The following is a 54856-nucleotide window of genomic DNA, read 5'->3' on the forward strand; positions in this document are numbered from 1 at the left end:
CCGATCGGCACACCGTTGAACGTCACCTTCGAACCCGGATCCATCGACAGACCAGCCCGCCCCGACAACACCGTCAGCTGCGTCTTTTCCTCGAACGTCCCGCGGAACTGCATCCACGTCAACGTCAGGACCGAAGCCAGCACGACGATCATTCCCACAGAGGCCGTCTTGTACGGCGGGTTGTGCTGCCAGCGTTTGGCGCGGTCCCGCGCGGTTGCGATGAACGAGGCCACGCACCAACCTCCGACTAGTTGACGCAGCCAGTCAGCGATGCGCGAAGTCCGCGAAGACGTAGCCAGCGTGTGAGCGAGCAGAACTCTCGCAAACAACCGGAGACGACCGCAACTGCTGGAGGCCCAGTGCGGCAAACATCAAATCGTGCCCGCCGGGAGACCCTCGTCACAACTGTGCATGCACGTCACCGACGTAACGTCTGCTGCGCGTTCGTCTCGATATGATCGACAAGTGCCAGCGCACCAGTCACCGCACGTCGGTACACGACGGGCACCCGCCTGGGGCGCCGACCTGCCTGCCGACGACGCCGAGGCGCGAGACCGACTCCTCGACGCTGCGGAACAGTGCTACGCCGAAATCGGGCCCAGCCGAACAAAAATGTCGCATATCGCCGCCCGGGCCGGCGTCCACCGCACGACCGTCTACAACTACTTCAGCAGCCGCGACGAGGTACTGGCCGCCTCGTACATTCGTGCTGCCGGCATCGTTCTCGATTCCGCCCAGCCTTATTGGGACAGCGATAAACCCTTCCTGGACAAGCTCATCGACGCGTGCGTGGTCGGCATCGAGGTGGCACGTGGCCTGCCCCCGATGCAGGTGCTCATCAACCGCAACGAACTCCCCCACACGCAGGCGATCGCCGCGGCGTCCGAGGATTGGCAGACCCGCATCCGCGAGGCGATCGGCCACCGGCTTGCAGGTGCTGCCGCCGCTGGCCAGATCCGCTCCGATCTCACTCCAGATGCATTGGCGCAGTGGATCGTTCGGATCTGCATCAGCTTGACCATGGATCCCCCCGACCCGCATGCCGGTGGCGACGAAGCAGTTCTGCAGGCTTTCCTGCCGCGGTGCTTGGCACCGTAGAACGCGGATTTATCCAACCGGCTTGCCGACGTGGCTGCGCAACGTCTCCGACGCCGCGGTGCCGAGGGCGACGTGAGTTCCCGCCTGAACAAATTCTGCGAAAACCGCTGCACCCGGGCGCGAACTACAGTATTGGTAGAAGTGTAGTTCGCGAGCCACGAGCGCCGAGAGCCCCACGGCAAGGAGACCGGTCATGACCATCCACCAGGACGGTTCCATCTGCGCAGAGCAGTTCCGGCAGTTCGACCACCATTCACCCGAATTCGCACAGGCACCGTACGAGACTTTCGACGCGATGCGGAGTTCGTGCCCACTGCAGCGGTCCGATCTCTACGGCGGCTTCTGGTCGTTGGTCAGCTACGAATCGGTGTTCGACGCGGCCCGAGACGACGCCACCTTCAGCTCGTATCCGTCGATCGGGGTGCCCCCAGCACCGTCACCGTTCCCGATTCCACCGATCGAATCCGATCCGCCGCACACGGCTCAATGGAGAAGCATCACCCTCAGACACTTCTCCCCCGGCGCTGCCGAGCGGCTCCGACCCCGAGCCCGACAGATGGCCGTGGAGATGGTCAACGAATTCATCGAACGTGGTGAATGCGACATCATCGAAGAACTCACCAGCCCGTTGCCCGCCAAGCTCATCCTGCACATGCTCGGCCTCGACGAATCGAAGTATCGGCACTGGGTCAACTGGGTACATACGTTTGTCCACAACATCGCCAGCGACGACGCGGCCGCCGCTGCGGCGGGCGTCGACCTGATGAGCGAGATCGGCACGCACATCCGGGAACGCCGCGCCGGCGGCGAAACCGCCGACGACGTTTTCGGCGCCATCCTGGCCGGCTCGCTCGACGGCGTGCCCCTCGACGACATGCAGGTCACCATGTATACATTCATGATGATGCTCGGTGGCATGGACACCACGAGCGGCCTCACCGGTAATGCTCTCATCTGCCTGATGGAGCGGCCCGAACTCCGCCGACAACTCATCGACCACCCCGATCGGCTTGAGATCGCGACCGAGGAATTCCTGCGCCACTCGACGCCCACACTCGGGCTGGGCCGAGAAATCGCACGAGACACCGAGTTTCATGGCCAACAGCTCAAGGCAGGCGAGCGTGCGATGTTGATGTGGGGTGCGGCCAACCGCGACCCAGCGGTTTTCGAGGACCCCGACAGGATCGATTTTCACCGCCCGAACTCTCGACGGCACATGGCCTTCGGCGTCGGAATCCATCGCTGTCTCGGCTCGCACATCGCGCGCATGATGTTCCAGGAGATGCTTTCCGAGATCCTCGAACGTCTCCCCGACTTCGAATTGGCGGGACAGATCGTTCGATTCGAGAACGCAGGCAATGTCTATGCGGCACGGAAGCTCCCCATCAGGTTCACCCCCGGCCCACGTAAACCAGCCCTCCCCACCGAGGTGCTGTGATGCCCCATATCAACTTCGACGAAAGCCACTGCGCCGGGCACGCACTCTGCCATGCCACGGCCCCCGACGTTTACGACCTCACCGACGAGGGCTACTGCGTACCTCCGACGAGCATCACCCAACAGCAGTTTGCCGAAGCGGTTGCCGGTGCTGAGGCATGCCCTGAAAGGGCCTTGTCCGTGGTCGCAGAGCCGTGACGTGGCGGCCTGATCACCGCCCATAGCTCCAATACAGGCTGTTCTTGCCGATGCTGTGGTGTGGAATCCAGACGTGCCCGCCGTCGTCGTCGATATAGGCGAAACGACACAGCTTTTCGCCGTCCCAAAGGTACACATCGGGTGATACCGGCACGGGCGTGAACACCTTGTGTTTCGCGGCACCGAGCAGGACCGGGATCACCAGGTCGAGCTCGTCGTCGCTCACGTAGTGGTGCACGCACACCAGATCGCGGTAGGGAAACGCCAGCAACGCGGGGCCGGCATCGCCGAATATCTCGGCCAGCAGCTGGCGAGGTTCGGCGGCACGGTCGGCCAGGGAGGTGGCATGCAAGGTGTGATACCCGAGATCGGTACCGACATCGATGAACTCCAGATCGATGCGTGACTCGGCCGCGGCATTCTGGCGGCCGGCGGCTCGTAGCGCCCACATGGTAGCGCCCACTGAATGCTCGTCGACGAAGGGAACGTCACCACCGGGTGTGGCAAATGCCAGAACCTCCACGAGCCCGCCGGCCACCGGCCACGCGTAGTTACGCTGAATACCAGCCAATTGTGCTGCTCGCCAATGTGTTTCACTGATGACGCGGGAGCGGATCAATCTCTCGGCCGCACCCTCGGCCAAGGCCGAGGCGTCGAAATCGTGTAGCCGCTCGTCGAACAACTGATGCAGCGCCTCGCCGAGGCCCGAGGCGACGTTGAGGTAGAACTCCGGCTCCCCGCTGTCGTTGCCGTTGACGATCGCCAAGACCTCGAGCCGTCCGTTCTCCCACACATAGAGATTCGGCGTCAGCCCGCCCGCCTCGCGGTAGGAATGCCACGCCGCTGCGCACATGCGTGCCAGCGCGTTCGCCGCGACATCCAACGAATCGAGCGGATGGCACAGTAACTCGTATGCCGAGGGCGCGGCGAAAATGAGCGTCCGCCCGGAGTCCAATCCCAGGCTCCCCGCCAGCGTCTCGACATCGGCCAGCTTCGACGCCGTGAACAATGAATCACCACCCACGGTGAGGTAATCCGCGCCGTCGCCCAGAGCGGGATGCCACTGGGCCGCCGCCACCGGCTCCAGCGCGGTGTTGCGGCGCGCGGCCTCCCACATCTGCACCAATTGATCCGGAACCAACAGCGCGTCGGATAGCGGCACCACGGTTTCGGGGTAATCGAGGTACATGACCTCGATCAACCCCGGGGCGAGCCGTCGCGCATAACGAAACGTCGAATCCCCGGGGTGCGTCGTGACGTCGTCTGCTGCGGCGTCTGCCACGTACTGCTCGACAGTGCTGGCGTACTGGTCCATCCAGCCCGTCGTCTGAACCCGGCTGCGCAGTCGATCGGACAGCTCTGACCACGACATGTTCTGCGGCGCGGTGACCGCCGCCGCGGCCTCGGGCACCATGGCCCAACCATCAGCGGCATCGTCGAACGGCCACGCGTCGGGGACAACTTCCGAGGTGAGGAAATCCGCCACCACATCCGGCCATTCGTGCGGCTGATGACGTTCGCAGGTGCGCAGCACTTCGGCGAGGTCATAGCGGTTTCCGGTGACATCGATCAGGTCGGTGTCATCGATACCGGCAACGGTGTCGACTCCATGCCTGCGCATCACGTCCTGTGCGAGGTAACGGACATGAGCGATCTCTTCTGGGGTCAGGGTGGCCACACCTCAGTCTCGCACCGCCGGCGGGCCCCTCGATGCACCAAAATGGCACCGCCGTGTCAACCGGTCCGGACACCTTGCCGTACCCGTCGAAAAACCGTGAGAACTCCTGCTGCACAGCAGCTCTCATGTCCAGACGGGCTCAGGAAACGCCCTGCCACAGATGCGACATCATGACGGGGTACCGCACGGGACGGAGCCCGCACATTCCGCCTGACCTGCTCGAGCTCTGCGTGTGTCGCGGGCCGCAGCGCCCCGGCGGTGCCGTACAACCGCACTGCCGGGGCGCCGATGAACCGGCCGGCCAGCAGCGAACGAAGCCAGAACCCACGTCCGCTGTCCACCGCCATGACACAGACCCGCGCGTCGCGATCGATGTGGCGGCCAAGGGCATCGGTGTACTGATCGAAATAGAAGCCGGTGCGGTCATCCCGCAGAAACAGCGTGCCGACCGGAGCGATCGCACAGTACATGGTCGACTTCTTCGCGCGGTCGAACAACTCCTGGTCACCGAGACGGATCCGCCCGCTGGATAGTTTCGGCGGGCACCGGGCGTTCTGCGGAGCGACAGGTATTTCCACCGCGCCTTCGGGCGAGCCCTCAGGAAGAGAGAAACATGAGCGTGGACAACATTTCACACCTTGGCGCCACCGGGCTGGACGAGTTGGTTCCCTCGCGTTACGCCGTGCAAATAGGCGATATCGAGGTGCTGGTGATCAGTGACGGGGTCCTGCCGATCACCGCCTCGACGCTGGCCACCAATGCCGAGCCCGCGGACCTGGTGGGCTGGCTCGACGACAACTTTCTGCCGCCGGAAGTGGTGGACTGGCCGCTGAACGTGATCGTGGTTCGCAGCGGTGACCAGACCATCCTGGTGGACGCGGGTTTGGGGTTGGAATTTCCGGACTTCCCGCGCGCGGGGCAGACGGTGATGCGACTCGAGGCCGCCGGTGTCGACCTCGCCGCGGTGACCGACGTGGTACTCACCCACATGCACATGGACCACGTCGGCGGGCTGCTGACCGAGGGGCTGAAAGACCGGCTGCGGCCCGATTTGCGCGTCCACGCGTCCACTGCCGAGGCCGAGTTCTGGGCCGCGCCCGATTTCTCCCACACCGTCATGCCGCAACCGATACCAGACGTGCTGCGCTCGGTCGCATCGCGGTTCCTCGACGAATACCGAAGCCGGCTACGGACATTCGAGACGGAATACGAGGTGGCGCCGGGAGTTCTCGTCAGCCGCACCGGCGGTCACACCCCCGGACACAGCGTCGTCCGGCTGGAATCCCGCGGCGAGAAACTGACCTTTGCCGGAGATGCGGTGTTCGCGCCGGGATTCGACAATCCCGAGTGGCAGAACGGATTCGAACATGATCCCGAGGATGCGGCCCGCGTCCGGCGGCGTCTGTTGCGGGAGGTGGCGGCGACCGGTGAGCAACTGGTCGCCACACACCTGCCGTTCCCCTCGGTGTGCCGGGTGGCGGCGGTCGGCGACGCCTTCCGCTGTGTTCCGGCGGTTTGGGATTACTGACCGGCGGCTTGGGGTCTCGGCCTCATGACGGGAGTTGACCGAGGGTGACCTGCACGGTCTGAGCAGCGCCCGACCGATCCTGGTAGCCGAGGGTGACGGTGTCTCCCGGTGCTTTGGAGCGCACTGCCGCCACCAGAGCATCGGGACCGTCGATCACCCGGTCATCGACCTTGGTGATCACCACACCTTCGGGCAGTCCGGCGGCCGCCGCCGGTCCACCCTCGACGACACCGGCAACAGTTGCCCCGTCGGTGTCAGCGCCGGCGAGTTGCACCCCCAGCGAGGCGTGCCGGACGGTTCCGGTCGAAACCAGTTCATCGGCAATCCGTTTGGCCTGATCGACCGGGATGGCAAAGCCCAGGCCGATCGACCCGGCCGGCCCACCGCCCGGAGCACCGGAACCGCTGCTGAGCGAGGCGATCGCCGAGTTCACCCCGATGAGGTCACCGTTCATGTCCACCAGCGCGCCGCCGGAGTTCCCGGGGTTGATCGCCGCGTCGGTCTGAATGGCACTCATCACCGAGTGCTGGCCGCTCTGCCCGTCGCCGGTGACCACGGGACGGCCGAGGGCACTGATGATGCCGGTGGTCACCGTGCCCTGCAGCCCCAGCGGCGAGCCGATGGCGACGACGTTCTGGCCGACCTTCAGATCCTTGGACGATCCGATCGTGACCGGGGTGAGTCCGGATACGTTCTGCGCCTTCACCACTGCGATGTCGTCGTCCGGGTCGGTGCCGATGACGGTGAACGGCACGGTGCTCCCGTCGGACATGGTCACCGTCGCCCGCACCCCGCTGTCGGTCCGGCCCGACGGGTTGGCCGGGGACCCGCCCGGGAACAGACCGCGGGGTAGCCCCGGGAACAGCTCGCCGGGGGGAGCCTCGGCAGCCAGCGGTCCCCGCGCTCCGGCGCCGTGTGCGGCCGAGGCCACCACGTGGTTGTTCGTCAGGATCAGGCCGTCCGCACTCAACACGATGCCGGACCCTTCCTCTCGCCCCTGGCCCGTTTCGACCTGCAGCTTCACCACGCTCGGTAGCACTTTCGCCGAGACTTCCTCGACCGAGCCCATCGGCGCCGCGGTGCGCGGTGGGACCGGTGCCTGCTGTCCGATGTGACTCGATGCCGGCGCCTGTGCCACCGGTGTGGCCTGGTCGGAATGATCGACCAGCGCAACCGCGGTTGCGGCTCCGCTCGCCATGGCCACCACCGCGGTACCTGCCATCAGCAGGCCCACCCGCGATTTGCGCTTCGGGTGCGGATTCGCCTGTGCCGGTGGGACCTCGAAAGTGTGCGTCGCCCCCGACATCCCAGACGTGTCGGGGTGCAAACCGTAAGCAGGCTGAGGATCCCGGTACCCCGCGCGGCTCCAGGGACTCGGATGCTGTTGCGGTGACTCGGGCCTCGGCGCCCAGTCGGCGTTGCTACTGTTTGATGAACTCCCCGACCATTGACTCATTCTCGCTGTTTCTCCTTGCGACACTGGCATATCTGCGCCGCATGGCGCCTGCATCGATGGTGCAGGCCCGTACTGAGGGTTTGCTGAGAACGAGTTCGGTGCTGTCCAAGACTTTTTCGGAGTGCGCCCGCGGCAGCGCGGTCTCAGGCCAGTGGATTGAGCGCCAAGGTACACAGACGCGGCAGATGCGCGAGCGGGATCCACGCCACCAGTTGGCGACAGGTCCCGGTGGCCATGCCGATCGGTCCGCCGCAGACCGGCCACGCTCCGAGGCCCTGCGTCTGTAACACGTTGCGCGCCACTGCGATCTGCTCTTCACGGGAGGCGGCTGCGGGTGAACCCGTGCCGCCGTGGGAAGCCCAGGTGGCCGGCGTGAACTGCAATCCTCCGTAGAACCCGTTACCGGTATCGGCTGCCCAGTTCCCGCCCGATTCGCACTGGGCCATCGCATCCCAGTTCGGCTCCGCGCCGGCGTTGGGCACTGTCAAGACCATCTGCGCCAGGGCGATCGCACCGATGAATACGAACACCGTGACGACCTTGCGCACGCGCATGTCCATCCCTTCGTGACGTCGTGCGCCTCAGCGCACGCCGGTAAATCGAGGGCGAAAGTGCGATTGAATCCCCTCGTGGTGCGGAGTTTACCCATGAGGTTGAAGTTAAAAACACGCACTAGAGAGTCTAATTATCTTCTTTGAGTTTATTTAATAGTTATGCGGCGCATGTGGCCGATGAGGACCCAGAGGCACCTGTCCGCATCCACATATTCCGAGGTGACGATGGGTTTCCGGGGCCGGCCGGCCAGTGCGCACAGACCCGCCGAGCCTCATATATTTCGGGATGGTCACCGTGACAATTGAACGCCACCGGTAATTAAGTTTCCAATGCGGCAATAGTGATGGAAATGAATTCTGTTACTTCTGAGAGTATTGGGAACAGTGAGATAGATGTGGTTGTGCCGCCCTCGCCCCGCCCGTTACACGACCGACGGTGTCGCCGGCCGCAACCGGGCGATGATTCCGTCGAGATCCCGAATGAACATGTCCGGGCGGAACACGTGCCCACCGGGCACCTCGTGCGCCTCGTGTGGGATACCGGCTCGCCGCAGCAGATCCCGAAACTCCCGCTGGCCGGCAAGCACCTGGGTCTCGTTCACGCTGTCAAACCAATTGAGTGGATCCGGGCTGGTGCCGGCAACCAGGAAAACCCGCTTGTTGCGGTAGCTTTCGATCCGCTCGACCGGGTTGTCGGCGCTGACCCTGGCCTGATCCCACAGTGGGGCGCCGTACACGGTGCCGCCGGCCAGATCCAACACCGCCGACGTGATGTTCGCCCAGTGCACCACCAAACCGAAGTCGCGGCGCAGGCTCGCCGGGCCAGAGTGCGCGCTGACCGACGCGAAGTGCCCGTAGTACTTGGCGGCGTACTTCAGGGCACCGAAGCCGCCCATCGAGAATCCCCCGACCGCGCGGCCGTCGTACTCGGCGTAGGTACGGAAATTCGCCTCGATCCACGGCAACAGTTGGGCGATGTGGAACGTCTCCCAGTTCCGCGGTCCGACGAACGACGTCACCGGGTTGCAGTGCCAGCCCGCATGCCCGCCGTCGGGCATCACGACGATGATCGGCTTGCCGGCCGTCCAGTCGCGGACCCCCATGAAGTCGAACGACCGAAAGTCGTCGTTGCCGCCGTGGAACAGGTACAGCACCGGGTAGGTGCGCCCACTGGTGCGGTAATCGTCGGGAAGCAGCACGTTGACGCCGGGGTTCCAGCCGATCGCGGCGGTCTGAAAACGGTAGTACCACAGGCGCGGATCGTTCTCGTTACGGTCCACGATCCGCAGTCCGAAGCCATCGCCCCGCCCGCTGAAGATCACCAGTGTCTGCCCGGCGTGCAGCGCGCCCGGATCCGCCAGCCCGTTGACGGCGGCGATCGGCGGATAGAACGAGGCGTCACCGTAGAAACGTGAAGCCAACGCCGACAACGTATCCCCCGGCGCCACCTGATGGTGGCGCAGCTCCGGGACAATCAGGCGCTGCCCTGGTTCGACTCCGGCGCCCGGGGCGATACCGCTGGCCGCCGCGATCAGCCGCGACAACTCGGCGCGACCGTAAAAACGTGACGCCACGGCGGGCAGCGAGTCACCTGGGCGCGCCGAATAGCGCGTGTAGTCGGGGAACACCAGCCGCTGCCCCGCAGTGATCACGTCGGGATCGGTGACCCCGTTGGCCGCGGCGATCAGCCGGTACAGTTCCGCGTCGCCGTAGAACCGCAACGCCAGTGCAGACAGCGTCTCCCCTGCCACGACCGTGTGAGTTCTGACCATGGCCCGCTCCTCAGAGTTTCAGCCGGCGGGGCGGCAGCCAGGTCGGCTGCGCCGATAATCCCAGTTTAGGCCGGTGGCGAGGCGCATCTCGTTGCATTTTGCTACGCTTGTTTCAGATTGCTACAAGGAGTGCGCCATGACAGACACCGCAGATCGGGTGACCCGGTTCGCCGCCGACCTCTTGGACAGCGCCGCTGCTGAAGGTGCACGTCAGAGCCGGTCGGCCAAACAGCAGCTCGACCACTGGGCTCGAGTCGGCCGCGCCGTCTCGAGCCAGCACAGCGCCGCACGCCGCAAAGTGGAGTCCGCGCTGGCCGGGGACACTCCGCTGCGCGAGTTGACGGCCGAAGAAGGTGCGGTGTTCAACGCCGAGATCACCGCCGCCATCGAAGAGAGCCTGGCCCGCACCGATTACGGCGCGGCGCTGGCCACTCGCGGGATCACCACCGTCGCCATCAACGGCGACGGTGAGCTCGTGCAGTACCGGTCCGACGGCACCACCGCGGTGCTGGCACACCAGCAGTGAGCGCCGGCGCTGACGCGGACGGCACCACCAGCCGGTGAAACGCCTCGATCTCGTCGTCGGCTGCAACGGCGCGGGCAAGTCCACTTTCGTCGAACTCACCCTGTCGCCCCTGCTGCCGGGCTGCCCCTTCGTCAACGCCGACGAGATCGCCAAGCGCCGCTGGCCCGCCGACCCCGCTCGGCATTCCTACGACGCCGCACTGGTCGCCGCCGACACCCGGTCCCGACTCATCGAACTCGGCGAGTCGTTCATCGCCGAGACCGTGTTCTCCCACCCCTCCAAGCTCGAGCTCATCGACACCGCCCAGGCGGCCGGATACACCGTGATGCTGCATTGCCTGCTGATCCCCGAAGAGCTCGCCGTGCTGCGGGTACGCCACCGGGTCCAAGCCGGCGGCCACGACGTTCCCGAGCACAAGATCCGTGAACGCTACCAACGACTTTGGAGCCTGGTGGCCGCTGCCGCGATGCGGGCCGACGCGGCCACGTTCTACGACAACAGCACCGTCCGGGGTCCGCGGATCGTCGCTGCACTCGCCGGCGGATTCCTCGTCGGGTCGCCCAGCTGGCCGACGTGGACGCCGCGGGAGCTCAATTCGCACTGGCCCGGGTAGCACAAGCCGGAGGTTTCTGACCGGCGAAGGTCAGGCCTCTTCGAGCCGGGCCCTGACCTGTCGCATGCGTTCGGCCAGCGCCTCCTCATCGATGACATGCCTGGCAATCAACGAGTGGCTAAGTGCGACAAGCTGATTCTCCGGATACGGCAGTGCCGGGTACACCTCGTGTACGAGCCGGTCCTCGTCGTTTCGTCGGGTGAGCAGCGGCAGGGTCACACCCTCGTGGTCGAGCGCATCGCACATCCCGTCGAGACTGGACTTCCAGGGCGGCACCAGGTTGGTGACACCATACTTTTCTGCCATCAGTGGCCACACCTGACCTCGGCCGGCGATGCGCTCCAACGCCGGTACCGTGACCAGTGTGACGTCATCTTCCTCTGCCATCGTTGTCACTCAATAACTTTCGGCCGGACGCACCGCTGGGTGCACCGGACGATGAGCGTTCGTGGTCACCCCGGGCGTGGGTAAGGCGACGCCGATCATGCAGTCGCGGGTGACGATCTCGGCAAGCTGCTCCTCCGTCCATCCCTCGGTTCCGTCCGGACGCATCGGGAGCACCAAGAACCGGCGCTTGGAATTGGAGTCCTCGACCCGGATTTCGACGTCGTCGGGCAGGAAGAGCCCGAACTCCCCGAGAACCTGACGCGGCCACCGCACGATGCGGCGGCGATAGTTCGGCGTGCGGTACCACTCGGGAGAGTTTCCGAGAAGCGGTCGCGGATAACAGGAACACAACGTGCAGACGATGACATGGTGCAACGTCGGCGTATTCGCCAGCACCTTGAGCGCGGTGAAGTCACTGGGTGTTCCGAAACCGGTCGGATGCAGCCAGTCGATTCCCACTTCGCGGCTGGCAGCGATCGCGTCCTCGAGTGCAAGGTCGCGAAAATCGGGGTCCACCCAGGCCTTCGCGACGAACCGGGACCCCGGCGCCGGGCCGATCTGTTCGACGAATTCGGTGTAGTGCCGGTGGTCTTCGGCAGTGAACAGGCCCTTTTCTATCGCCAACTCCCGCAACGCGATCTCCAGGACTTCGAAGTCTGTCACCTCCTCGACCATTGGTGCCGCGTGCCGCTCAGGTGTGTCGTGCCCCTTGGTCATGTCGGATCCCCGTTCCGTTGTCGGGTTGGGCGTGTCGGGTGCTAGTCGAGTGGCTGCAACCACAATTCCGAGATCTCGGCTTGCAAGGTGTCGCCGACCGAGCCCGCGTAGGGCTCCCATAGGTCTGTCATCTCGAACCGCACGATGTAGAACCACTCGGGCTGCTGCTCTTCGCGGTCGAACGCCTCGTCCTCGGGTACCAGGCTTTCGTAGGAGACCTCGGCGATCGTCCCGGGCTTGCCACGCAGGTACTCCTGGGTGCGGGTGTAGAAGATCGTCGGCAGATCCCGCACCCGTACCCGGTCTCCGACAGCGAAGGCGGGGGTGCCAGCCTGGCCCGCGAACTGCTGCGGATCGCCCTTGCCGAGCGCCTCGATGTGATGGCGGTTCCTCTCGACCACCGTCGGATCACCAGCACCGCGCGGCGCGGCCACCAGGGCAGCTGGACCATCACCGGCCATCCGGGTCCGCACCGCGTCCACCCGCTCAAGCAACTCACGCAGCGTGATGTGGCCTTTCTCGACGAGGCAGCGGGCGATCGCCCACACCCACCGGCCGTAATAGGGGAAGCCGTGGTACACCGTCCGCCCGACATCGACATTCCCGAGCCGTCGGCGCTCCTCGGACGTCCAGATGCCACGCCAGCCGAGGACCTCACACGTGACAAACGTGTTGAGCTCCCACGCCTCTTCTTCTTTCTCTTCGAAGATCGCGGGCGCGTCCGGATCGCCTCCGACATCGTGTGGGTTCTTCATGAACGCACGAAACAGCGTGTGATCTATTTGATCTGGATAGGGCCAGTCCTGCAGCCGATGTAGCGCCGGGCGCAACTGACTGACGAAATCACCCATGGAATTGTTCGCCATCGTCCGTACCTCCGATGGGATGGACGGTTCCGGGCTGTGACCAGGCTAACACCAGCCGACGTGCGCCGATACCCATTGCCGCAGGTGCGCGGTGCCGACGTCGAAGAACCTATCGGCCGGCGTCGCATCGCCCGGCTGTAGCGTGGCGGGGCATGAACTCCTTTCGCGTGACCTCCTCCGCTGCGCTCGTGGCGTGCGCCGCGTCGTTGACCCTCGCGCTCGCCGCGTGTGGCTCTGACTCCGAGGCCACCTCGGCCCAATCGTCGACCAGCACGCCGTCGGTCGCCGACGTGCTGACGCCCTCCATCGCCGAGACGGCGACCGAGGAGCGCACCTGTCCGACGGCGCTGCCGAGCAGCGGTGCCCCGGAATGGACCGTGTCGGGTTCCACCGGCAGTGCCGCGGTCACCGGTTCCACCGATTCGACCGCACCGCTGGTCGAGGTCGATGGACCGTTCACCGTCGCCGAGACCCAGGTGCACACCCTCAAGGCCGGTGACGGGCCGGTGGTGGCACCGACCGCCAACGTCTCGGTCTGCTACATGGGCGTCAACGGACGCGACGGCTCGGTGTTCGACAACAGCTACGAGCGCGGCGAGCCGGTCGACTTCCCGCTCACCGGCGTCGTGCCCGGCTTCCAGAAGGCCATCTCGGGGCAGAAGGTCGGCTCCACCGTGGCCGTCGCGATGACCTCCGCCGACGGCTACCCGCAGGGCCAGCCCGCCGCCGGCATCCAGCCCGGTGACTCGCTGATCTTCGCGATCAAGATCCTCGACGCCAAGGGCTGAGCACCACCACCGGCCGGGGCCCCGGTATCGGCTTGCGACAATGCTCACATGGTGGAGCGGAGCATCTGGATGCAAAAGGTCGCAGCCGATCCTGGGCACTCGCAGTGGTACATCGAACGCTTTCGCGCCATGGAGCGCGCCGGTGCGGACCTGGCCGGCGAGGCTCGCCTGGTGGACGCGATGGCGGCCCGCAACTCGCACATCCTGGATGCCGGCTGCGGTCCGGGCCGGCTCGGCGGTTACCTGGCCGGGGCCGGACACCGAGTGGTCGGCGTCGACGTCGACCCCGCCCTCATCGAGGCCGCTGAGCAGGACCACCCCGGCCCGCGCTGGCTGGTCGGGGACCTGGCCGAACTGGACCTGCCCGCCCGGGGCATCACCGATCCGTTCGACATCATCGTGTCGGCCGGCAACGTCATGACCTTCCTGGCTCCGAGCACCCGGGTCCAGGTGCTGACCCGGCTGGGGGCTCACCTGGCCGACGACGGTCGCGCGGTGATCGGATTCGGCGCCGGACGCGAATACGAGTTCGCGCATTTCTTCGACGACGCGGCGGCGGCCGGCCTGACGCCGGATCTGCTGCTGTCTACGTGGGATCTGCGGCCGTTCGCCGACGGCTCCGACTTTCTCGTCGCTATCCTGCGGCGCGGGTCCCATTCGGGCTGAAGTTGAAATTCGCTATCGCCGTGGACAATCCGGTGCCGATGGGGCCCGATGCGTCGTACAGGCGGGCACTGCCGGTGGCGACGCCGTCAGCACTGGTGTGGGTCAGCGCGGCCATCCCGATGTAGGGCCCGACGGGCAGCCTGCTCAGGGCGAGGGTGTAGTCGGCATTGATGAAAGCCAAACCGGCCGAACTGAAGTTCGTCATCGAACTGGTGACGTCGACGGCCAGTGCGGCCCGGACGAACGGGGTGAGCACCTCGCCGGCCACCAGATCCCGCACCTCGCGCAACCAGGCGTAGCGCGGCCCGCACTGCTGCCACGGGAATCCGGGGCCGTTCCAGTCAGGGTCGGGCCCGTAGGCCCGGATGAACATGGGTACGGTGTCGTCGAACTGCTCCGGTTCCTCGGGCAGCTCCGGCAGTTCGATCGCGGCGCTCCAGAACTCCCCGTCGGGCTGCGTGCCGCGCCGCAGGTACAACGCAGACCCGCGCGCCACCAGTTCGCCGTCCTGGATCATCGCGGCGTCGATGGCCTGCATCCGTGACCCCGAGCGCACCACCGAGGCGGTGACCCGCACCGGTGCGCTCGCGACGCGACGCAGGATCTCGACGGTGAACCGGGCCGGTTGCAGCGCGGCGTCGTCGGCCAATTGCTCGACCGCCCGGGCCAACAGTCCGCCCACCACCTGGCCACCCAGCGTCGGGCCCCATCCCCCGTGCGCGATGTCGTTCGGGACGAATCCCTCATCGGTGCTGACGAAAAACGGGGTCATCGCGGTGTGCTCCAACAACGGCACCCTTCACTCCGGTACTGATACGCCTACAGTTGCGCCAACGATATAGCACGTGCCGGCTTGGCGACCGGTGGCGTCCGAGGTAGGCGCCTGGAACCGGGGGCATTGGCCGCAACCCGCGGCCTCGCCCCCTAAGGAGCCGGAGCCGGCGGCGCGGGGGCCGGGGGCTGCCCCGGCGAGTTGTACTCGTATCCCGGCGGTGGCGGCCCATTCAGCGAGTAGTAGCCCGGTGGTAGCGGCGGACCCGACGGTCCGGTGCCGGGTTCGGGCGCGGTGACCGGTGTCTCCGAGCCGGGTGCATTGATCGACACATACCCCGGCGGCAGCGGCGGCGGCGGGCCGGCGCCGGGCGGCGGCGCTACCCCCTGGGGCGCGTCCATGGCTCCCTGGAATCCGTACGGGTCGTGGGCCTGATGCCAGAGATCCCGCAGGGTGCCGACGGGACCGGAACCGTACTGGCCGGAGCCGTACACCGGGTTGGCGATCTCGGGCACCTGGGGTGGACCGGCCGGCGCCGGGGGCGGCGGTGCGGCCAGCGCGGGGTCAGTGGGTGCCGGCGGCGGGCCGGGAACGCCGGGGTCGGCGACGGGATCAGCGATAGCGTGGCCGGCGGTGGCCAGGAGCGCCGCGGCCACGGTCAACCCGGAGATCGCGAGCTTCACCCCGCTGGCCGAAAGCGCGGTGCGCTGCGCTGCGGTCATCAATCCAGCGATCCTCTCTGCCCGGCGTTCGTGCATCCTCGCACACCGAACGCGAGCTCGCAGCCGATGACCGTGCCGCTCAGGACGGCTCGGCCGGGGCGTCCGGCGGAGGCGGGGTCGGCGAATCCCACACGGTCCAGGTGTAGTGCTGATCGGGCAGATCGGTGGCGCCGAGCATGAACGCGCGATGCGAACGACTGGCCCGGGCGATGGTGCTCAGCCAGGTGCCCACCGTGCTGAACCGGTTGCGGACCCCGGTGAGAAACGCGATGTGCAGAAGCCCCCAGGCCAGCCAACCGAGAACACCGGCCACCTTGACCGGGCCGACCTGCAGAAGCGCTTGTCCCCGAGCGATATACGCCGCCGAGCCCAAGTCGCGGTAGCGGAACGGGCGACGGGGTTTGCCCGCGAGCTCCCGGCGGATGCACGAGGCGACGTGCAGGCCGCCCTGCATCGCGTTCTCCGCCACACCGGGCAGGTTCTCACGGCCGGCGAGATCGCCGATCACGAAAATCTCGGGATATCCCTCGACCGAAAGATCAGGTCCCACAGCGATTCTCCCGCTGCGGTCGGATTCGGCCCCCAGCACCTGCGCCAGATGACGGGCAAACGGCACCGCCTCTACACCGGCCGTCCACAACACCGTGCGCGCCGGGTAATGCTCGTCGGACCCGCCGGCCTTGGGGCTGATCGTCACCCCGTCGCGGTCGACATGGGTGACATGGACACCCATGTGCAGTTCGACGCCGAGCTTCTGCAGCGACCTGGTCGCCTTCTCCCCCAGCTCTGGCGCGAACGCCTTCAACACCCGTTGGCCGCCGTCGAACAGCAGCACCCTGGCCTCTTCCGGCTCGATGCTGTGGAACTCGTTGGCCAACGTGCGGGTGGCCATCTCCCGGATCTGGCCGGCCAACTCGACCCCGGTGGGCCCACCGCCGGCCACGGCGAACGTCAGCCAGCCGTCGCGTTCCGGTCCCGGCGGTAGGGTCTCGGCCATCTCGAAGGCGGTGAACACCCGCTGCCGGATGTGCAGTGCGTCGTCGAGCGTCTTCATGCCCGGCGCCCAGTGCGCGAACTGCTCGTTGCCGAAATAGGACTGCCGCATCCCGGCCGCCACCACGAGCACGTCGTAGTCGATGGTGAACGTGGTCTCGTCCGGCCGCCGGGCGGTCACCCGGCGCGCCTGCGGGTCGATGTCCACCGCTTCCCCGAGCAGGGTGGTGACGTTGCGGTGCCGCTCGAACTCTTCGCGCAACGGCCGGCTGATCTGGCCGATGCTCAATGTCCCGGTGGCACATTGGTAGAGCAGGGGCTGGAAGAGATGCCCGGCGGTGCGGTCCAGCACGGTCACCGCGACGTCGACGCCGCCCAACCGACGGGCGCAGAACAGCCCGCCGAAACCGCCACCGATGATCAACACCCGCATCTGACTGTTGCCCACCGCTACGAGGTTAACCGTCCGGTGCTGAACGGATCGCTTCGATTGGCTAAGCTTCGGGTATCCACATTGTTCGTCGATCACCGAGGTGGGCATTCATGTTCCTGAAAAGGGCAACCCTGGCGACCATCGCGGCTGCGGGCGTGTTCGGAGCCGCAGTCGGCCTGGGCACGGCCACCGCAAACGCCGAACCGGATCCGAGCCTCCCGCCGCCGCCCAACGCGCCGAAGAAGCCGGCCGAGACATGGCAGGGCCACCCCATGGTCTGGTGGAACCTGCCGGCCGGCGGGCACTGGGGGGTCTGGATCAACGGCGATTTCCTGCCGTTCACCTGACCGCCTGATCCTCACCGCCGTCCGCGTCGTCGGTTTCGTCGGCGGGCGGGGCCTCCAGCGGCACGCTCTCGGCTCGCGGTATCCCGGCGACCGGGGTATCAGCGGGCTGTAGGTGCACCACCCGGCCGACCGCCCGGCGCACCCCGGGGGGACCTTCGATGCGGAAGAAATCGCCGATCCGACCCGCGCGGTAACGCAGCGGCGAGCCGAGCAACTCCCCCATCACCACACCGCTGCCCAGCGCCAGCGCCGTCGCCGCCGCGGTCAGCAAGTGGGCCAGTCCGTCCCCGAAGTTCTCGTCGACGGCGAAGGCGAACACCGCCCAGAACACCGCCAGACCGGGCAGCATCGGCATGATCCCGGCGGTCGCGGTCACCAGCGCCGGGGACTGCCGGCGAATCGAGATCAACGTGGCCAGGAAACCGACGCCGATCGCGGCGACGCCGGTGGCCGCCCACTGACCGAACCCGGCCCGGCCCAGGCCGATCAGCGTCAGCTCGGCCAGCCCGGCGGCCAGCCCCGCAGTCGGCAGCGACCGCAGCGGCGCGTAGCTGGCCAGGGTCAGACACATGCCGGCCAGGGCCGCACCGAGCACGGCCAGCACGATCGGCAGCGGACGGTCCGGGATGATGAAAGTGCCGGGCGCACTGACGTGCAACTCGATCTGGATCCCGAGCAGCGTCGCGGCCTGCAGCGCCGCGACGATGCCGACCACGATCCCGGCGGACAGGAACACCGCATCACCGAGTCGCGCGACCGCGGTGACCATATAGCCGGTCAAGGCATCCTGCACCGCACCGACGATGGTCATCCCCGACAGCAACACCACGATCCCGGTGGCGACCAGGGCGCTCAGTCCGTGACCGGTGTATTGATAGGCGGCCAGCGCGATCACCGTCGCGATCGCCGCGCCGATCGCATGCTGAAAGAAAAAGGGCGTCCCGATGCGATTCAGCAGCCGGCCCACCCGGTCGATCACCGCGGCCGTGACACTGGCCAGCAGGCAGGTCAGCCAGTTGCCGCCGACCAAGAGCGCGATCCCGAGCGCGAACCCCGCCCACCCCACGGTGGCCAGCCAGCGCGGGAAAGGATGCGGGCTCTCGGTGAGCTCGTCCATGGCCTCATGCGCCTCGTCGACGGTGATGCCGCCGGCGGTGATCCGCCGCACCAGCCGGTCGAGCTCGGCCAGCCTGGTGAAGTCGGTGGACCGGGTGCGCACAGCCCGCATGATCGTGACCGGTGGGCTGTCCGCGGTCGGCAGCGCCGACACGATGATCGTGGCGACCGTGATGTCGACGACGCAGTCGGTCAGTCGGTAGGCCTGCGCCACGTCCTGGGTGGTGGCCACGACGTCAGCGGTGCCCGAACCCGACGACAACATCACCTCGGCCAGGCGAATGGTCAGGTCGAGGACCTTGCGGGTGTGCACGTCGCCCATCCCAGGCGACGTGCGGCTGCGCCGACCGGCCACCGGGGCCGGGTCACGACGCCCGCGCAGGGCGATGCGCAGCCCGCCGCGCAGACGAGACCGACCGTTCATCCCTTCATCAGCCATCGTTGTGAAGCGTACTGATGAACCGGCCTCAGGCGGTGGAAGCCGGGCTGTACCTGCAGGTCTCGGTGTCGGCTACGGCTGCACCGAGGACGCCGCGGCGCGTCGGGCATCGGCGCCCCGGATGACGTCGGAGCCGACAAAGGTGAAGAGCTTGGCGCCGGTCTGCAGCGGCTCGGGTGCCCCGGTGAAGCGGTGCGCTCCGACGCCGTACCCCACCTCGGGCTCCGACACCCACACCAGGTCGAAACCACGCTCGTCAAACCAGTTGAGGATCAACGGAACCCGGTCCGGAGCGTAACGGCCACGGGTCCACAGCACGGCGCCGCCGGACTTGGTCAGTTGCGGCAGGAAACCGATGGTCCGTTCGATGTCCTCGTCGGTGATGTTGCCGAAAATACCGCAGGCCACCACGATGTCGGCGGGGACGAGGTCGGTGTAATGGTCGATGAGCGAGGCGTCGCCGGTCACCACCTCCACGCCGGTGAGCGAGCGGGCGCGCACCGCCTCGGCGGCGACCTCGGCGTTGCGTGGGTCCAACTCGACCAGACGCGCCCGGACATCGTCGCGCCGTGGGTGATCGGCCAGCACCTCGAGCAGATCCCTGCCCTGTCCGGCGCACAGGCTGATCACCCGCAGCGGCCCCGCCGGGGCTTCGTCGAGAACCTGCCGCAGCAGCGTCTGCACCGCGCGGAGCCGCTGCGCCAGGGAAGAGTCGGGGCGGTCGTAGTCGTCGTGCCAGCTGTGCCAATCCACCTCGTGACCGTAGCGCCGTTGACGGTGGCCGCTGCTCGTCGGCGGCGTTGACGCCAACGGCCACTTGACGGCACCGCGAGCATTCTTGTCAGTGAAACATGATGGTGTACAGCATGATTCGGATTCCGCACGGTACCCATCGCGACCGGATCACGAGTTAATTCCGCCGTGATGCATATTGCCGGTCCGCGGCGGCTACCGCCCGTGGCCGGCGAAGAACGCCGCCGAGGCGTCCGAAGCGTCGAACGCGCGGCTCGCGGCCCCGACGGCCTGCACCGGAAGGATCTCGGGGACACCCGGCCAGGTGTGCCCGCCGCCGTCGACCCGCATGAACACCACCGAGGTTCCGGCCGCGCAGCCATTTGCGGCGATCCGGTGGGTTTCGGTCCCGTCACCGGCACCCGGCAGCACCTCCTCCACCGGAGCCGGGCAACCGTCGACCTGACGCCACCGGTCCACCATCGCCGGCCCCGACAGCACGCTGCTACCACCGCCACGCCCGCTCATCGGCCCGCCGTTGAACGGCACGATCGGATCGGCGGTGCCGTAGGTGGCGAGAACCGATACCGGCCGGGACGGATTGCAGCCCACGTTCGTTCCCAGCGTGCCGGCCACCGGAGCGATGGCCGCGAACAGGTCGGCGCGGTCGCAGGCAAGCCGGTTGGCCATGAACCCGCCGGCCGACAAGCCCGTGGCGTACACCCGGCCCTTCGGAATCCCGTTCTCGGCGACGAGGCGCTCGACCAGAGTGGCGATGAAACCGACGTCATCGACGCCCTGCCGGTCCGGCACCGAGGCACCACGGCCGTCCGCCCAGCTGAAGTCGATGCCGTCGGGATAGACGACGGCGAACCCGTGCGCGTCGGCGACCGCGTCGTAGTGGGTGAGCGCGGCCTGATCGGCACCGGTGGCGCCGGCGGCATGCAGATTGACCACCAACCCCGACGGTGGACCGCCGGCCGGCAGGTGCAGGCGATAGGTCCGCATCATCCCGCCGAAATCGAGCTGCGCCGTCGGCATCGGAGCCGCCCATACCGTCGGCACGCCGACAGCGCCACACGCCAGGACACCGGCCACTGCGCCCGCGGTCACCCGGCCCAGGACCTTCACCAGCCGCTTCAACACCATCGGCGCCCCCACCCGATTCGTCGTCCAGCAAACGAGGTTCCGACGCTACCCGCTCACCTTCTCCGGTGGGTGAGAAATCGGATCGGCCTGTCCGCCGGCCGCGGTCACATCGACAGCACCATGCGGTAGTGGGCCCGCCCCTGGTCCATCGCGGCGTAGGCCTCCGCCACGTCGCCCAGCGGCCGCTCCTCGATCCGGGCCCGCACCCCCGACAGCACGGCGAAGTGCATCGTCTCCTCGACGTCACGCGCGGTGCCCGACGGGTGTCCCGAGATACTCAGCGCCGGTTGGATCAGCTGCACCGGGCTGATCGGCAGCGGATCGGCCGATACCCCGATCGCCACCAACTCGCCTCGAGGCGCCAGACCGCCGACGGTGTCGGCCATCGCCTGCGAGTTGCCCACGGTGGCCAGAACCACTGCCGCACCGCCCAGATCGCGCAGTGCCGTGGCGACATCGGCAGCCGTCGAGTCGATGTAGTGCCGCGCCCCCAGTGCGCGGGCATCCGCCTCCCGACCCGGACCGCGGGCGATCGCGACCGTCTCGAAACCCATCGCCGCGGCGAACTGCAGGCCCAGATGGCCCAGCCCGCCCACACCGAGGACCGCCACCAGATCACCGGCCACCGCACGGGTGTGCCGCAGCGCGTTGTACGTCGTCACGCCGGCACAACCCATCGGCGCGGCCTCGGCGAAGGACAGCTCGTCGGGGATCCGGGCCAGCGCGTTGGCCGGCACCGTCACCGATTCGGCATACCCGCCCGGGTAGTGCAGGCTCGGCACCTGGCCGTTCTCACAGTGGATGAACAGACCCTTGCGGCACGGGACACAGATCCCGCAATGCCCGCCGAACCAGCCGACGGCCACCCGGTCGCCCATCGCGAAATCGGTGACGCCCGTGCCGAGTTCGGCGATCGTGCCGGCGATCTCGTGACCCGGGGTCAACGGCCAGGAGATCCCGGGGAAACCGCCGTTGACGATGGCCCGATCGGTACCGCAGACACCACAGGCGGCCACGGCAACCCGGACCTGGCCGCGCTCCGGTGCGACGGTCGGGGTGTCGACCAGGGTCAGCGCGCCGCCGGCGGACTCGACATGTACAGCTCGATGGGTGGCCATGACGGCCATCATCGCCCTACGTTTCGGCCGCAGTCCAGTCATACGGCAAGAACTTGCCGTCGAACGTCACCACCACGCGGTCCCCGGCCGGGTGCGGTTTGCGCTGCACGTCGACACTGAAGTTGATCGCACTCATGATGCCGTCGCCGAACTGCTCGTGGATCAGTTCCTTGATCGCGCCGCCGTACACCTGCAGCGCCTCGTAGAACCGGTAGATCGTGGGGTCGGTGGGCACCGCGGTGGGCAGCCCGCCACGCATGGGCACCGCAGCCAGCACCGGAACCACCGACTCGTCCAAGCCCAGCAGATTCACCAGGATCCGGCCGGACTCAACCGGAATCGGGTGCTGCCCGAGCAGCGCGGACACCGTCCACACCACGGGCTTGTCGATGGCCTCGGCCAGCTGCTGCCAGCTGAGCCCCTTGGCCAGGCGGGCCTCGACGATCGCCGCGGTGATCTCATCTCTGCTCATGGCAGCAGCATGCCTTACCTGCGGTGGTTTCGGGCGTCAGCGCGCGCCCAGGGTGCCCTCCAGGTACTGCGCACGGCAGGCGACCCGAGCCAGTTTTCCGCTGGTGGTGCGCGGGATCGCGCCGGCCGGCAGGAACCGGAGATCGGCCACCGTCAGCCCGTGCCGCTCGGCCACCGCCGCTCGGACGGCCGCGTCGGCGTCCTGCGGATCGACCCGGGTGGTCCCGGCAGCACGTTCGGCGATCACCACCAACCCGGCACCGCTGGTGCCGTCTGTCGAAGGCACCGTGAACGCGGTGACGTAGCCGCGACGCACCAGCGTCGACGCCGCCGCGACGGTGGCCTCGATATCGTGCGGATAGTGGCTGCGGCCGTCGATCTGCACCAGGTCGGCCATTCGTCCGGTGACGTAGAACTGGCCCTCGAAATACACCCCGAGATCGCCGGTACGCAGCCAGGTGGCCTGGGCGGGCAAGCCGTCGGCGTGGCTGCCCTCGGCGAGACGGGAGTGCAACGACACCCCGAACGTCGCGCGCGTCTGTTCGGGGCGGCCCCAGTAGCCGCGCCCGATGTTGTTGCCGTGCAACCAGATTTCCCCGATCTGGCCGTCAGGCAATTCCGCAGCCGAGTCGTCGGCGGTCGCCGGGTCGACGATCACCGCCCAAAGGCTGCGGGCCGGCTGACCACACGACACGTGCGCCACCGCACCCTCGGCATCGGCGTCGACGCGGACCGCACGGCCGACGGCGAGCTGCTCGCGGTCGAAGTAGACCACCGACGCCTGCTCGGCCGGGGCGATCGTCGAGATCAGCAGCGTCGCCTCGGCGATCCCGTAGGACGGCTTGAAAGCCGTCGGCGGCAGGCCGTACGGCGCGAACGCCTCGTTGAACGTCGTGATCACCTCGGGCAGCACCGGTTCGGAGCCGATGATCAGCACCACATTGCCCAGATCGATGTCCTCCCCCGGCGCCGGCACGCCCCGCTGTGCGGTCCACTCATAGGCGAAGTTCGGCGCGGCGGTGATGATCCGGCCGTGTTTGGACTCCTCCGACATGGCCCGGATCCACCGCTGCGGGCGGCGGATGAACGCCGTCGGCGACATCAGGGTGGAGTGCCCGCCGTAGACCGCGGGAAACCCGATCATGGACAGGCCCATGTCGTGATAGAGCGGTAACCAGCTCAGCCCGTGGGTGTTTCGGTTCAACAGGTCGATCGACAAGATCATCTGCAGCAGGTTGGTGCCGACCGCCCGATGGGTGATCTCCACCCCGACCGGCGCGCGGGTGGCACCCGAGGTGTACTGCAGGTGGGAGACGTCGTCCGGCTCCACCGGGATCGGGGTGAACTCCGCTCCGGCCGAATCGGGAACCTCGTCGATGAGTACCACCCGAGGTCGCGTGGGGCCGGGCAGTTTCGCCAGGAATGCCTGCACCGCAGCGTCGGCGGCCGAGGTGGTCAGCACCGTGTTGGGGCGAGAATCCGACAGTGCGGTTTCGAGCCGTTCGGCATGGCCCTGCAGTTCCGGGGCGAACAGCGGCACCGCGATGTTTCCCGCCTTGATCGCCGCGAAGAAGCCGATCACGTAGTCGAGACCCTGGGGGGCCAGGATCGCGACCCGGTCGCCGGGCGCACAGACCTGCTGCAGCAGCGCCGCCACCGCCCGCAACCGGATTCCCAACTGGGTCCAGGTCAGCTCGACGATGTGCTCTTCGACCTGGCTGTGATCCAGGAAGCGGTAGGCGACCTGGTCGCCGACATGCGCGATGTTGCGGTCGATCAGCGATATCAGGGTGGTGCCCGGCGGCAGCACGATGCCGCCGTCCTCGTCGAGGCAGTCCTCGATACGCAGCAGGCCTTCCGGAGCCTCATATTGAACCTGGGTGCCGCGGGTCATGACCGCAGTCTAGGTTGCCGCCCGGGCCCGCCTCGGACCTGTGGATACCGGCGTCGAGCGGATCGGAGAAGATGGGCTGGTGACCCAATCACCGTTGACCATTCCGGCACTGCTGCAGCACAGCGTCGCCGAGTTCGGGGAATCCACATACCTGGTCACCCCCACCGAGCGCCTCAGCTATCTCGATGCCGAGCGAACCTCCGCCGCGCTGGCACGCTGGCTGCTGCACGAGGGGGTGGGCAAGGGCAGCCGGGTCGGCCTGTTCTTCCCCAACGGCGCCGAATGGGTGACGTGGTGGCTCGCGGTGTCGCGAATCGGGGCGGTGGCGGTGCCGCTCAGCACGCTCTACACCCCCGCCGAGATCGCGAAAGTGTTGCGGCTGGCCGACATCGGGCTGCTCATCGCGCCGAGCACGGTGCTGCACATCGACGTGGCCGAGAGGTTGGAGACCGCCCTGCCGGGGCTGGCCGACCACAGCTCGGCTCAGCTGACCCTGCCTAGCACTCCCTATCTGCGCCGCATCGCCATCACCGGCGGCCTCGACCGGCCCTGGGCCACCCCCGCCGGAACCGACGCCGGCGTGCCCCTTGAGATCCTCACCGCTGCGGAGGCCGAGGTCTCCCCCGCCGACCTGGCCATCATGGTGCACACCTCGGGATCCACCGCCGACCCCAAGGGCGTGCTGCACACCCACGGCACCCTGGTACGGCAGACCTCGACCTGGCCGAGCGCCATCCGGGCGATCACCGGATCCCCGGAGCAGCCCCGCGTGCTGTGCGCGATGCCGTTCTTCTGGATCGGTGGACTGCTCGCGGTGACCGGAGCCCTGCACGAGGCGGTCACCGTGGTGACGATGCCGAAACTGGATCCCGCCACCGCGCTGGATCTGGCTGAGCGGGAACGGATCACCGGGATCGTGGGCTGGCCGGCGTTCACCCAGCGGCTGCGCGAACATCCCTCGTTCGCCGAGCGGGACCTGACCAGCGCCCCGATGCTGCGCGACGGTCCGCTCGACATCGCCATGACCGACGTCCCCGACGGATTTCCGGTGCACCGCACCATGTCCGAGACGGCAGGCGGTTTCGTCTGCACCGAGATGGCCATCGTCGACGAGCACGGTGCCCCGGTGCCACCCGGGGACACCGGTGAGCTCCTGGTCCGCGGCGTCGGGGTGATGGCCGGCTACAACAAGCGCGAACGCTGCGAGACCTTCGACGCCGACGGCTGGTACCACACCGGGGACAAGGTTTATCGCCGCGACGGCGATCCTCGGCTCTTCTACGTGGGCCGCACCACCGATCTGATCAAGGCGGCCGGCGCCAACGTCTCACCGCTGGAGGTCGAAGCGGTTCTCGCCGAATCTCCCGACGTCGCACAGTGCGTCGTGGTCGGCGTCGACGATCCCCAGCGCGGCGAAGAGGTGTGCGCAATCGTGGTGCCCACCACCGCGGTCGAGGTTTCCACCCTGACCGCCTTCGCCCGCGACCAGCTGTCGGCCTACAAGGTGCCCACCCGGTGGGTGCTGACCACCAGCGACGGCATACCGACGCTGCCCAGCGGGAAGTTCGATCGAAAAACCTTGCGGCAGTTGGTCATCTCCGGAGACTTGGCGAGCGAGCGCCTGGCGTCGCGCTGACATCCGCTCAATCGGGCCGATCGATCATGCGGCGGAATCCGGCGGCCGGTTCGACGACCGCGCCGGCGTCCCGGACCCGCTGCGCCAGCGCGCTGTCCGACGTCACCACGGTGATCTGTGCGGGCCGCGGGTCGGCCGAGACCACCCGCACGATCTCGTCGTCGGCGGAATTCGCCGTCGCCCGCGGGGCGTGACCGATGGCGACGACACTGGACTCGAGTGGCGGCGTGGTCGGTCCCTCGAACACCACCATCACCTGACGGTCACCGGCCGAGGCCCAGCGTTCGAGCCGCTGCACCAGCCCTGCCATGGCACGTCGACGGTCCTTCCACCAACCGTCCGGCCGGGAACCGATCACGTTCATGCCGTCCACGATCCACCGCATCGTCCGACCGTACTGCGAACCACATGGCGTCCCGGCCAGTAATCTCTGCCGGCATGGACGCTGTGGCGCACCCCTCGACCGGCACCAGCCGGCCGACCCACCGTTGGGGGCTGGGCGCCTTCGTGCTCGTCGAGGTCGTCTACCTGCTCGCGTCGGCGGCGTTCAGTGTGTTCGCCCCCGCCGGCGCTCCGCCGGCCTGGTTGATCACGCTGGCCATCGGGGTGCCGACGCTCGTCGCCGCTGCCCTGGCCGTGGGTATCGCCCGATGGCGGGGCAACGGCGCCCGCCTCGACTTTCGCTGGCAGTGGTCCTGGCGTGCCATCGGCATCGGGCTGGCGTTCGGTGTCGGCGGACTGTTCATCACGTTGCCGGCCGCGCTGCTCTACCAGTCGATCGTCGGGCCGGACGCGACGTCCGCGGTGGGCGGGATCTTTCGGGACGTACGCACCGGCTGGCCGGTGGCAGTGGTCGTGCTGCTCTTGGTGGCCGTGATCGCCCCGATCTGCGAGGAAGTGATCTTCCGCGGACTGCTGTGGGGCGCACTGGAGCAGCGTTGGGGCCGGGTGATGGCCGCGACGGTCTCGACTCTCGTGTTCGCGCTGGCGCACCTGGAACCCCAACGCGCCCCGCTGCTCCTGGTGGTCGCGATCCCAATTGCGTTGGCCCGGCTGTATTCCGGCAGCCTCTGGGGCGGCATCATCGCCCACCAGGTGACCAATCTGCTGCCCGGCATCGTGTTGATGTTCGGCCTGGTCGGCCTGCTGCCCGCCGGCTGATCCGGCCTAGTGGCGCCTTGCGCGCTACCGCTTGCGGTCACGCACCTTGTACGTCGAGGGCCACGACATCCGGGACTCATCACCCACCAACGGTGTTCCCGAGCCGCCGACCCGCACGTCGTAGGCTTCCTGCCCGGCCCCGACCTCACGGTTGGCATGCTCCTGTGCCAGGTAGTAGAGCTGGTCGATCTCGGCCTCGGAGAACGCCACGAAGGTGGTCTTGCGCACGATGTCGTTCATCCCCGCGGTCATCCGGTCCGGCAGGATCCGCGACGCCAGCGCGGCCAGGCCCAGCAGGACGAACGGGATGACCCAGTAGCAGATGAACGACAGCGGTGTCTTGGTGTCCAGGATGGTCGCGTCGCCCTGCACGATCGGCGGGATCGCCGAGGACACCGTCATCCCGGCGAACGCCCCGACCCAGATCCAGGTCAGGATCTTGACAATCCGTTGGAACAGATCGCTTTCCACCACGCCGGGCGGCTGCCCCGCCGCGGCGAACTCGAGCACGAATGGTTTGCCGATGAGCAGTCCGACCAACGCGACCAGGAAGATCCCGGCATTGCTCAACGGCTGCATCCACCGCTCCATGACGTCCTGGTCCAGCACCAGGGTCAGGACCGTCAGTACGAGGAAGGTGGCAAGTGCGCCGATCTCCAGCGTGCGCCCGGGCGCACCGGAGATCCGGCTGATCGTGAACGTCGCGATCGCCGCCGCCAGCGCCACCAGGACGGCCACCAGGAACGGCACGTTGCCGACGAGTACCCAATAGATGATCCACGGCGCAAAACCAAACAGGATGCCCACGAGCGCACAGTCTAAGGTCTTACTGTTGACGCGACGGCGACCACCCGCCGACCGATTGATCCTCGCCGGATCCGAGCGGTCAGGCGATGATGCGAACCAGGTAGGGAGCCATACCCGCGGTGCGCACCGGGGTGACCGCGACGGCCGGTTCGGTGCCCTGGATCATCTGGTTGTTCCCGAGGTAGAGCGCCACGCTCTGGGTGCCCTCGGGACCGTAGAAGATCAGGTCACCGGGAAGCGCCTGCGACGGCAGGACTTTCTGGCCGACCTTGTACTGCTCGCCCGACGACCGCGGCATCTTCACCCCGGCCCCGGCGAAGGCGTAGACGATCAACCCGGAGGCGTCGAATCCGACCACGTTCGCCGACGGATCGGGCACCGCCCCCAGTGCCGGCGTGGTCACTGCCGGCATAGTCACCGCCGGAGTGGACAGACCCGGGGTCAGGCCGCCACCGGTGATCGGTGGCGTGGCACCCGGTGCGGGCAGGCTGCGCGCGATGCCCCGGGTGGGACCGTTGACATCACCGCCGCCATAGCTGAACGGCACACCGCGCTGCGACATCGCACGGGCGATCACGAGGTCGACAAAGCGCTGATTGCCGGCCGGACGTTCGATCGGCGCAGCCCCGGCGAGTCCGGGAGCCGCCACCAGGAATGCCAGACCGAACAGCAGGGCAAAGGTACGTCTCATCGAACATCAACTCTCTCGGCCGCCGGGGGACGACTCCGACTGCCGGCCGTCGTCAGTCGAGTCAACCATTTGTACCGCGCAACCGTCGATTTGCCCAATTAGCATGGGGCGCAGGCTCAATCAGATACGAGACCGTGACCGAACGGTGATCTCGGCGCGGGGTCGGTCCGACCGGAACACCCACGCCCTCCCCGTCGCGTCCATGTCGCCGCCGGGTCCGCGGGCCGGCTCACAGCAACCCCCGGCAGTGGTTCTGGCACCGGCGAGCCGACACCGGCAGGAGTTCAGCTGACACCATGGTCGGCATGCACTCCGATACGAACCCGCCCTCCTGGTCGGCACGACTGTGGCAACCGATCGAGCCGACCTTCGCCGCGATCCTGGCGCACCCGTTTCTCACCGGGCTGACCGACGGCAGCCTGACCGAGGCGGCGTTCACCCACTACGTGGCCCAGGATGCGCACTATCTGCGGGATTACGCCCGCGCCCTGGCGATCGTCGCGGCCAAGGCGCCCACGCTGGCCGACACCGCGATGTTCGCCCGGCATGCCGCCGAGGTGTTCGACGTCGAACTGAGCCTGCACAACGAACTGTTGCCCGAGCTCGGGATCGACCCCGCGGAACTGAACGCGATCCCGATCGCGCCGACCACCTGTGCCTATACCAGCTACCTGCTTGCCGCCGCCCACGGTGGCAGCTTCGCCGAGGGACTGGCCGCGGTGTTGCCGTGCTACTGGATCTACGCCCGCGTGGGCGCGGCGCTGGCAGAACGTGGTTCACCGGATCGGCGCTACCAGCTCTGGATCGACAGCTACGGCGGTGCGGAGTTCGCCGCGACCGTCGCCGAGGTGCTCGAGCTGACCGACCGGGTGGGCCCGACGCTGAGCGCATCGGACGAGGCCGCCGCCAACGGCCATTTCGTGGTCACGACGCGCTATGAATGGATGTTCTTCGACGCGGCCCATCGCCGCGAGCAGTGGCCGGTCTGAGGACCGGCGGGATTGCCGACTCGTGGCGTGCCGGTGCCGAAGCACCGGTACGCCACGAGTAGCCACTACTTGAGCGCGGCCAGCGCGGCGTCGTAGTCGGGTTCCTGGGCGATCTCGGGCACCAGTTCGGTGTAGGCGACATTGCCGTCGGCGCCGATCACCACCACCGCGCGGCCCAGCAGGCCGGCCATCGGGCCGTCGGCCAGGGCGATGCCGTAATCCTCACCGAAGCTGCCCCGGAAGGCCGACGCCGCAGTGACGTTCTCGATGCCGTCGGCACCGCAGAAGCGCTTCTGCGCGAACGGCAGATCCTTCGACACGCACAGCACGGTGGCGCCCGACCCGGCCGCGCGCTCGTTGAAGGTACGCACGCTGGTGGCGCACACCGGGGTGTCGATCGACGGGAAGATGTTCAGCAACACCGCCTTGCCCTGGAACTGGTCGCTGGTGACCGCGCCCAGATCGGTGCCGGTGAGCGAGAAGCTCGGGGCCGAGCTGCCGACTGCGGGCAGGTCGCCGACGGTGTTGATGGAATTTCCGCGCAAGGTTATCTGTGCCATGGAGCACAGTCTGTCAAAACCGGCTGCCGCGCGGGCCCGCCGGGGTGCGACCATGGAGCGCGATGATCGATCTGCCGGCGGCGGTACGTGCGATGGGCACCCGGGGACCGCGGTGGCAGTCGTGGGTCGACGGACTGGCGCGCCTGATCCGCGACCACGTCGACGAGTGGGACCTGCGCCCGGATGGCCCGGCCCAACACGGCCACTGCTCGATCGTGCTACCGGTACGGACCGCGGACGGTGGGCCCGCCGTCCTCAAGGCCGGCTTCCCCGACGAGGAGTCCGAACACGAGCACCTGGTGCTGCGCCGATGGGCGGGAAACGGTGCGGTGCGCCTGCTGCGCGCCGACCCACCGCAGCGGATCCAGCTGCTGGAACGGCTGCACAGCCGAAACCTCAACGAGCTCTGGGACATCGAGGCATGCGAGATCGTCGCCGGACTGTACGCGCGGATCCATGTGCCACCGCTGCCCCAGTTGCGTTCGCTCACCGAGCACACCGCACAGGCCACCACCGGCTTGGCACAACTCCCCCGCAGCGCCCCGATCCCGCGCCGGCTGGTGCAGCAGGCGATCAGCCTGGGCCGGGAGCTGGCCGGCGATCCCGCCACCACTTCCACCGTGATCCACGGCGACCTGCACTACGAGAACGTGCTCGCCGCCGAGCGCGAACCGTGGCTGTCCATCGATCCCAAGCCGATGAACGGCGACCCGCATTACGAGATCGCGCCGATGCTGTGGAACCGCTGGGACGAGCTGGCCGGCTACGTGCGCGACGGGGTGCGGCGCCGGCTGGCGGCAGTGGTCGACGCCGCGGGCCTGGACACCGACCGGGCCCGGGCCTGGACGCTCGTGCGGATGTTGCACAACGCGATGTGGGAGCTGACCGAAACGGCCCGGCCGGACCCGGTGTGGCTGACCACCTGTGTGGCCATCGCCAAGGCGGTGGCCGATTGAGGAAGGTCAGATGACCTTGTAGGTGAGGTCGTAGAGCACACCCGCACCGCTGAACTGCTGGGTGAGCTCGCCGCGTCCCAGCTCCTCGGAGCGGATGACGATCGAACCGACGTCCTCCATCTCGTCGGTACGCACGTCCACTTCCCGCAACACGATCTCGAGCTGGCCGTCGAACGGCAACAGTCGGTCCAGATCCACCACATCGCCCTGGCACATCGACACAGCCTTGAACTGAAAGCCGTCAGCCCTGCTGATACTGAGCTCGTCGGTCCCCTCGGAATCTTGGGTCCGGACGGCCCGGAGTTCCGAGAGCTTGGCGAACAACGACATGGCATCCTCCGTTGGATCTGGTCATCAGCGGTAGCTGACGATGTCGATTCTCGAGGTGGGGCCACGTCGCCCACATGCGTAGTGCGCTACTTGAATCTGTCCGGCACGAAGTTGCTAGCGCACGTCGCTGCCCCTGATCGCGGCCTGCAGACGGGCCCGCCACCACCGCACCCGGTCAGGGTCGGTGACCGCGAACCGCTCCAGTTGTCCGGGCTGCGGGGCCGGCGGCATCGGCGCGACCGGCAGATAGCCGTCGACGGCGACCAGCGAGCGCGAATCGGCGACCAGATCGCCGGCCAAAAGGCCCCTGGTGCCCAGCTCAGCGGCATACGGTAGCTCCGGCAACGCCCCGGCCAGCGCAAGTCCGGCGGTCAACCCGATGCTCGTTTCCAGCGTGGAGCCGACCACACACGGCACCCCGCAGGCCTCCGCCACCCGCAGCGCCCGCCGGGCCCCGCCGAGCGGACCGGTGGCGAGCACAGCGAGGTCGACGACACCGGAAAGCCGCAGGCCCATCGGTTCTTCGGCGTTGCGGATCGACTCCCCGGCGGCGATCGGCACGTCGACCCGGCGGCGCACCTGCGCCAACTCGTCGAGCGTTGCGCAGGGTTGCGCGACGAACTCCAGGCCACCGGCGGCCGACTCGAGCGCGGCGACCGCGGCGACCGCGCTGTCCACGTCCCACCGGCCCTTGGCATCACAGCGCACGGCGGCGCCCGGCCCGAGCCCGTCGCGCACCGCCGCCACCCGCTCGACATCGTCGGCCAATGGTCCAGCACCGACGGCGACGCACGCCGTGCCGCACCCCGAGCCCACGGCGATCTCGCGGGCGAGCGCGGCATCGACCTCGGGAACGGTGACGGCGACCGGCACCCGGCCCCGCACCGGATCGGGCCAGCCCACGGTGCCCGGCTCGGTGGCCGCGGTGAGCCAGCGCAGCAGCGCATCGCCGGTGGGCGGTGGGCTGAACTCGCCCCAGCCCTGCGGTCCCTCGATGAGCATTCCCTCACGGACGGTGCGGCCACCGACGGGGTGAACGGTCGGGATGGCGAACACCGGCGCGCGGTCGAAATCGATCAGGGTCTGCACAACCACGTGACGCTAGCCGACCGGGCCGGCCACCGGTGCACAAGCACGGCAGCGCCGCAACTGCCGGTGCGGACCGGCCCCACCGCATAGACTGCGGCCGTGCGCAGACAGGCAACGGCGAGCCGGGTGCGGCGAGTGGTGTTCACGGTGGCATCGGCGGCGGTGCTGGCCGCCGGTTCGATGGCGGTGACCAGCACGCCGGCCGCGGTGCCGAGCGCGGGCTGCCCGCCCGGGGAAACCGGCGTCACCAACGGGTGCGCCCCGTTCTGCGTCCCCGGGCGCCAACTCGACGTCGCCACCGGACTCTGCCTGCCGGTGCCGCCACCTCCGCCGGCCCCGAATCGTGTTGCGACACCGCTGTTCTAGGCCGCTACCCTGAACCTCATGGCGCAGGTGCTGACGGTCAATGTGGCTCATCCACGACCCAATACCGCTGAGGGACGTGCCGTCACCGGCATCGACAAACGACCGGTGACCGGGGCCGTGGCGGTCCGCGCACCCGGCCCGATGCACGGCGGGCTGGGCAGCGGCCTGGTCGGCGACATCATCGGCGACCAGCAGTTCCACGGCGGCGACGACCAGGCGGTCTACGCCTACGCCCGCGAAGACCTGGACGCTTGGCAGGTCCGACTCGACCGCGAGATCGCCAACGGCGAGTTCGGCGAGAACCTGACCACCGCGGGCATCGATGTCACCAATGCCCTCATCGGTGAACGCTGGCGGGTCGGGAAGGCCGGGCTCGAGCTCGAGGTATCCCGACCGCGGATCCCGTGCCGGACGTTCGCGAACTGGCTGCAGCTCAACGGATGGGTGAAAACCTTTACCAGAACCGCCATTCCGGGCGCCTACTTCCGGCTCGTGACACCGGGCTCGGTGGCCGGCGGCGACGACGTCACGGTGACGCACCGGCCCGACCACGACGTCACCATCGGCGTAGTGTTCCGGGCCCTCACCCTGGAACCCGGACTGCTGCCCCAGATCCTGCGCGCCGACGCGCTGGCCGAACCGATACGCGAACTCGCCGAGCGCCGGATCAACGCCGGCTGATCACCCGGTGAAGCTCGGCAGCTCGATCCCGACCGCGGCGTTGTCGTCCGGGGTACCGAGCCGATAGCCGTAACGGTGCGCGGTGTCGACGAAATGCGCCAGCTCCTGCGCGGTCATCGGTGGCGAGCCCGCGGGGCGACCCACCTCCCGGAAGAAGCGGCCGATCCGCGGCGTGGTGATGATCAGATCCACGGCCGGCCGCTCGCCGATGTTGCGGTGGGCTGCGGCGCCTCGCCTGGGATACGGACGTAGTCGCCGGCCCGCACGTCGCGCCACTGCAGCCCGTCCTCGCCGGGAATCAGTACCTGGTGGCCGCCGGCCAGGATGTAGAAGTCCTCGAAGTCGTCGTGGCTGTGCAGCGGCACCGTCACGCCCGGCGGGATGACCGCGCGCAACACGCAGATCTGATTGTCACCGTCGTCGGCATAGGACAGAAACTCCACCGTGGGGCCCACGGCATCGAGTGCCGGCAGATCTGTGCCCGCGGCGAGGTCGGCGAGGATGGCCGCCGGGAGTGGCGTGGTCACGATTGACTCCTGTTCTGAAGGGAGCTGCGCAGCTGTTGCCGGCCGCGGTGCAGCCGCGACATGACAGTGCCCAGCGGGACGTTGGTGACCGCGGCGATTTCCTTGCAGGACATGCCTTCTACGTCCGCCAGGTACACCGCGAGGCGATACTGCCGGCGCAAGCCCCGGAACGCGGCGCTGATGTCCGCATCGGGCAGGGCGGCCAGCGCCGACAACTCGGCGGACTGCTGGCTGCCGTGCACCACCGGCCCGATGTATCGATCGTCGAACTGTTCGATCGGCACCTCGGCCGGCCGGCGCTGACGCTTCCGGTACCGGGTGATCCAGTTGTTCCGCAGAATCCGGAACAACCAGGCCGACGGGTTCGATCCGTCGGTGAACGTGTGGAAACCGGTGTAGGCGTTGAGCATCGTCTCTTGCACCAGGTCTTCGGCGTCGTGCCGGTTTCCGGCCAGCCGCAGCGCCGCGACGAACAACCGGTCCGACAGTGGCAGCACATCTCGTTCGAAGCGCCGGTCCAGTGGTGATATCTCCTGCTTCACAGGCTATTCCGGCCAGCCGTTCGCGAGGATGACGTCGACGAAGTCGCCTCGCACGAAGGTGTCGTCGAAGTGTGCGAGTACGTCGGCGTTGACCGTGCCGAACGTCGATCCCGGCCGCTGCCGGACGCCCTCGGTGAAGGCGTGCAGGATCCGGTTCTTGAAATCAGGCCGCGGGTGCACCGTGGTGACGGCGTCCAGGTCCTGCTCCGTCAGGTCGTCGCGTCCGATACCGAGCACATCGGTCTCGACACCCGCTGTGACAAGCGCGATCTCGGGATCCAGGAACTCCGGGATGCCGGGGGTGGTGTGCAGGGCGATACCGAGCCACACCTTCTGCGCGGCGGCCTCCTCGACACCGTGCCGCAACAGGAAGTCCCGGGCGGCGTTGGCGCCGTCGACCTCGAAGCGCAACTGTGAGGTGCTCCGGTAGGGCTCGGTCAGCCCGATGTCGTGGAACATCGCGCCCACGTACAGCAATTCGAGGTCGGGTTGCAGGCCACGGCGCAGGCCCTGCAGAGCGCCGAAGTAGAACACCCGACGTGAGTGGTGGAACAGCAGATCGTCCTCGACGTCGCGGATGTATTCGGTGACCTCGCGCACCAGCGCGGTGTCGGGCAACACGATCCCGGCGATGTTGTTGGTCAGTGAAGTCGTCATGACTGTCTCCTCGGTCAGTGGGTGGGCGGGTTCAGGTGATAACGGGCCACGATGTCGTCGAACCATTCCGGTGCCCCATAGGTGAGGCCGTACTTGGCGGACAGCTCGATGAATTCCGGTGTGGTGTGCAGCGCCGGGGCGTCCGGCCCGGGATCGCCGCTCGAGGTCAGCAGCTCGCCGAGTTCGCGGAAGTAGTTCTCGAAACCGTTTCCGGGCGTGATGACTTCGATGATGCGGCCCGGTTCGGTACCGGCGTTCCACATGGCGTGCATCTGGCCGCGCGGCTTGGTGATGTAGCCGCCGGGACCCAGCACGACTTCGTTGTCGTCGGAACGGAAGCCGATCTCACCGGCCAATACGATCGAGTGCTCGTCCTCATGGGTGTGCCGGTGGGCTGCGGTGATCATCCCGACCGCGAAGGGGTGCTCCACGATGGACACCTGGCCGCCGGTGGTCGCACCGGTCAGCTTGAAAACCGCACCGAAGCCGGGGATTTCAGCGATGTCCCCGGCACCCGGCGGAACGACGGTGACGGTGGCGCCTGCAGTGGATGACATGTCGACCTCCTTCTTCGCTGTGAACCCAGTCTGCGTCGCGGCTGACCCGCGGACCCATGGCCGATGCGCCACGTTTCCCACAAGAAGCGACACAATGAGCGGATGGCACAAGCGGCAGGGCCACGCGAGATCGCGATCGTGGTCTTCGACGGGATGAAACTGCTGGACGTCGCGGGTCCGGCCGAGGTGTTCGCCGAAGCCAACCGGTTCGGCGCCGACTACCGCCTGCGCATCGCCTCGGTCGACGGCGCCGATGTCAGCACGTCGATCGGCACGACGTTCGCGGTGACCGACCGCATCGCCGGGATCGGCCCGGTCGACACCGTGTTGGTCTCCGGCGGCGACAGCCTGGTCGGCCGGCCGATCGACCCCGCCCTGGTGGCTGCGGTGCGCGAGGTGTCCACACACACCCGCAGGCTGGCCTCGATCTGCACCGGGTCGTTCATCCTGGCCGAGGCCGGCCTGCTCGACGGCCGCCGGGCCACCACGCATTGGCGCCACGCCCGGCTGCTGGCCCGCGCCTACCCCACGATCTCGGTGGAGCCCGACGCGATCTTCGTCCGCGACCGCGAGATCCACACCTCGGCAGGAGTGTCAGCCGGTATCGATCTGGCGCTGGCCCTGGTGGAGGCCGATCACGGGGACGATCTGGTGCGCAATGTGGCGCGGTCGCTGGTGGTGTATCTCAAGCGGGCCGGTGGCCAGTCCCAGTTCTCCACGCTGGTCGAATCAGATGCCGCCCCGCAGTCGGCGCTACGGAAGGTCACCGAGGCCATCGGGGCCGATCCCACCGCGAGCCACAGCGTCAAAAGTCTTGCGGCACTGGCATCGCTGAGCACCCGACAACTGACCCGGCTGTTCCAGGCCGAACTCGGTACCACCCCGGCGCAGTACGTGGAGATGGTGCGCATCGACGTCGCCCGGGCCGCCCTGGACGCCGGTCGCCAGGTTGGCGACACCGCCGCGCTGGCCGGATTCGGCAGCGCCGAGACGTTGCGTCGGGTGTTCGTCAAACACCTGGGGGTGTCACCCAAGGCCTACCGCGATCGGTTTCGCACCACGTCCGACGCCTGAGCCACCCGCTCAGATCCAGCGCGGCAGCTCCTTGCCGATCAGCGGTGCGATCTTGTCAGCCATGTAGGCGTGACCGGCGTCGGTCGGGTGGATGCCGTCGGCCCCGATCAACTCGGGGTTGTCGAAGAACCAGCGGTCGGCGATCGGATCGATGAACGTGGCCCCCACCAACTCGGCCTCGTTCCGCAGAATATCGCGGATGGCCAGCAGATTCGGCGGCACCTCGGGATTCACCCACGGCGGTCCGATCACCAGCATCCGGGCGGCCGGGGCGGTCTGGCGGGCGTGGGCCAGGGCATCGTGGCTCAACCGGGTGACCGCGCCGAGGTCGGCATCCTTGTCGTTGCGGGACCCGAAGAAGACGATCAACGCGTCGTCGGGCCGCACCGCCCGGGGGGTCAGGTCGGCGAAGATGCTGCCGTGGTTGCCGCGGGCGACGTACCCGGCGCCGCCTTCGGCCACCACGTCGGCGTCCACCTGCACCCCGCGCTGCGCCAACTTCTGCCAGGTCAGTGTCGCCCAGTTCCTCGGCCCCATCCCGCCTTCGGCGAGCATGCCCGTGGTGTAGGAGTCGCCGATCACCGCGATGTGGCTGATCTGGGGATCCAGCCCGGAGTTGACATAGCGCTGCTGCGGCGCCTGCGCGAACAGCCCGACCAGAAGGCCGAGTGAGACGATGAAAGTGGTCAGACGACTCACTGCAACCTCCACTGCCGGCGAGACCCCATCTGCCCCGTACCGCGATACCGGGACAGCCTATGGGGTGAACCCCGGCCGCACCCAGGCAGCCGGTGACACAGCGATAACAAGGGCATAACAACCTGTCGCACAGCGCGTTTGGATGGTTACAGATGGCTCCGGATGGTTACCATCCGTCACCCCGCACGGGCGGAAACCTCGTCGCTTCGGTCCTGCGGCTCGGTGTCGATCCGGTGCAGCTTCGGGTTGGCCTGCTCGACCGGCCGGATGTCGACCATCCTGCGCATCCACCTTCGAGCCGGCTCCTCGACCCAGTGGTACAGGATGACCGCGCCGACGAGCGATATCGCCAACAGCGCCAGCAGCGTCGCCTTACCCGAGAGCGTGGGTGTCAGGGTGAGCTCGAATTGCCTGGTGGTCCAGATCCAGGCGGTGTGCACCAACTCGTGCACCATGTACAGCCCGAACGATACCTGTCCCCCGTAGACGAGCAGCCGGGTCGACAGGAGCGCGGGCAGGGTGCCGACCCCGATCGCCAGCGCCACCACCTGTGGCACGAACAGGATGTCGACGACGCCGCCGGCGTCACCGATGGTGTTCAACGGATGCGCGTCGAAGAAGTACAGCCCGCCGACGATGACCGCGCTCAGCACGATCGACAGGTAACCGGCGGTGCGCCGGGTCCGGTCCGTCAGATGCAGTTTGCGCACCGCTGCGCAGGCCAGCGCGCCGGCGGTGAACTGCATGATGATCCTGGGCAGCCAACTCCATGGGGTGTAGAAGTGGCCCGTGGCCAACAGCAACACCACCGGTGGCAGCGTCGCGGCGACGGCCAGCAGCACCAGGCTGCGCGCCCGGGTGGCCCGGGCGATCCGGAAGATCACCAGGATCAGCGCACCGAACAACAGGTAGGCCAGCCACTCGGCACTGATCGACCATGCGGGTCCGTCCCAGCTCGACCCGTCGAAATACGGCTCGAACCACAGTTGGACCAGAAACAGCTGGCGTATGTAGCTGACGGCGTTGTAGCCGCTGGTGTCTTCCGGTGGGATGTGGCCGACGTTGAGGGTGAAGATCAACCACAGGGCCGCCAGGTGCAGGGTGACGAGGTAGACCGGCCATACCCGCGACAACCGCAGCCACAGGAAGTGCAATGTGGCCCGGGTGTCCCAGGTGGGTCCCATTCGATCGATGTAGTTCCACGTCAGCACGAACCCGCTGAGGATGAAGAACAGGTCGACGCCTTGGGCGCCGCAATCGAGAACCGGGGCAAGGGCCTTGGTGAAATCCGGTGCGACCTGGTAGAGCAGGGGCCGGAAGTGGAACAGCACCACCCAGACCGCTGCGACGATGCGCAGTCCCGTCAGGGCCCTGATCTCTGCGCCGCGCACAACACCCTTTTCCGTATCGACCCAACTGCTTTCGTGACGTCGGGCCGAGAGTAGCAGCGCGGCGGTGCGCACCGAGTCGGCCACGCGGTGGCTACTCCTGAGAGAAACCCGCGTGACCACCGGATCAGGGCATCGGTACCTGCGACCCGTCGTAATTACGGGCGTTGTTGTTGAGGGTGTTCAGCCAGGCCCGAAGCTTGGCCTGCCCCACCAGTGCGGGGATGGGACCGTTGGGCTGGGCGTCCGGGGCGGCATCGGTCATCTGCCACGTTTGGCACCCGCTGGTCTTGAACGCCTTGTCGGTGGCCTCGATCGCGACCACCTGCGGCTTCTTCGTGAATGCGTTGTCGATGACGTCACCGCCGTGCAGATCGGCCATCCGCTTCCAGTAGCAGGTGCCGTCGGCGACCGGGCCGGCCGACGCGTAATTGCCCGGTTGGATGTCGGTACCGACGACGAAGATGCCGTCATGGTCCATGGTCGTCGCGGGTGCGGCGGGTCCGGCTGGAGTCGTGGCGGGACCAGCTGGGGCCGCGGGAGCGTCGGGCCCGGCCGGAGCCGCGGCGGCGGCATCGGGCGCCGGACCGGGAGCCGGGCCCGGTGCGGGACCGGGGGCCGGTACCGGATCGGCACCGGCGACACCGCTGAACGCCCCACCTGCGGACACCACCACCGCGGCGGCAGCAACGATCACGGCATTCGTCAACTTCATGAAAATCGAGCGTACCGGCTGTGTCGGAGTGATCGGGCACACTTGCGATGTGCAGCTGCCGCACCCCGATCCCGATGTGCCGCACCTGGCCGACGTCGTGCCCTCGGTCCTGTCCGCGATGGGTGTCGGCGGATTCGAGCCCCGGATCAGCTGGCCGGGCCCGGTCCGCGGGGCCTGCGTCCTGTTGATCGATGGGCTGGGCGCCGAACTGCTGACCGCCCACGGTGCCGACGCGCCGGTGATGACGGCGCTGGCCGACCGGACACCGGGCACGCTGCAGGTCGGCTTCCCGGCCACCACCGCGGCCGGTCTGGCGGCGATCGGCACCGGTTGCCGCTCGGGCGAGCACGGTTTCGTCGGCTATACGTTCCGTCTTCCCGAGGCCGGCCCGGACGTCGACGTGATCAACGCGCTGCGCTGGCGCCCGCACCCATGGGGCCCGGACCTGCGCGAGACGGTGCTCCCGGAACGCGTTCAGCCACTGCCCACCACGTTGCAGCGCGCCGAGGCGGCGGGGTTCGCCGTATCGGTCGTTTCGGGCGCGGAATATGCCGGTTCCGGGCTGACCAGGGCGGTCTTGCGGGGCGGGCGCTACGTCGGGACGCACGCCCTGGGTGACCTCGCGGCCGCGGTCAGCGCGGTCGTCGCCGACGGCGGCTTCTGCTACGGCTATCACGCCGACCTCGATCTCGTCGGCCACCTGCACGGGCCGGGCTCGGCGCCGTGGCGGATGCAGCTGCGCCAGGTCGATCGTCTGGTGGAGTCGGTGCTGGAAACCCTGCCGTCGGACTGCCTGCTCACCGTGGTGGCCGACCACGGGATGGTCGCTGTCGACGAAGCCTCGGCAATCGACATCGACGAATGTCGGCCCCTGCGAGATGGCGTGGTCGCCGTCGGGGGCGAGGTGCGGGCGCGGCACCTCTACACCGCCACCGGCGCGGTCGACGACGTGCTCGCGGCGTGGCGGACCACGCTGGGAGACGCGGCATGGGTGGTGTCGAGCGACGAGGCGATCGCGGCGGGATGGTTCGGCCCACGGGTGCGCGACGACGTGCGGCCCCGCATCGGCGACGTGGTGGTGGCCGCCCGCGGGTCGACCGCATTGGTGCGGCGCAGTGTCGAGCCGGTGGAGTCGGCATTGATCGGCCATCACGGTTCGCTGACCAGTGCCGAACAACGCGTGCCGCTGCTGTCGGCGAGAAGTTGACCAACCGCACATCCGGAACAGGCTTAGATGGGCTAAGATTCACCGCATGAAGCTTGCAGGGCTGGCAGTGATCGGTGCCGCGGCGGCTATCGCCTTCGCCGCTCCCGCACACGCCGAGATTGATACTGATTTCGCCAATGAGCTGCACACCTTCGGCATTTACGGGCCGCGTGACTACAACGCCTGGATCGCCAAGATCGCGTGCAAACGGCTCCACAACGGCGTCGATCACAACGCGCAGGATTCGGTGAATTTCGTGGCCAAGCAACTGGACCGGGACAGCACCACCGCGCAGGCATGGCAGTTCCTTGGTACCGCAATCAACTACTACTGCCCCGATCAGCGCTTTGTCTACGAACAGGCCGCCACGCGGCCGTAGTCTGAGCCCTGAGCCGGATCCGAGAGTTTTGGAGCGAGATGTTCAACCGCAAGAGTGTCAGTAACCTCATCCGCGCCGGTGTGGCCACCTGCGCCATCGCCGGCAGCCTGGCTGGAGCCGGCATCGCCACCGGCCTCGGGGTCGGCACCGCCTCCGCCGATGCCACCGACGACTATCCGATCCCCAACCGGATCCTGCGCACACCGTGCACGGCCGAACAGATCATGGCCGCCGCCCGCGACGTCGAGCCGGTCTACTACGAGCGCTACATGATCGATTACAACAACAAGCCGGTCGCCGACCAGCAGGGCGCTCAGGACCGGATCCACTGGTTCTTCTCGATGGACTACGCAGGCCGCCGCCAGTACTCCGAGAACATGGCCACCAACGCCTTCTTCGAGAACATGTCCTGGCGCTGGCCGAACTGGGCCAAGCTGTTCTTCAACAACAAGGGCGTCGCAGCCAACACCACCGACGTCTGCCAGAACTACCCGCCCAACGACATGTCGGTGTGGGACTGGCACTAGTTCCGGGGTTCGACAGGGGTTGGGTTTCGTTGCCGTGATCGGCGGTGAAGCCCAGCCCCTTTTCGTTAGCTGCATCACAGTCGTCGGGCCGATCGCCGCCCACGTATGTCCAGCGCAACCCGCAACGGCGGCGTGACCTGTCGTTACGTGCACCGTGGCGAAGGTTGGCGGGCGCCGACTGCGGGCCCCCGGGGTGGCACCATCACACCTGTGTCGCCGTTTTGTCACTCACTTAAATAAGCTAATATCTCGCTAAGTTTTAGTTAGCCATTCGGCTAGACAGGCACGATATATCGAGGTGAACATGGTGCACACACGCTTCCCCGCGAGCGGCCGTGCCGCCATGTCGGCCACGCCTGATCGCCCCATCGCCCACAATCGACGGACCGGTACCCACTGACGATGACCAAAGCGACGAAAAGCTCTCGCCGGAAACAGTTTTCACTCTCTGGCCTGGCGAAGAAATTTTGGATTCCGTTGATCATCGCCGCGGTGGTGCTGGTCGGCGGATTCACGGTGATGCGGGTGCGCACGTTCTTCGGCGCCGGCGACGGGTCGGGCATCTCCAGCGCCAAGGTCGATGACACCAAGCCGTTCGACCCCAAGGTCGTGGTCTATGAGATCTACGGCGAGCCGGGTGCCTACGCCGACGTGAACTACCTCGACCTCGACGCCCAGCCGCAACGCATCGACGGGGTGACCCTGCCGTGGACGTTGCGGCTGGAATCGACCGCGCCGTCGGTGTTCCCCAACATCGTGGCCCAGGGCAACGGCGACACGATCAGCTGCCGCATCACCGTCGATGACGAAGTCAAAGACGAGAGAACCTCCAACGGCGTGAACGCCCAAACCTTCTGCTTGGTGAAATCTGCATGAGCAACTACGACGCCCCGACCGAAGCATTCCCGGTCAGCGGGCCGAGACCGGCTCAGCACCGCGGGATCGCCAAGTGGATCCGCCGGTTGGCTGTGCCGATCATCATCGGCTGGATCGCGCTGATCGCCGTGCTGAACGTCGCCGTGCCTCAGCTCGAAGAGGTCGGGAAGATGCGCTCGGTGTCGATGAGCCCGGACGAGGCGCCGTCGATGATCGCCATGAAGCGCGTCGGCGAGGTCTTTCAAGAATTCAAGTCCAACAGCTCGGTGATGGTGGTGCTCGAGGGCGACGAGCCCCTCGGTGACGACGCGCACGACTACTACGACGAGGTCGTCGACAAGCTCGAGGCCGACAAGGAGCACGTCGAGCACGTCCAGGATTTCTGGGGCGATCCGCTGACCGCCTCCGGCGCCCAGAGCTCCGACGGCAAAGCCTCCTACGTGCAGGTCTACACCGCGGGTAACCAGGGCGAGGCGCTGGCCAACGAATCGGTCGAAGCCGTCCAGAAGATCGTCGAGAGCGTCACCCCGCCGGCCGGGGTGAAGGCCTACGTCACCGGCCCGGCCGCCCTGGCCGCCGACCAGCACATCGCCGGTGACCGCAGCGTCCAGATCATCGAGGCGCTGACCTTCACGGTCATCATCATCATGTTGCTGCTGGTCTACCGCTCCATCGTCACGGTGATCCTCACCCTGGTGATGGTGGTGCTGTCCCTGTCGGCCGCCCGCGGGGTGATCGCTTTTCTGGGCTACTACAACATCATTGGCCTGTCCACGTTCGCCACCAACCTGTTGGTGACGCTGGCCATCGCCGCGTCCACCGACTACGCCATCTTCCTGATCGGGCGATATCAAGAGGCCAGAAGTGTCGGCGAGGACCGAGAACAGGCCTACTACACCATGTTCCACGGCACCGCCCACGTGGTGCTGGGTTCAGGACTGACCATCGCCGGCGCCACCTTGTGCCTGCACTTCACCAACCTGCCGTACTTCCAGTCCCTCGGTTTCCCGTTGGCCATCGGCATGGTCACCGGCGTGATCGCCGCCCTCACCCTGGGGCCGGCCATCATCACGGTGGCCACCAGGTTCGGCAAGACCCTGGAGCCCAAGCGGGCCATGCGGACCCGCGGCTGGCGCAAAATCGGTGCGGCCGTGGTGCGTTGGCCGGCACCGATCCTGATCTCGACCATCGCGCTGGCCCTCGTCGGTCTGCTGACCCTGCCCGGCTACCGGACCAACTACAACGACCGGGTCTATCTGCCGGCTGATCTGCCGGCCAACACCGGATATGCCGCATCCGACCGGCACTTCTCGCAGGCCCGGATGAACCCCGAGTTGCTGCTGATCGAAAGCGATCACGACCTGCGCAACTCCGCGGACTTCCTGGTCGTCGACCGGATTGCCAAGCGAATCTTCCAGGTACCCGGCATTTCTCGGGTGCAGGCCATCACCCGCCCGCAGGGAACGACGATCGAGCACACCTCGATCCCGTTCCAGATCAGCATGCAGGGCACCACCCAGATGATGAACATGAAATACATGCAGGACCGCATGAAGGACATGTTGGTGATGGCCGACAACATGCAGACCACCGTCGACACCATGGAAAAGATGCTGACGCTGGTCGGGCAGATGTCCGACACCACCCACAGCATGGTCGGCAAGATGCACGGGATGGTCGACGACGTTGCCGAAATGCGGGACCACATCGCCGATTTCGACGATTTCTTCCGCCCGATCCGCAACTACCTGTACTGGGAACCGCACTGCTACGACATCCCGATGTGCCAGTCGATCCGGGCGATCTTCGACACCCTCGACGGCATCGACACCATGACCGACGACATCCAGAACATGATGCCGGACATGGATCGGCTCGATGAGCTGATGCCGCAGATGCTCACGATCATGCCGCCGATGATCGACACGATGAAGCGGATGAAGTCCATGATGCTGACCATGCAGGCGACCATGGGTGGTCTGCAGGATCAGATGGAAGCGATGATGGAGAACCAGACGGCCATGGGCCAGGCGTTCGACGCTTCCAAGAACGACGACTCGTTCTACCTGCCGCCGGAGACCTTCGAGAACCCCGACTTCAAGCGCGGCATGAAGATGTTCCTGTCGCCGGACGGGCACGCGGTGCGGTTCATCATCAGCCATGAGGGCGATCCGATGAGCCCCGAGGGCATCTCGCACATCGATCCGATCAAGAACGCCGCCAAGGAGGCGATCAAGGGCACCCCGCTGGAGGGTTCCAAGATCTACCTCGGCGGTACCGCGGCCACCTTCAAGGACATGCAGGAAGGCGCCAACTACGACCTGCTGATCGCCGGAATCGCGGCGCTGTGCCTGATTTTCATCATCATGCTGATCCTGACCCGCAGCGTGGTGGCCGCCGCCGTCATCGTCGGCACCGTCGTGCTGTCCCTGGGCGCATCCTTCGGTTTGTCGGTGCTGATCTGGCAGCACCTGATCGGGCTGGAGTTGCACTGGATGGTGATCGCCATGGCGGTCATCGTGCTGTTGGCCGTCGGTGCGGACTACAACCTGTTACTGGTCTCCCGGTTCAAAGAGGAGATCCATGCCGGTTTGAACACCGGCATCATCCGGGCCATGGGCGGTACCGGGTCGGTGGTGACCTCGGCGGGCCTGGTGTTCGCGTTCACCATGATGTCGATGGCGGTCAGCGAGCTGGCCGTGATCGGTCAGGTGGGCACCACGATCGGCCTGGGCCTGCTGTTCGACACCCTGGTGATCCGGTCGTTCATGACCCCGTCGATCGCGGCGCTGCTGGGCAAGTGGTTCTGGTGGCCCCAACGGGTGCGGCAGCGCCCGCTGCCGGCACCGTGGCCGACGCCGACGCGGCGCGATCCGCAGGACAGCTTGGTCTAGGCGGCCCGCTCCAGCTCCGATTTGAGACCGGACAGCTTGAGCGGCCAGCCGCGCGAGACCAACTCTCGCACCACGCCATCCACGCCGAGACCGTCGTGGACCAGGGTGAGCTTGACCTGGTCCCCGACGGTTTCGATGTCGAAGGCCACCCGTGACCGGGGTTCGCCCGCGGCCGCGGCGATCGTCTCCTCGCTCAGTTGCGGGTCGATCCGGCGCAGCTCGGGCGTGAACGTGTGGAAGGTGAACGCCAACCGGCGGTAGGGATCGGATTCCAGCACCATCTGCTCGGGGTGCTCGATGCGCACCCCGTCTTCGATCCAGGTGTAGGACGAGCCCTTCAGCCAGTCCGACTCGATGCCGTGCCCCAGGTAGCTGCGGGAGAACGCCGGGTTGGTGATCGCCTGCCACAGCCGTTCCGGGGTGGTGTGGATATAGGTGACGTAGACGAACTCGCTCACCGTCGGGTGCTCCAACACCGTCTTGAGGCCGGCCTGCCCATGAGCGCGGGCGTGGGCGTAGTGGTCGATCCAGCGGTCGGCGACGGTGGTGATCGGCTCGGTATTGAGGTAATGCCGCTTTTCCCGCCCCACACGCCTCGTGGTGACGAGATTGGCGGTTTCCAGTACCGCCAGGTGCTTGCTGACCGACTGCCGGGTCATCGACAGGCCACCGCACAGCTCCCGCAAGCTCTGTCCGTTCTGTTCGTCGAGGCTCTCGAGCAGCCGCCGCCGAGTGGCGTCGGCCAGCGCTTTGAAGACGTCGTCCATCTGTCCGGGTTCCCCCTCACCTACGTCGGTACCGGAGCCGCCACTCATTATGCAGCCATTTGGTTGCATAATGGGCCTCGCCCGCCTTCGACAGGCCCCCTGGACCCGGGCCGTGGTCGGTTTCCCCGGTCGGCGTCCAGCCACCGTCCGGCGCCGCTGAGGCGTTGCCGAAATTGCACCGCCCGGACCTGTTCCCCGCCGCGGCGTCGTCACCGGCCCCAGGCAGGCAGCATCACCCCCTCGACGCCGACCGCCCCACCGCATCATGATCGAAATACCTATGAAACCAATGTAATTCACGCCTCCCGTGACAGATCGAACCCCCTGAATCCGCGCCGAACCGCAGCACAAGTCCAGTGCCGCAGCACTATTCACCGAGAACACGCCCGGTCATCGCGCGACGGTTTCCTACCCGCCACCGGCAACCGAATAACCATCGCGGACAACCACACTCGATCAGCCAAAGCGTGAAGCAGTCCATACCCACCGATGGTTGTGAACGGAGTCACATATTTTGCCCACCCAAAATCAGCTCTGCTAGCGTCCGGCCGCATGTTTGCTATCGCCACGCTTATGGCGCTTGTCCAGCAGGTTTCGGGCACGCCGTACATCTCAGGTGGAGACTCCCCGGCCGGCACGGACTGCTCGGGCCTGGCTTCCTGGATCAGCAATGCAGCCACCGGTCGCCCCGTCTACGGCGACCGGTTCCACACCGGCAACCAGGAGCGGGCGCTGCTGGCCCGCGGCTTCAAGTACGGCACCCAGCCCGGTGCCCTGGTGATCGGCTGGAACAGCGGCCACACCGCGGTGACCCTGCCGGACGGCACCGCGGTGTCCTCGGGCGAAGGTGGCAGCGGGGTCAAGATCGGTGGCGGTGGCGCCTATCAGCGGCAGTTCAACCACCACATGTATCTGCCGGCCGAGGCACTCCCCCCGGCGCCCGCGGACGCTCCGCCGCCCTTCGGCGCTCCGCCGCCCCCGGCACCGATCGAGTTGATGGGCGCACCGGCTCCCGTCGACCCGTTCGCCCCGCCGCCACCGCCCCCGGCCGACCCGTTCGCCCCGCCGGTCGACCCGATGGCAGCTCCGGCCCCGATCGATCCGTTCGCCCCGCCGCCGCCGGCCGACCCGTTCGCCCCGGTGGACCCGATGGCCGCCCCCGCGCCGATCGTGCTGGACGTACCGCCGCCCCCGGCGCCGCCCGCGCCCGAGGAACCCGCTCCGTTCGCGGTCTGAGATCACACCGGTCGGTAGCCGGAGAGTCGCGATCGTTCGGCTAACGTCGGCGTGTGATCGTGCTCCTGCCACCGTCGGAGACCAAGCGCACCGGCGGGGACGGCCCGCCGCTGCGTCTGGACACCCTGAGCTCCCCCGCCCTCACCCCGCTTCGTCAGTCGCTGGTCGACGAACTGGTGGAGCTCGCCGGGGATCCGCCGGCCTGCCGCACCGCCCTGGGCCTCTCCGCCGGCCAGGACGCTGAGATCGAGCGCAATGCCGCACTGTGGCGGGCGCCCACCATGCCGGCCATCGAGCGCTACACCGGGGTGCTCTACGACGCTCTGGACGTCGGTTCGCTACGCGGCGCAGCGGTTGCCCGTGCCCGTGCCCGGCTAGCGGTGGGCTCGGCCCTGTTCGGCCTGCTGCGCGCCGACGACGAGGTGCCTGCCTACCGACTGTCCGCGTCCTCGAAGCTGCCGGGGCAACCCGGCCTCGTCAAGCGCTGGCGCCCACTGCTGGAGCCGGTGCTCGCCGACCTGGCCGCCGGCGAGCTCATCGTGGACCTACGCTCCGGCTCCTACGCCGGCCTCGGCCGCGTCGCAGGCGCCGTCCGGGTACAGGTGCTGGCCGAGCACCCCGACGGGCACCGCACCGTGGTGAGTCACTTCAACAAGGCGCACAAGGGTCAGCTGGCCCGCGCACTGGTCAGCTCCAGGGCCGAACCCAACGATGCCGCCGCCGTGGCCACCGTCGCGCGCCGCGCCGGGATGACCGTCGAACGCGTCGGCGACGAACTGACCGTCGTGGTGCCGGCCGGGTGACCCCGCCGGGTCAGGCCGGCCCGAACGGCTCGCCGTCTCAGGCTGCCTCGAACGGCTCGCCGTCTCAGGCTGCCTCGAACGGCTCGCCGTCCAACGCCACCGAGGGACGGCCGTCGGGTCCCGCCGGCACATCCCCCACCAGCGTCACCCGGTACAACCGGCGATCGTGGTCACCGGTGAGGTCCGACGGGGCGAGATGCACAGTGGCGCGGTTGTCCCAGAACGCGATGCTGCCCGGCTCCCACTTGAACCGCACGGTGTACTCCGGCCGCACCAGCTCGTCGTAGAACAACCCCAGCAGCCGGCGGCTCTCGTGCGGTGAGACGTCGACGATGTGGCTGGTGAAACCCGGGTTGACGTACAGCGCGCGCTCTCCGGTCTCGGGATGCACCCGCACCACCGGGTGCTCGGTGAGCAGTGGACGACGCTGCACTCGACGCTGATAGTCCTCGGTCGCCGTCGTGCCGTCCGGCGGCGAGAAGCGGTGCACGGCCCGCAGGCCATCGGCCAGTCGCTGCAACGGTGCGGACAAACCCTCATACGCCGCAACGGTGTTGGCCCATTGGGTGTCGCCGCCGTATGGCGGGATCACCTCGGCCCGAAGGATCGACGCCGCAGGCGGATTCACCGCCGCGGTCACATCGGCATGCCAATTCGCCTTGTCGTAGCCGCGGCTGCTGCCGTAGCGGGCCTTGAAGCGGTCGGCGAAGATCGGGTAGATCGTCGGATAGTCCGGGTCCGGGATGGAGTCGAACAACGGATGGGCCGGGGTCGGTGAACCGAACGCCCGGGCCAGCCGCAGGTGATCGTCGTGACCGATGAACTGGCCGCGGAAGAACACCACCTTCCACTTGAGCAGCGCGGCACGGATTTCGGTGACGTGCTCCGCGAGCAGCGGTGCGGTCAGGTCGATTCCGTGGATCTCGGCGCCGATCCAGCCGGCCTGCGGCCGGATACTCAATGCGGTCGTCGTTTGCGTCATCTGTGATCCTTTCTGGGAGTCGTTACGGCGTCAGTGATTTCGGTATGACACCGTCGAGTTCGTTCTGCGCGGTGACGATGTCGTTGTAGCGACCGTCCACATAGGGCTTCACATCGACGTGGCTCTTGATGGTCCCGGTGTCGTACAAGCCGTCGGCAACGGTCTGGAACAACGCGGTGGAATCCGCGTCGATCGGGTAGTACGAGGCGATCCCATCTTCGTCGTAGAGCTTGCGGCCCTGATCGAAAGTGATGCCCTGCACCGCGACGTAGTACTGGTCGATCCACTGGTCGGAGTGCGTGTCCTTCCAGTTGTTTGCCGCGACGGCGCGACCGACATAGTCACCGATGGCGGCTTCTTTGGCCGGGTCGTCGAGCACGTCACGGCGCACGATCAAGGTCTGGATACCGGTGTTGATCCCCTTGCCGTCACCGAGAATCGGCGGCTCACCCAACTGGTAGTACTGGTTGCCCAGCACGATCGCGGCATCGACGGCGTCGGCGGCAAACGTCGGAACCACCTCTGCCCCAGCCAGTTCCACCGGATGCACATCGGTTCGCAAGTCCAGTCCGTGCCGTTTGAGCAACGCAGCCGTGATCATGTGGCGCCCCGATCCCGGTGGATAGGCCACCCGTTTACCCCGGAGATCTTCGATGCGTTTCACCCCACTGTCGGGACGCGCCACCAGGTAATAGCCGCCGCTGGTCCCGGGGTTGGCCTGCAACCCGATCGTCACCAGGTCGGTGACCCCACTGTCGACCGCGATCGGCACCGGCGCCTCGCCGATCGCACCCACGTCGGCGGCTCCCGAGCGCAACGACTCGATCACCGCCGCCCCACCGCTGAAGTCGGCGAAATCGACCTCGTAGGGTGCGTCGTGGCCGGCATTCGCCAGTTTCCAGGGCAGCGACTGGGTCCCGTTCTGCTCGGCGATGACGAGCTTGGTGCCGGCGGGCACCTCGGTCTTGGCCGCGATCTGCACGGTGTCGATGGCACCTCCGGACTCGTCGTCGGACAACCCGCACGCGCTGAACAGCAACGGCACCAACAACAGCACGGCACACCGGCGCGGGCCTGCACCACCAAAAAGCATGTGATTCATTCCTTGTCTTCGGACACGCCGAGTTCAGTGAGCAAACGCTTTCGCAGCGCGGCGAATTCGTGAGTGTCGCGGGCGCGGGGCTTCGGCACCGTGACGTCGACATCGAGCGAGAGCACCCCGTCGGTCAGCACGATCACCCGGTCGGCGAGCAGGATCGCCTCGTCGACGTCGTGGGTGACCAGCAGCACCGCCGGGGTGTGGTGGCGGTACAGATCCAACAACAGGCCGTGCATCCTGATCCGGGTGAGTGCGTCGAGCGCACCGAACGGCTCGTCGAGCAGCAGCAGTTGTGGTTCCCGCACCAACGCCCGCGCCAGTGCCACCCGCTGCGCCTCACCGCCCGACAACGTGCGCGGCCAGGCTCTCGCCTTGTCCGCGAGTTTGACCTCACCCAGCGCGGCCAGGGCCCGCTGGGCGACGGCGCCGCCGGAGGGCCAGCCGATCGTCACGTTGGCCAGCACCCGCTGCCACGGCAGCAGCCGGGGATCCTGAAACACGATCGCCCGCCGCCCAGGCACCCGCAGATAGCCGTCCACGTCGCTGTCGAGAGCACCCAGGGCACGCAGGAACGTGCTCTTGCCCGAGCCGCTGCGCCCCAGCAGCGCGACGAACTCACCGGCCCGGATCTCCAGGTCCAGACCATCGAGGATCACGTTGTCCCCGAACCGCTTCCGGATACCGCGCGCGATCACCACGGAGTCTGCGTCGAGGGTGGGCGGCAACGTCTCAGTCCCCGTCATAGGCCCGTCTCCAGGTGAGCAACCGCCCTTCCAGGAACCGGACCATAAGGATCGAGACCAGGCCCAGAATCGCGTACACGGCGATCAGCACGAACACGATGTCGATCTGGAAGTACTCGCGGGCATCGGTCATCATCCGGCCGAGCCCCTTCTTCGCGTTGATCGTCTCGGCGAAGATCAACGACAGCCAGGAGGCGGTCAGGGCCAGCCGCAAGCCGACCAGGAACCCCGGCAACGATCCGGGAATGATGACCCGGTAGATCATCTCGGCCCGGCCCGCGCCGAACGACCGGGCCGCCTCCACCAGTGCGGCATCGACGCTGCGGATCGCGCTGAACGTGTTGATGTAGATGGCGACCGCGACCGCCAGGGTGATCAGCAGGATCTTGGGCACCTCGCTGATACCGAACCACACGATCAGTAGCGGCACGAGCGCGAAGTTCGGTACCGCCCGCAGGATTTCCATGTTCGCGTCGACGAAGTTCTCGCCGATCCGGGACAACCCGGCGATCAGGGCCAGCCCGAGCCCGAGCACGATACCGAACACCAACCCGTAGCCGACGCGCAGCAGGCTGGCGGTCAGATGCTCCTGAAAAGTGCCGTCGGCCAGCAGGGTCCACGCGGCGCGCACCACCCGGGTGGGCGGTGGCACCGTGCGTTCGTCGAAGATGCCGACGGTGGAGCACAGTTGCCACAGGCCCACCAGCAGGACCGGCCCCAGCAGCCGCTGCACCGACCGCGGCACCGCCGGTTTGCGCTGCGTCCGCCGGACCGCCGCGCGCGGGTCGACGAGATCGGTGGCGCCCGGACCGGCGGGCGCCGGCCGCGACAACAGGGTGGCCATCTCAGGCGGCACCGAAGTAGTCACCCGAAATCGATTCCGAGGCAACGCCGTCGGGCCCGACCGGGATGTCGCCGACCAGGGTGATACGGTGCAGGATCCGATCACCCTCGACGTGCTCGAAGTCGCGGGGGGCCAGGTGCAGCGCGGCCCGGTTGTCCCAGAACGCCACACTGCCCGGCTCCCACCTGAACCGGACCGAGTACTCGGGCCGCCCGATCTCCTCGAACAACAGGTCCAGTAGGTGCCGGCTCTCCCGTGGGGAGAGATTGACGATCTCACGGGTGAAGGACGGGTTGACGTAGAGCACCTTCTCCCCCGTCTCGGGGTGTACGCGTACCACCGGGTGGATGGTCGCGAGCGGATTGCTGCGCACCAGGTCCCCGATCTTCTCCGGGCTGCGCTCGGCCGACGTCGTCGAACCGAAGCGATGCTCGGCCCGCAACTCGTCGAGCAGACCCTGCACCGACGGAGAAAGCCCCGCATACACCGCTGCGACATTGGTGAACTGGGTGTCGCCGCCGTACCCGGGCACCCGTTCGGCGCGCAGGATCGAATGCGACGGCGGGTTGATCAACGGCGTGACGTCGGCGTGCCAGCCAGGTCCGTTGGGACTTTGCCGCTTGCGGTACTTGGTGCCGTACCGGTGGTCGTAGGCCGCCGGAGAGACCGTATGGATCTGCGGGAATCCGGCTGGGGCAGAATCGCCCTCGTACGGATGCCCTGGCGTCACCGCCCCGAACTGGGCACCGAACGCGATCTGCGCGGCATGGTCGATGTCCTGGTCCCGGAAGAACACCACCTTCCACCGGTGCAGGGCCGACCGGATCGACGCGGTCTGCTCCGACGACAGCGGCCTCGACAGGTCGATCCCGTCGATCAGGGCGCCGGTATATCCCGACAGTGGGGTGATCCGGACTCCGGTACTCGACGCGACCTCGGACAGAGACATCGCCACACTCCCTCCAAAACGGCTGCTGATATCGACCGTTCGACGCTAACGACGTTGGACGCCGGGCTTACCGGTTTGAATCGGCGTGACGGGAATGGCGATCGGCGCATCACGACGTTGCCCGGCGCGGATCGCACCGCGGCCCCACATTGCCTCTGCCTGCGGCGGACTCGATCGCAGGCCGCCGGGCGGGGTGAATCTCACTGTTGCCGAGCCGCTTTCAAAGCCCGTTGAGCTACCCCCGCGCGGCGGAACGCGTTTCGACCGGATTCGCACGAGTTGGCGGGTGTCACCCACGAGGCCCGGCCTCGTCGTGCACAATATGAGCTCGCGTCAGCACCCGCCGCCTGCCCACACCGCCGCTTCCCGGGAGCAAGCTTGGTCACCTGCCTCGTTTCCACACCGCATCCATCGTGTCCGCCGGTTCGGCGCGGACGACATCGAAAGGCACCGCAGCGACGCTGGCTGCCGGTCGGGATCGGGGTGGCCGCCACGGCCGTGGTCAGTTCCCTGCTCACCGCCTTCGTCATCATCACCACGCTGGCATCCAAGCTGTCGGCGAAAGACTCGGTGTATGCGGTGGGCGCCCGGACGTATGAGGTGAAGCCGGAGCTGCCGGCCCCGCGCGACGTCGTCGCACCGGTTACCGCACCGGCCGCCGCCGGGTTCGCGTTCGACGAGGCGGGCTTCGTCGGCTCGCAGGCCCGCTGCGATGACACCCAGACCGCGCGGGCGATCGGGCGCACCGAACGCTCGCTGGTGGTGATCTGCCTGGACCGCAGCGGTGGCCTCGAGTATCACGGCGTGCGGCTTTCGGACCGGGCCGCGCTGGCCGCATCCGCCGACGTCAAGCCCGGTCGCCGGTTCGTCGCACGGAACTATCAGGTCAATTACGCGGTCTCACCGACCGAGCTGCTCGTCACCGCCGGAAGCGCGGTCATCAAGCGCGAACCGATGGTGGAGTACCGCGAGATCCTGTCTACGCCGGTTGTCGTCGCGCCCCGATAGCGGATTCCTGCCCCCGATGGGTGGCCGGTACCACGGCGGGGTGCGGCCCGAATATCCTCTGAGGCGACAGACGTCTTCAAAGGAGTGGACAACCTCATGGTGAACCAGCAGCAGGCCGACAAGATGACCACGGGCAAGGGCTTCATCGCCGCGCTCGACCAGAGTGGCGGCTCGACCCCCAAGGCCCTGCGTCTCTACGGCGTCGAGGAGAACGCCTACTCCTCCGAAGAGCAGATGTTCGACTTGATCCACCAGATGCGCTCGCGCATCATCACCTCACCGGTGTTCAACGGTGACCGGGTGCTGGCCGCGATCCTGTTCGAGCAGACCATGGACCGCTCCATCGACGGCAAGCCCACCGCCACCTACCTGTGGGAGGACAAGGGCGTCGTTCCGCTGCTGAAGATCGACAAGGGGCTGGCCGAGGTCGCCGACGGCGTGCAGGTGATGAAGCCGATGCCAGGGCTGGACGAGCTGCTGGCCCGGGGCGCCGCGAACGGCATCTTCGGCACCAAGGAGCGTTCGGTGATCGGTGCCGCGAACCCCGATGGGGTGGCCGCCGTAGTGGCCCAGCAGTTCGAGGTGGCCAAGCAGGTGCTCTCGCACGGTCTGATCCCCATCATCGAGCCCGAGGTCACGATCTCGAT

General features: G+C 67.4%; 61 protein-coding genes and 1 pseudogene (1 of these 62 cut by a window edge). 25 read left to right on the forward strand and 37 right to left on the reverse strand.

Translation table 11 applies throughout. From position 1 onward, the window contains the following. A pseudogene (locus FR943_RS14845) lies at positions 1-233 on the reverse strand (MCE-family protein MCE1A); the annotation flags it as partial. 232 nt (positions 234-465) lie between these two features. On the opposite strand from FR943_RS14845, the gene FR943_RS14850 reads away from it, so the two are divergent. The 3 genes from FR943_RS14850 to FR943_RS14860 all read left to right on the forward strand — a co-directional run bounded on the left by FR943_RS14850 (position 466) and on the right by FR943_RS14860 (position 2733). Further along, a complete protein-coding gene (locus FR943_RS14850; RefSeq protein WP_308170563.1) occupies positions 466-1098 on the forward strand; it encodes a TetR/AcrR family transcriptional regulator in 633 nt (210 codons plus the stop codon). A gap of 556 nt (positions 1099-1654) precedes the next feature. Continuing rightward, positions 1655-2536: a cytochrome P450 gene (locus FR943_RS14855; RefSeq protein WP_308170564.1), complete on the forward strand. Its 882-nt coding sequence runs from the start codon at positions 1655-1657 to the stop codon at positions 2534-2536. Then, a complete protein-coding gene (locus FR943_RS14860; protein ID WP_217158497.1) occupies positions 2536-2733 on the forward strand; it encodes a ferredoxin in 198 nt (65 codons plus the stop codon). Before FR943_RS14855 ends, FR943_RS14860 begins: the two co-directional genes overlap by 1 nt. Before the next feature lie 13 nt (positions 2734-2746). Here the strand turns inward: FR943_RS14860 and FR943_RS14865 are convergent, their stop codons facing one another. Beyond that, on the reverse strand, positions 2747-4411 hold the full coding sequence (locus tag FR943_RS14865) for a hypothetical protein (protein ID WP_217158499.1): 1665 nt from the start codon (positions 4409-4411) through the stop codon (positions 2747-2749). Positions 4412-5024: 613 nt separating this feature from the next. On the opposite strand from FR943_RS14865, the gene FR943_RS14870 reads away from it, so the two are divergent. Further along, positions 5025-5939, forward strand: a complete 915-nt coding sequence (locus FR943_RS14870; RefSeq protein ID WP_217158501.1) for an MBL fold metallo-hydrolase — start codon at positions 5025-5027, stop codon at positions 5937-5939. Between the two features lie 22 nt (positions 5940-5961). Here FR943_RS14870 and FR943_RS14875 read toward each other — a convergent pair whose 3' ends face one another. The 3 genes from FR943_RS14875 to FR943_RS14885 all read right to left on the reverse strand — a co-directional run bounded on the left by FR943_RS14875 (position 5962) and on the right by FR943_RS14885 (position 9721). Next, complete coding sequence (locus FR943_RS14875) at positions 5962-7161, reverse strand: S1C family serine protease (protein WP_372448151.1); 1200 nt, start codon at positions 7159-7161, stop codon at positions 5962-5964. A 377-nt stretch (positions 7162-7538) separates the two neighbouring features. Beyond that, the gene (locus FR943_RS14880) at positions 7539-7949 is read right to left on the reverse strand and encodes a transglycosylase family protein (protein ID WP_217158506.1); all 411 of its coding nucleotides are present in this window, start codon (positions 7947-7949) and stop codon (positions 7539-7541) included. A 422-nt stretch (positions 7950-8371) separates the two neighbouring features. Then, positions 8372-9721: an alpha/beta hydrolase-fold protein gene (locus tag FR943_RS14885; protein WP_217158507.1), complete on the reverse strand. Its 1350-nt coding sequence runs from the start codon at positions 9719-9721 to the stop codon at positions 8372-8374. Positions 9722-9857: 136 nt separating this feature from the next. Here FR943_RS14885 and FR943_RS14890 point away from each other — a divergent pair, with 136 nt between their 5' ends. Both FR943_RS14890 and FR943_RS14895 read left to right on the forward strand, forming a co-directional pair. Beyond that, the gene (locus FR943_RS14890) at positions 9858-10247 is read left to right on the forward strand and encodes a TA system antitoxin ParD family protein (protein ID WP_217158508.1); all 390 of its coding nucleotides are present in this window, start codon (positions 9858-9860) and stop codon (positions 10245-10247) included. 34 nt (positions 10248-10281) lie between these two features. Next, on the forward strand, positions 10282-10860 hold the full coding sequence (locus FR943_RS14895) for an ATPase (RefSeq protein WP_217158509.1): 579 nt from the start codon (positions 10282-10284) through the stop codon (positions 10858-10860). 30 nt (positions 10861-10890) lie between these two features. Here the strand turns inward: FR943_RS14895 and FR943_RS14900 are convergent, their stop codons facing one another. Genes FR943_RS14900 through FR943_RS14910 form a run of 3 tightly spaced genes read right to left on the reverse strand, consistent with a single transcriptional unit; the run spans position 10891 to position 12830 of the window. Next, the gene (locus FR943_RS14900; protein ID WP_217158588.1) at positions 10891-11247 is read right to left on the reverse strand and encodes a thiocyanate hydrolase; all 357 of its coding nucleotides are present in this window, start codon (positions 11245-11247) and stop codon (positions 10891-10893) included. Between the two features lie 9 nt (positions 11248-11256). Then, positions 11257-11964, reverse strand: a complete 708-nt coding sequence (gene scnC / locus FR943_RS14905; RefSeq protein ID WP_217158510.1) for a thiocyanate hydrolase subunit gamma — start codon at positions 11962-11964, stop codon at positions 11257-11259. A 41-nt stretch (positions 11965-12005) separates the two neighbouring features. Beyond that, positions 12006-12830 (reverse strand): SH3-like domain-containing protein, encoded by an 825-nt coding sequence (locus FR943_RS14910; RefSeq protein ID WP_217158512.1) that lies wholly within the window; start codon positions 12828-12830, stop codon positions 12006-12008. A 152-nt stretch (positions 12831-12982) separates the two neighbouring features. On the opposite strand from FR943_RS14910, the gene FR943_RS14915 reads away from it, so the two are divergent. Next, positions 12983-13618: an FKBP-type peptidyl-prolyl cis-trans isomerase gene (locus tag FR943_RS14915; protein WP_217158514.1), complete on the forward strand. Its 636-nt coding sequence runs from the start codon at positions 12983-12985 to the stop codon at positions 13616-13618. A 48-nt stretch (positions 13619-13666) separates the two neighbouring features. Then, positions 13667-14284 carry a class I SAM-dependent methyltransferase gene (locus FR943_RS14920; protein WP_217158516.1) on the forward strand — a complete coding sequence of 206 codons (618 nt, stop codon included), beginning with the start codon at positions 13667-13669 and terminating at the stop codon, positions 14282-14284. On the opposite strand, the gene FR943_RS14925 is transcribed toward FR943_RS14920, so the two are convergent. The 3 genes from FR943_RS14925 to FR943_RS14935 all read right to left on the reverse strand — a co-directional run bounded on the left by FR943_RS14925 (position 14253) and on the right by FR943_RS14935 (position 17204). Further along, complete coding sequence (locus tag FR943_RS14925) at positions 14253-15056, reverse strand: thioesterase family protein (RefSeq protein ID WP_217158590.1); 804 nt, start codon at positions 15054-15056, stop codon at positions 14253-14255. The two genes, FR943_RS14920 and FR943_RS14925, sit on opposite strands and share 32 nt — an antisense overlap. Before the next feature lie 152 nt (positions 15057-15208). Beyond that, complete coding sequence (locus tag FR943_RS14930; RefSeq protein ID WP_217158518.1) at positions 15209-15778, reverse strand: hypothetical protein; 570 nt, start codon at positions 15776-15778, stop codon at positions 15209-15211. A 79-nt stretch (positions 15779-15857) separates the two neighbouring features. After that, positions 15858-17204, reverse strand: coding sequence for an NAD(P)/FAD-dependent oxidoreductase (locus FR943_RS14935; protein ID WP_217158592.1), 1347 nt, complete (start codon positions 17202-17204; stop codon positions 15858-15860). 110 nt (positions 17205-17314) lie between these two features. Between FR943_RS14935 and FR943_RS14940 the strand changes: the two genes are divergently transcribed. Then, a complete protein-coding gene (locus tag FR943_RS14940; RefSeq protein WP_217158520.1) occupies positions 17315-17551 on the forward strand; it encodes a hypothetical protein in 237 nt (78 codons plus the stop codon). Here the strand turns inward: FR943_RS14940 and FR943_RS14945 are convergent. The 6 genes from FR943_RS14945 to FR943_RS14970 form a co-directional block, all read right to left on the reverse strand. Beyond that, positions 17544-19091 (reverse strand): threonine/serine exporter family protein, encoded by a 1548-nt coding sequence (locus tag FR943_RS14945; RefSeq protein WP_308170566.1) that lies wholly within the window; start codon positions 19089-19091, stop codon positions 17544-17546. The genes FR943_RS14940 and FR943_RS14945 overlap by 8 nt on opposite strands. An 87-nt stretch (positions 19092-19178) precedes the next feature. Further along, a complete protein-coding gene (locus FR943_RS14950) occupies positions 19179-19859 on the reverse strand; it encodes a class I SAM-dependent methyltransferase family protein (protein ID WP_217158522.1) in 681 nt (226 codons plus the stop codon). Positions 19860-20054: 195 nt separating this feature from the next. Beyond that, positions 20055-20987 carry an extracellular catalytic domain type 1 short-chain-length polyhydroxyalkanoate depolymerase gene (locus FR943_RS14955; protein ID WP_217158523.1) on the reverse strand — a complete coding sequence of 311 codons (933 nt, stop codon included), beginning with the start codon at positions 20985-20987 and terminating at the stop codon, positions 20055-20057. A 104-nt stretch (positions 20988-21091) separates the two neighbouring features. Further along, the gene (locus FR943_RS14960) at positions 21092-22105 is read right to left on the reverse strand and encodes an alcohol dehydrogenase catalytic domain-containing protein (RefSeq protein ID WP_217158529.1); all 1014 of its coding nucleotides are present in this window, start codon (positions 22103-22105) and stop codon (positions 21092-21094) included. A gap of 16 nt (positions 22106-22121) precedes the next feature. Then, positions 22122-22577, reverse strand: a complete 456-nt coding sequence (gene cynS, locus FR943_RS14965; protein WP_217158531.1) for a cyanase — start codon at positions 22575-22577, stop codon at positions 22122-22124. 36 nt (positions 22578-22613) lie between these two features. Beyond that, a complete protein-coding gene (locus FR943_RS14970; RefSeq protein ID WP_217158533.1) occupies positions 22614-24470 on the reverse strand; it encodes a fatty acyl-AMP ligase in 1857 nt (618 codons plus the stop codon). 79 nt (positions 24471-24549) lie between these two features. Between FR943_RS14970 and FR943_RS14975 the strand changes: the two genes are divergently transcribed. After that, a complete protein-coding gene (locus FR943_RS14975; protein WP_217158535.1) occupies positions 24550-26106 on the forward strand; it encodes a class I adenylate-forming enzyme family protein in 1557 nt (518 codons plus the stop codon). A 7-nt stretch (positions 26107-26113) separates the two neighbouring features. Here the strand turns inward: FR943_RS14975 and FR943_RS14980 are convergent, their stop codons facing one another. After that, positions 26114-26491 (reverse strand): NYN domain-containing protein, encoded by a 378-nt coding sequence (locus FR943_RS14980; RefSeq protein WP_217158538.1) that lies wholly within the window; start codon positions 26489-26491, stop codon positions 26114-26116. 53 nt (positions 26492-26544) lie between these two features. On the opposite strand from FR943_RS14980, the gene FR943_RS14985 reads away from it, so the two are divergent. Further along, entirely contained in the window at positions 26545-27267 is a 723-nt protein-coding gene (locus FR943_RS14985) for a type II CAAX endopeptidase family protein (RefSeq protein ID WP_217158540.1), read from the forward strand. A gap of 24 nt (positions 27268-27291) precedes the next feature. Here FR943_RS14985 and FR943_RS14990 read toward each other — a convergent pair whose 3' ends face one another. Both FR943_RS14990 and ripD read right to left on the reverse strand, forming a co-directional pair. Further along, a complete protein-coding gene (locus FR943_RS14990; protein ID WP_217158542.1) occupies positions 27292-28074 on the reverse strand; it encodes a hypothetical protein in 783 nt (260 codons plus the stop codon). Positions 28075-28153: 79 nt separating this feature from the next. Next, positions 28154-28765 carry an NlpC/P60 family peptidoglycan-binding protein RipD gene (gene ripD, locus FR943_RS14995; RefSeq protein WP_217158544.1) on the reverse strand — a complete coding sequence of 204 codons (612 nt, stop codon included), beginning with the start codon at positions 28763-28765 and terminating at the stop codon, positions 28154-28156. 305 nt (positions 28766-29070) lie between these two features. Between ripD and tenA the strand changes: the two genes are divergently transcribed. Continuing rightward, positions 29071-29754, forward strand: a complete 684-nt coding sequence (gene tenA / locus FR943_RS15000; RefSeq protein WP_217158547.1) for a thiaminase II — start codon at positions 29071-29073, stop codon at positions 29752-29754. A gap of 65 nt (positions 29755-29819) precedes the next feature. On the opposite strand, the gene tpx is transcribed toward tenA, so the two are convergent. Then, positions 29820-30314, reverse strand: coding sequence for a thiol peroxidase (gene tpx, locus FR943_RS15005; RefSeq protein ID WP_217158549.1), 495 nt, complete (start codon positions 30312-30314; stop codon positions 29820-29822). Positions 30315-30376: 62 nt separating this feature from the next. Between tpx and FR943_RS15010 the strand changes: the two genes are divergently transcribed. Beyond that, positions 30377-31270, forward strand: a complete 894-nt coding sequence (locus tag FR943_RS15010) for an aminoglycoside phosphotransferase family protein (protein WP_217158551.1) — start codon at positions 30377-30379, stop codon at positions 31268-31270. Positions 31271-31276: 6 nt separating this feature from the next. Here FR943_RS15010 and FR943_RS15015 read toward each other — a convergent pair whose 3' ends face one another. Together FR943_RS15015 and FR943_RS15020 are read right to left on the reverse strand one after the other, a co-directional pair. Beyond that, positions 31277-31600 carry a hypothetical protein gene (locus FR943_RS15015; RefSeq protein WP_217158553.1) on the reverse strand — a complete coding sequence of 108 codons (324 nt, stop codon included), beginning with the start codon at positions 31598-31600 and terminating at the stop codon, positions 31277-31279. Positions 31601-31714: 114 nt separating this feature from the next. Continuing rightward, the gene (locus FR943_RS15020) at positions 31715-32689 is read right to left on the reverse strand and encodes an o-succinylbenzoate synthase (protein WP_217158555.1); all 975 of its coding nucleotides are present in this window, start codon (positions 32687-32689) and stop codon (positions 31715-31717) included. Between the two features lie 162 nt (positions 32690-32851). On the opposite strand from FR943_RS15020, the gene FR943_RS15025 reads away from it, so the two are divergent. Together FR943_RS15025 and FR943_RS15030 are read left to right on the forward strand one after the other, a co-directional pair. After that, the gene (locus tag FR943_RS15025) at positions 32852-33055 is read left to right on the forward strand and encodes a hypothetical protein (RefSeq protein WP_372448152.1); all 204 of its coding nucleotides are present in this window, start codon (positions 32852-32854) and stop codon (positions 33053-33055) included. Positions 33056-33073: 18 nt separating this feature from the next. Then, positions 33074-33736 (forward strand): MOSC domain-containing protein, encoded by a 663-nt coding sequence (locus tag FR943_RS15030; RefSeq protein WP_217158557.1) that lies wholly within the window; start codon positions 33074-33076, stop codon positions 33734-33736. On the opposite strand, the gene FR943_RS26435 is transcribed toward FR943_RS15030, so the two are convergent. Genes FR943_RS26435 through FR943_RS15050 form a run of 5 tightly spaced genes read right to left on the reverse strand, consistent with a single transcriptional unit; the run spans position 33737 to position 36019 of the window. Continuing rightward, positions 33737-33928, reverse strand: a complete 192-nt coding sequence (locus FR943_RS26435) for a hypothetical protein (protein WP_246585044.1) — start codon at positions 33926-33928, stop codon at positions 33737-33739. Beyond that, the gene (locus tag FR943_RS26440; RefSeq protein ID WP_246585045.1) at positions 33919-34263 is read right to left on the reverse strand and encodes a cupin domain-containing protein; all 345 of its coding nucleotides are present in this window, start codon (positions 34261-34263) and stop codon (positions 33919-33921) included. The genes FR943_RS26435 and FR943_RS26440 overlap by 10 nt, the downstream gene beginning before the upstream one ends. Next, complete coding sequence (locus tag FR943_RS15040) at positions 34260-34805, reverse strand: sigma-70 family RNA polymerase sigma factor (protein WP_217158558.1); 546 nt, start codon at positions 34803-34805, stop codon at positions 34260-34262. Before FR943_RS15040 ends, FR943_RS26440 begins: the two co-directional genes overlap by 4 nt. 3 nt (positions 34806-34808) lie before the next feature. Continuing rightward, positions 34809-35462, reverse strand: coding sequence for an HD domain-containing protein (locus FR943_RS15045; RefSeq protein ID WP_217158560.1), 654 nt, complete (start codon positions 35460-35462; stop codon positions 34809-34811). A gap of 14 nt (positions 35463-35476) precedes the next feature. After that, a complete protein-coding gene (locus tag FR943_RS15050) occupies positions 35477-36019 on the reverse strand; it encodes a cupin domain-containing protein (RefSeq protein WP_217158562.1) in 543 nt (180 codons plus the stop codon). Between the two features lie 102 nt (positions 36020-36121). Here FR943_RS15050 and FR943_RS15055 point away from each other — a divergent pair, with 102 nt between their 5' ends. Beyond that, on the forward strand, positions 36122-37093 hold the full coding sequence (locus FR943_RS15055) for a GlxA family transcriptional regulator (RefSeq protein ID WP_246585046.1): 972 nt from the start codon (positions 36122-36124) through the stop codon (positions 37091-37093). Between the two features lie 9 nt (positions 37094-37102). Here the strand turns inward: FR943_RS15055 and FR943_RS15060 are convergent, their stop codons facing one another. From FR943_RS15060 to FR943_RS15070, 3 genes are all read right to left on the reverse strand, one after another. After that, positions 37103-37792 (reverse strand): Rv0518 family GDSL lipase, encoded by a 690-nt coding sequence (locus FR943_RS15060; RefSeq protein ID WP_217158566.1) that lies wholly within the window; start codon positions 37790-37792, stop codon positions 37103-37105. 176 nt (positions 37793-37968) lie between these two features. Next, positions 37969-39183, reverse strand: a complete 1215-nt coding sequence (locus tag FR943_RS15065; protein WP_217158595.1) for an acyltransferase family protein — start codon at positions 39181-39183, stop codon at positions 37969-37971. A 124-nt stretch (positions 39184-39307) separates the two neighbouring features. Further along, on the reverse strand, positions 39308-39895 hold the full coding sequence (locus tag FR943_RS15070) for an Rv1352/Rv1906c domain-containing protein (RefSeq protein ID WP_217158567.1): 588 nt from the start codon (positions 39893-39895) through the stop codon (positions 39308-39310). Positions 39896-39944: 49 nt separating this feature from the next. Here FR943_RS15070 and FR943_RS15075 point away from each other — a divergent pair, with 49 nt between their 5' ends. The 5 genes from FR943_RS15075 to FR943_RS15095 all read left to right on the forward strand — a co-directional run bounded on the left by FR943_RS15075 (position 39945) and on the right by FR943_RS15095 (position 45778). Continuing rightward, the gene (locus FR943_RS15075; protein WP_217158569.1) at positions 39945-41102 is read left to right on the forward strand and encodes an alkaline phosphatase family protein; all 1158 of its coding nucleotides are present in this window, start codon (positions 39945-39947) and stop codon (positions 41100-41102) included. Between the two features lie 46 nt (positions 41103-41148). Beyond that, positions 41149-41481 carry a DUF732 domain-containing protein gene (locus FR943_RS15080; protein ID WP_217158571.1) on the forward strand — a complete coding sequence of 111 codons (333 nt, stop codon included), beginning with the start codon at positions 41149-41151 and terminating at the stop codon, positions 41479-41481. A gap of 38 nt (positions 41482-41519) precedes the next feature. Beyond that, positions 41520-42008: a DUF5078 domain-containing protein gene (locus FR943_RS15085; RefSeq protein WP_217158572.1), complete on the forward strand. Its 489-nt coding sequence runs from the start codon at positions 41520-41522 to the stop codon at positions 42006-42008. A 402-nt stretch (positions 42009-42410) separates the two neighbouring features. After that, complete coding sequence (locus tag FR943_RS15090) at positions 42411-42884, forward strand: MmpS family transport accessory protein (RefSeq protein WP_217158574.1); 474 nt, start codon at positions 42411-42413, stop codon at positions 42882-42884. Further along, positions 42881-45778: an MMPL/RND family transporter gene (locus tag FR943_RS15095; protein WP_217158575.1), complete on the forward strand. Its 2898-nt coding sequence runs from the start codon at positions 42881-42883 to the stop codon at positions 45776-45778. Before FR943_RS15090 ends, FR943_RS15095 begins: the two co-directional genes overlap by 4 nt. On the opposite strand, the gene FR943_RS15100 is transcribed toward FR943_RS15095, so the two are convergent. Further along, positions 45775-46545: an ArsR/SmtB family transcription factor gene (locus FR943_RS15100; protein ID WP_217158596.1), complete on the reverse strand. Its 771-nt coding sequence runs from the start codon at positions 46543-46545 to the stop codon at positions 45775-45777. The genes FR943_RS15095 and FR943_RS15100 overlap by 4 nt on opposite strands. 552 nt (positions 46546-47097) lie before the next feature. On the opposite strand from FR943_RS15100, the gene FR943_RS15105 reads away from it, so the two are divergent. Beyond that, positions 47098-47781, forward strand: coding sequence for a C40 family peptidase (locus FR943_RS15105; RefSeq protein ID WP_217158577.1), 684 nt, complete (start codon positions 47098-47100; stop codon positions 47779-47781). Between the two features lie 53 nt (positions 47782-47834). Further along, a complete protein-coding gene (yaaA, locus tag FR943_RS15110; RefSeq protein ID WP_217158578.1) occupies positions 47835-48584 on the forward strand; it encodes a peroxide stress protein YaaA in 750 nt (249 codons plus the stop codon). Positions 48585-48648: 64 nt separating this feature from the next. Here the strand turns inward: yaaA and FR943_RS15115 are convergent, their stop codons facing one another. Genes FR943_RS15115 through FR943_RS15135 form a run of 5 tightly spaced genes read right to left on the reverse strand, consistent with a single transcriptional unit; the run spans position 48649 to position 53201 of the window. Further along, on the reverse strand, positions 48649-49566 hold the full coding sequence (locus FR943_RS15115; RefSeq protein ID WP_217158579.1) for a TauD/TfdA dioxygenase family protein: 918 nt from the start codon (positions 49564-49566) through the stop codon (positions 48649-48651). Positions 49567-49588: 22 nt separating this feature from the next. Next, entirely contained in the window at positions 49589-50659 is a 1071-nt protein-coding gene (locus FR943_RS15120; RefSeq protein WP_217158580.1) for a PhnD/SsuA/transferrin family substrate-binding protein, read from the reverse strand. A gap of 5 nt (positions 50660-50664) precedes the next feature. Then, positions 50665-51408 (reverse strand): ABC transporter ATP-binding protein, encoded by a 744-nt coding sequence (locus tag FR943_RS15125; RefSeq protein ID WP_217158581.1) that lies wholly within the window; start codon positions 51406-51408, stop codon positions 50665-50667. Continuing rightward, on the reverse strand, positions 51395-52276 hold the full coding sequence (locus tag FR943_RS15130; protein ID WP_308170565.1) for an ABC transporter permease: 882 nt from the start codon (positions 52274-52276) through the stop codon (positions 51395-51397). Before FR943_RS15130 ends, FR943_RS15125 begins: the two co-directional genes overlap by 14 nt. After that, entirely contained in the window at positions 52254-53201 is a 948-nt protein-coding gene (locus FR943_RS15135; protein ID WP_217158582.1) for a TauD/TfdA dioxygenase family protein, read from the reverse strand. The genes FR943_RS15130 and FR943_RS15135 overlap by 23 nt, the downstream gene beginning before the upstream one ends. Positions 53202-53684: 483 nt before the next feature. On the opposite strand from FR943_RS15135, the gene FR943_RS15140 reads away from it, so the two are divergent. Together FR943_RS15140 and FR943_RS15145 are read left to right on the forward strand one after the other, a co-directional pair. Beyond that, entirely contained in the window at positions 53685-54209 is a 525-nt protein-coding gene (locus FR943_RS15140) for a hypothetical protein (protein ID WP_217158583.1), read from the forward strand. A gap of 96 nt (positions 54210-54305) precedes the next feature. Continuing rightward, a protein-coding gene (locus FR943_RS15145; protein WP_217158584.1) for a fructose bisphosphate aldolase crosses the window boundary here: on the forward strand, positions 54306-54856 show its 5' portion. The gene runs 343 nt beyond the window's last position; 551 of the gene's 894 nt are visible here — the first part of the coding sequence; it begins with the start codon at positions 54306-54308; its stop codon lies beyond the right edge, outside the window.

The organism is [Mycobacterium] fortunisiensis, assembly GCF_019050325.1.
Taxonomy (GTDB): domain Bacteria; phylum Actinomycetota; class Actinomycetes; order Mycobacteriales; family Mycobacteriaceae; genus Mycobacterium; species Mycobacterium fortunisiensis.

What these genes read in the sequence shown, in the direction of transcription:
- FR943_RS14920 (WP_217158516.1), top strand. Translation starts at nt 13,667, where the DNA reads ATGGTGGAGCGGAGCATCTGGATGCAAAAGGTCGCAGCCGATCCTGGG.
- FR943_RS14930 (WP_217158518.1), bottom strand. Translation starts at nt 15,778, where the DNA reads ATGACCGCAGCGCAGCGCACCGCGCTTTCGGCCAGCGGGGTGAAGCTC.
- tenA (WP_217158547.1), top strand. Translation starts at nt 29,071, where the DNA reads ATGCACTCCGATACGAACCCGCCCTCCTGGTCGGCACGACTGTGGCAA.
- FR943_RS14980 (WP_217158538.1), bottom strand. Translation starts at nt 26,491, where the DNA reads ATGCGGTGGATCGTGGACGGCATGAACGTGATCGGTTCCCGGCCGGAC.
- FR943_RS14970 (WP_217158533.1), bottom strand. Translation starts at nt 24,470, where the DNA reads ATGACCCGCGGCACCCAGGTTCAATATGAGGCTCCGGAAGGCCTGCTG.
- FR943_RS14880 (WP_217158506.1), bottom strand. Translation starts at nt 7,949, where the DNA reads ATGCGCGTGCGCAAGGTCGTCACGGTGTTCGTATTCATCGGTGCGATC.
- FR943_RS14940 (WP_217158520.1), top strand. Translation starts at nt 17,315, where the DNA reads ATGTTCCTGAAAAGGGCAACCCTGGCGACCATCGCGGCTGCGGGCGTG.
- ripD (WP_217158544.1), bottom strand. Translation starts at nt 28,765, where the DNA reads ATGAGACGTACCTTTGCCCTGCTGTTCGGTCTGGCATTCCTGGTGGCG.
- FR943_RS15070 (WP_217158567.1), bottom strand. Translation starts at nt 39,895, where the DNA reads ATGAAGTTGACGAATGCCGTGATCGTTGCTGCCGCCGCGGTGGTGGTG.
- FR943_RS15045 (WP_217158560.1), bottom strand. Translation starts at nt 35,462, where the DNA reads ATGACGACTTCACTGACCAACAACATCGCCGGGATCGTGTTGCCCGAC.
- FR943_RS14875 (WP_372448151.1), bottom strand. Translation starts at nt 7,161, where the DNA reads ATGGCAGGTACCGCGGTGGTGGCCATGGCGAGCGGAGCCGCAACCGCG.
- FR943_RS15055 (WP_246585046.1), top strand. Translation starts at nt 36,122, where the DNA reads ATGGCACAAGCGGCAGGGCCACGCGAGATCGCGATCGTGGTCTTCGAC.
- FR943_RS15010 (WP_217158551.1), top strand. Translation starts at nt 30,377, where the DNA reads ATGATCGATCTGCCGGCGGCGGTACGTGCGATGGGCACCCGGGGACCG.
- FR943_RS15125 (WP_217158581.1), bottom strand. Translation starts at nt 51,408, where the DNA reads ATGACGGGGACTGAGACGTTGCCGCCCACCCTCGACGCAGACTCCGTG.
- FR943_RS15100 (WP_217158596.1), bottom strand. Translation starts at nt 46,545, where the DNA reads ATGGACGACGTCTTCAAAGCGCTGGCCGACGCCACTCGGCGGCGGCTG.
- FR943_RS15095 (WP_217158575.1), top strand. Translation starts at nt 42,881, where the DNA reads ATGAGCAACTACGACGCCCCGACCGAAGCATTCCCGGTCAGCGGGCCG.
- FR943_RS14925 (WP_217158590.1), bottom strand. Translation starts at nt 15,056, where the DNA reads ATGACCCCGTTTTTCGTCAGCACCGATGAGGGATTCGTCCCGAACGAC.
- FR943_RS14855 (WP_308170564.1), top strand. Translation starts at nt 1,655, where the DNA reads ATGGCCGTGGAGATGGTCAACGAATTCATCGAACGTGGTGAATGCGAC.
- FR943_RS14960 (WP_217158529.1), bottom strand. Translation starts at nt 22,105, where the DNA reads ATGGCCACCCATCGAGCTGTACATGTCGAGTCCGCCGGCGGCGCGCTG.
- FR943_RS15015 (WP_217158553.1), bottom strand. Translation starts at nt 31,600, where the DNA reads ATGTCGTTGTTCGCCAAGCTCTCGGAACTCCGGGCCGTCCGGACCCAA.
- FR943_RS15050 (WP_217158562.1), bottom strand. Translation starts at nt 36,019, where the DNA reads ATGTCATCCACTGCAGGCGCCACCGTCACCGTCGTTCCGCCGGGTGCC.
- FR943_RS14915 (WP_217158514.1), top strand. Translation starts at nt 12,983, where the DNA reads ATGAACTCCTTTCGCGTGACCTCCTCCGCTGCGCTCGTGGCGTGCGCC.
- FR943_RS14955 (WP_217158523.1), bottom strand. Translation starts at nt 20,987, where the DNA reads ATGGTGTTGAAGCGGCTGGTGAAGGTCCTGGGCCGGGTGACCGCGGGC.
- FR943_RS15105 (WP_217158577.1), top strand. Translation starts at nt 47,098, where the DNA reads ATGTTTGCTATCGCCACGCTTATGGCGCTTGTCCAGCAGGTTTCGGGC.
- FR943_RS14910 (WP_217158512.1), bottom strand. Translation starts at nt 12,830, where the DNA reads ATGGCGAACAATTCCATGGGTGATTTCGTCAGTCAGTTGCGCCCGGCG.
- FR943_RS15135 (WP_217158582.1), bottom strand. Translation starts at nt 53,201, where the DNA reads ATGTCTCTGTCCGAGGTCGCGTCGAGTACCGGAGTCCGGATCACCCCA.
- FR943_RS14945 (WP_308170566.1), bottom strand. Translation starts at nt 19,091, where the DNA reads ATGAACGGTCGGTCTCGTCTGCGCGGCGGGCTGCGCATCGCCCTGCGC.
- FR943_RS15120 (WP_217158580.1), bottom strand. Translation starts at nt 50,659, where the DNA reads ATGCTTTTTGGTGGTGCAGGCCCGCGCCGGTGTGCCGTGCTGTTGTTG.
- FR943_RS14890 (WP_217158508.1), top strand. Translation starts at nt 9,858, where the DNA reads ATGACAGACACCGCAGATCGGGTGACCCGGTTCGCCGCCGACCTCTTG.
- cynS (WP_217158531.1), bottom strand. Translation starts at nt 22,577, where the DNA reads ATGAGCAGAGATGAGATCACCGCGGCGATCGTCGAGGCCCGCCTGGCC.
- FR943_RS14870 (WP_217158501.1), top strand. Translation starts at nt 5,025, where the DNA reads ATGAGCGTGGACAACATTTCACACCTTGGCGCCACCGGGCTGGACGAG.
- FR943_RS14985 (WP_217158540.1), top strand. Translation starts at nt 26,545, where the DNA reads ATGGACGCTGTGGCGCACCCCTCGACCGGCACCAGCCGGCCGACCCAC.
- FR943_RS14900 (WP_217158588.1), bottom strand. Translation starts at nt 11,247, where the DNA reads ATGGCAGAGGAAGATGACGTCACACTGGTCACGGTACCGGCGTTGGAG.
- FR943_RS15115 (WP_217158579.1), bottom strand. Translation starts at nt 49,566, where the DNA reads ATGACGCAAACGACGACCGCATTGAGTATCCGGCCGCAGGCCGGCTGG.
- FR943_RS15030 (WP_217158557.1), top strand. Translation starts at nt 33,074, where the DNA reads ATGGCGCAGGTGCTGACGGTCAATGTGGCTCATCCACGACCCAATACC.
- FR943_RS15085 (WP_217158572.1), top strand. Translation starts at nt 41,520, where the DNA reads ATGTTCAACCGCAAGAGTGTCAGTAACCTCATCCGCGCCGGTGTGGCC.
- FR943_RS14860 (WP_217158497.1), top strand. Translation starts at nt 2,536, where the DNA reads ATGCCCCATATCAACTTCGACGAAAGCCACTGCGCCGGGCACGCACTC.
- FR943_RS15080 (WP_217158571.1), top strand. Translation starts at nt 41,149, where the DNA reads ATGAAGCTTGCAGGGCTGGCAGTGATCGGTGCCGCGGCGGCTATCGCC.
- FR943_RS15090 (WP_217158574.1), top strand. Translation starts at nt 42,411, where the DNA reads ATGACCAAAGCGACGAAAAGCTCTCGCCGGAAACAGTTTTCACTCTCT.
- scnC (WP_217158510.1), bottom strand. Translation starts at nt 11,964, where the DNA reads ATGACCAAGGGGCACGACACACCTGAGCGGCACGCGGCACCAATGGTC.
- tpx (WP_217158549.1), bottom strand. Translation starts at nt 30,314, where the DNA reads ATGGCACAGATAACCTTGCGCGGAAATTCCATCAACACCGTCGGCGAC.
- FR943_RS14885 (WP_217158507.1), bottom strand. Translation starts at nt 9,721, where the DNA reads ATGGTCAGAACTCACACGGTCGTGGCAGGGGAGACGCTGTCTGCACTG.
- FR943_RS14935 (WP_217158592.1), bottom strand. Translation starts at nt 17,204, where the DNA reads ATGCGGGTGTTGATCATCGGTGGCGGTTTCGGCGGGCTGTTCTGCGCC.